The sequence below is a fragment of the Streptomyces sp. NPDC057623 genome (genome assembly GCF_042800355.1).
Classification (GTDB): domain Bacteria; phylum Actinomycetota; class Actinomycetes; order Streptomycetales; family Streptomycetaceae; genus Streptomyces.
In genome coordinates this window covers 1-52062 of the sequence record NZ_JBHVGZ010000019.1, presented here as the reverse complement: position 1 = coordinate 52062, position 52062 = coordinate 1, and the positions used below count along the sequence as shown (strand labels likewise).

Genomic DNA, 52062 nt, shown 5'->3' with positions numbered 1-52062 from the left:
CGGGACGTCAGAAGTGTGCCACGGGCACAGGCAAAGCGGCAGAGCGGCCTCACGAGTGGACTGCATCCGATCGCTTCCCTCACGGAGCAGACTCCTGATAGATGCAGGAGACATGACACGACTCTCGACAGCGGTACGCGGACTGGTCGCCACACTCGCCACCCTGCTCGCCGTGACCGCCGCTCCTGCCACCGCCCAGGCGAAGGGCGAACCCAAAGCGCCGGAGGACTTCGTGGCGCTGAGGACCGTAGATCCCACCATCCTTCAGGAGATGCGGTACTTCACCCCGCACAACTTCGTGGGCGAGCGCGTCAACGGCTACCGACAGCCCCTGTGCATCCTCACCCGACCCGCCGCCGAAGCGCTCCACCAGGCGCAGAGGCGCCTGGTGCGCCAGGGTTACACGCTCAAGGTGTACGACTGCTACCGGCCCCAGCGGGCCGTCGACCACTTCGTACGCTGGGCCGAGGACCTCGACGACCAGGCCATGAAGAACGAGTTCTACCCGAACGTCGACAAGACCCGCCTCTTCGTGGACGGTTACATCGCGGAGAAGTCCGGCCACAGTCGCGGCTCCACCATGGACCTGACGATCGTCAGGCTGCCCACCAGGCCCACCAGGCCGTATGTACCAGGGGAGCCTCTCGTACCCTGCTACGCGCCCCAGGGCGAGCGCTTCCCCGACAACTCAGTCGACATGGGCACCGGCTTCGACTGCTTCGACACCCTTTCGCACACCCTCGACCCGCGCATCCAGGGCGAACAGCGCGCCAACCGGCTCCTGCTCAAGAGCACACTGGAAGCCCTCGGATTCGTGAACCTCGCCGAAGAGTGGTGGCACTACACGTACAAGCCGGAGCCCTATCCGGACACCTACTTCGACTTCCCCGTGTCCTGGAACTCCCTCACAAGGCAGTAGTGACCGGCCCGCGGAAGACGCCCTTCCGTTGATCGGATACAGTCCGCCGCGTGTCCGAAACTCAGTTCTCCACTCCCAACTCCGCAGCAGACTCCCACTGTTCGAGCTGCGGCGCGCCCTACGGAGAGGGCGTCTCCGGCTGGCCTCGCACCTGCCCGGCGTGCGGCACGGTGGCCTACCGCAACCCCCTGCCGGTGGCCATCGCGCTCCAGCCCGTGTACGACGCCAAGGGAACCGCCCTGGTTGTCATCACCCGAACCGTCGCCCCCGCGCGCGGAGGCATCGCTCTGCCCGGCGGCTACATCGACGACCGTGAGGACTGGCGGCAGGCCGTCGTCCGCGAACTCAGGGAAGAGACCGGGATCGACGCGGCCGGCCGCGACGTACGGCTCGTCGACGCGATGAGTTCTCCCGACGGCCACCTGCTGCTGTTCGGCCTCCTTCCGGAACGGCCCGCCGACCGCCTACCGACATCGGCCGCCACGGACGAGACCGAGGGCTGGGATCTCCTGCGCAGGCCGCAGGAGCTCGCTTTCCCGCTGCACACGCTGGCCGTCAAGGGGTTCTTCGAGGGCCGTTACCTCTGAGCCCGATACTCAGAGGCCCCGTACGCGCACCGGACGGGGTGAGGCGACCACACCGTCCTCGTGCTCCAGCTCGACGAGCAGCTTTCGGCCTGCCCAGCGGGTGACGTAGCGCTCGATCTCCGGTTCGTGCCAGCCATCACCCGAATCCGGCACCACCAGCCCGCCCCCGGTACGTCCCCGGGCGGGCGCCCACACCTCCAGTTCCAGCCCGCCGTCGTCCCCACGTACGGGGACGACGGCACCCGAGCGCGCCAGCACCGGGATGCGCGACACGGGCGCGTCGACGAGAACCTGTCCCGGCCCTTCGTAGGCCCGCCCTGTCGCCGTGTCGTACCAGCGCCCTCGAGGCAGCTGCACCGCACGACGGTCGGCGCCCGGATCCAGCACCGGCGCCACCAGCAGGCAGTCGCCCAGCAGAAACGCATCCTCACAGTCGCGCAGCGCGCGGTCTTCGGGCAGCGACCACCACAGCGGACGCACGTAGGGCGCCCCAGTACGCCGGGCCAGATGCGCCAGCGTCACGAAGTAGGGCAGCAGCCTCTGACGCTCGACGAGCGCCACGCGCGCGTGCTCCAGCACCTCCGGACCGAACTCCCATGGTTCCCTGCGCCCTGCCCGCAGACTCGCGTGCGTACGGAACAACGGCAGGTACGCGGCCAGCTGGAACCACCGCAGATACAACTCCGGCGACGGACTGCCGTCGAATCCGCCCACGTCCGGCCCCGAGTAAGGCACCCCGCACAGCCCGAGGCCCATGACCAGCGACAGCGACGCCCGCAGCCCCGGCCAGCCTGTCGCCACGTCCCCGGACCAGGTCCCCCCGTAACGCTGAAGGCCGGCCCACCCCGAACGGGAGAAGACGAACGGCCGCTCCTCGGGCGCCAGGTCGAGCAGCCCCTCGTAACCCGCCCGGGCCATGCACAGGCCGTAGACGTTGTGCGCCTCCCGATGGTCCCCGCCCCGCCCTTCCAGGGAGTGCCGGGCCGAACGCGGCAACGTCGACTCCCCGAACGCCGCGAACGAAGTCGGCTCGTTCATGTCATGCCAGAAACCCGAGAATCCCTGTCCCAGCCGTTCCTCGTACAGACCACCCCACCACTGCCGCACGCGCGCGTGCGTGAAGTCGGGGAAGACCGCTTCCCCGGGCCAGACCACCCCCCGAACGAGCTGTCCGGAGGCGTCCCTCACGAACGCGTCCTCCGACGACCCGCTGTCGTACACGGCATTGCCCGGCTCGGCCCTGACGGCCGGGTCGACGATCGACACCAGGCGGATGCCGTCCCGGCGCAAGTCCTCGGCAAGCTGCGGCAGTTTGGGGAACCCCTCCTGGTCGACCGTGAACACCTGATGCTCGTCGTAGTGGTCGATGTCCAGATGGATGGCGTCGAGCGGCAGATCTCGCTCCTGGTATCCCGAAACGATCCGCCGCACCTCCTGCTCGCTGCCGAAACCCCACCGCGCGTGCTGGTGGCCCAGGGCCCACGCGGGCGGGAGTGCGGCCGCACCGGTGAGGGAGGCCCAGACGAGCAGCACGCGCGCGGGGGCCCCCACCATCACCCAGCAGCGCAGCGGACCGCCGTCCATCCGCAGCTCACTGGTCCCCGGCCGATCGTGCCCGGAGCCAGCGCCCTCCTCGCCCTCCCGCAGCGTCACCGTGCCGTCCCACGAGGTGTCGTGGAACACCAGGTGCGTAGCCGCGTCCGCCACCACCAGCTGCACCGGCATGGTGATGTACAGCGGGTCGTCGCCCGGACCGAACGCACGGCCGGGGTCGGTGTTCCACAGCCGATACGTTCCGTCCCCCAGGCGAGGGCCTGACGCCCGACCCCCGAGCCCGAAGAACCGCGCGTCCGCGGCCACCTCCGACCGCTGCATCCACCGTGCGGAGCCCCCGTCCACCGGCTCCCACCAGCGCGGCGGCAGCTCACGCCGGAGTGTCACCCCACCCGGCGTCTGCACCTCCACGGCACCGTGTCGCGAGATGACCACCGTCACCCGCTCGGCCACGACCCGCCAGCCACCGTCCTTGTCGGGCTCCAGCACCGCCCGAGGGTCCGGTTCCGGACAGCGGTCCGCGAGCGCGTAGGACGGCTCGGGAGCGGCCCCGTCCCAGCCCCAGAAGACAGCCCCGTTCACGGTCACGGTGACACGCAGCTCGGATCTGGTGAACCGTATGACGCCGCCGCCCGGACCGGGCTGCACTTCCTGTACGGGCCCGGGCACCCGCGCGCGCTCAGCACCCCGCGGCGGCAGGCCCGCGGCGTCGACACGCCTTCTCCGCCATGCCGCCCGTACGGTACGCAACCCCTGGGCCGCCCCCACAGAACCGACCACCTTCATCGAACGCACCAGGTCACGACCGTCCATGCTGCTCAGCCTGCCATTGACCGCCCCACGCGCGTGTGTCGTTCAACTGCCGTTCACCCGTGTCGGGACCACATCTTCACGACACGGACTATGACGTCGACAGCGGCAACCGTGTCTCGCCGCGTTCATATGGTTCACGAGGAGCCCTACGCGGGGCTGCTCGGGTGCCCTCTCACACCGCCTCTGTGAGATGTGTGTGAGACGGCGGCGGTCGTAGGTGGCACGAAGTGGCCCCGGCTGGTGGAGGTTTCCGGTCCTCCACCGGCCGGGGCCGACGTGTGTAGACGCTAGCTGGAATCGAACAAAGTTTCTAGCGATCGCGGCATATGCCCGCCGTGCACGTCCGAGAAAAAGCCCGCCCCGCCAGAGGTTTCCGGTCCTCCGGCGGGGCGGGCGCCTGAGTGCACGCGCGTGCATATATCCACCGCGTACCCATGATCGCCAAATTTACCTGGCCAGGTAAAGACTTCTATCCATGATCAATCCAGCGTGGTCGGGTGCCACACCAACCCCCGCCCGGCTGGGTCCTCACCCGACAACGGGCCATCGGGGTGCAGCTCCGCGAAGCCCGCCGACAAGCCGGCCTCACTCAGATCCAGCTCGGCGAAGGCATCGGGCGCGACCACAAGACCATCAGCCGGTGGGAGAACGCCGTCCGTACCCCCGATCTCCGCGACCTGCTGCTCCTCGCCGATGCCCTGGGCGTCCCGCTCGCTGACCTCGTCCGCTGAGCAGCTGGCGGCCGGCGCGTGTGGAGACCCCGCCCATCCACCACGGGGGAGGCAGACGAGCGGGGCCGGTCAGCTGCCGCTAGTTCGGCGAGTCGCCCTCATCGTGCGGGAGCGGACACATGTCGACGCCCGGCCCGGCCAGCATGGGGATCATCTGCTGGCTGGGATGCACCGGGCAGTACCGACGGCCCCGAGCATGGTCGGTCTGCCAGTCATCCTCGGCGATATCCCGAGGCGTCGGCGGTCGATACGTAGCGGCCATGGTCGGCTCCTACTCGTTGTCGTTGGGCGGCGGGGTGGGCGGGTCGTCGTCGGGCTTGGGCACGGGCGGCCAAGTCGCGAGGGTTCCCAGAGTGCTGCGCATGGCTGCCTCCCTTCTCTGCTGGGACCGACTACGGTCAATGCCGGTCGGTCTCTTGACGGGGATCGGTCGCCCCGCCCGGTGCTCGACCTGTCCAAGGGGCGTGGTCACCGGGCGGGGGTCTTGCAACCCCTCCCGCCGGATGCGTGCGGCATCGGGCGGGAGGGGGGCTTCGGTGGCTACATCAGCCAGAGGTTTCGGCCGGGAGGGCCAAGCCGCGAGCGCCGCGCAGGGTCTTCCGGTGCTCGTCGTACAGACGCTCGCCTTCAGCGCAGGAAAGGCCGACGTTCGCGCCGTCGTCGTCCCGCGTCAGGCAGGTTGGGCACCGCGCAGAGTGCACCCCGAGGTGCCGGCGGGCAGCCTGCTCGGCTGTCTCGTCGCTGCCGGTGAGCTGCTCATAGTGGTCACACAGGGCATTCAGTGAGCGAGCCAGGCGGCGGGCATGGGCGACCGGGCCGCCGGTTTTACTGCTCGGCTCGGCCTCCATCCGGCTGCGCGCATCCCACGCGCACTGGAGGATGGTGGACTTCGGGCTACTGCCCGGCTTGAGCTGCGCGCGGGCCGCTGCCTCCACGTCGGGCACGAGCACCTCCAGGTGTCCGCGGACCGTGGCAGTGAGGGTGGTGAGTTCGTCGCCAGCCGGGGGGAACGCCTGCGGGGCCGAGTCGGGGTCGAGGAGCCGGTTCACGGTGTCGCGCATCGTGGCGATGTCCATGGGCCAGGCGGCCGGAGCCGCATCCTGCGTGCTGCTCATGCGGAGGCTCCCGTCGCGTGCTCGGCGCCGACTCGCGGCCCGAAGGCGTCACCGAGGGCGGCCTCCAGTGCCTGGGGATCGGTGAGCCATCCGTCCTCCCCCGGGCACATCCGCCAGTGCACGCCCGGCCCCTCCACGCGGCGCGCTGGCGGGATGGTCACGACGCTCCCGAATCCGATCGCGCGGGTGTTCTCCACGTCCCACTCATCCTCGGTGCCGACGGGGGTGAAGAAGTACACGGCGGACGATGCGGAGTCCTCGACGACGGCGCCGCAGCGGGTTCCGAGGATGGCCATCGCGGCGAGGCCGACGCTGCGCGGTACGCGGATGGCGTCCCAGTCCTCACCCGCGTCGTGCAGGCTGCATGCTGCGGCGGACGGTAGTCGGTCGCTCGGCATTACGGTCTCCTCGGCCCCATGGCTGATCAGGTGCCTAAGAGCGTGTCGCTGACCGGGCGCCAATCCGAGGACTTGCAGAGGACTCTTTGCGGCACCAGAAAGGACTTTCTGTGCGTCGATCGGGTGAGGGTTGGCCAACAGCAGGACTTCTATGGACACTTACCGGGAGCGCTCGACCGGGGAGGTACAGCAGTGGCCACGACAGGGAACGTCCGGCTGAAGGCGGCGCGGATCGCCGCGGGCTACTCGTCGCAGGAGGCCCTTGCTGACGCGCTCAAAGTCGGTGTCCGGCAGGTGCGGCGCTGGGAGTCTGCGACTCCGCCGTGGCCGCATGCCGAGCAGGGGCAAGCTCTCACGCGCGTGCTCGGCCAGGACCTGGAAGCGCTCGGGTTCACACCGGCCGCCGGGGCGTCGGCCGATCGAGGGCGGCGCACTGTCCTTGCGGCCACGGCTGCCGCGGTCGGGCTCGCCACCGTCCCCAAGGCGGCCGTGGCCGTGCAGCCCGCAACGGCGGCCGACGACTACGAGGCGGTCACCCGCTCGCACCGGCGCCTGTACTGGTCGGTGGCGCCGGCCACGCTGCACCCGGCTGCGATCGCGCACGCCACTCTCGGCTGCGCGCTGCTCCCGGAGACGGCCGGGCAGACTCGCGCGCGTATTGCAGCTGCGCTTGCTGAGACGTGGCTCCTTGCGGGGCGTATCGAGTTCTTCGACATGCGCGACGCCGACCGGGCGACGGCGACGCTGCTGCGTGCGCTCCAGGCCGCAGGTGAGGCGGACGATCCCCTCCTCGGGTCCGCGGTCCTCGCGCACACCGCGTTCATCCCCGGGTGGGCGGGCGACCGGGATGCGGCCGTCGAGCGGATGGTGGCCGCCCGGACCTACGCCCGGCGCGGTCCGGCGTCGGCCGAACTGCTCGCCTGGTTGGACGCAGTCGAGGCGGAGTGCGAGACCCGCTGCGGTAACACCCGCACGGCGCTGCACCTGATCGGCCACGCCGAGGACGTCCTCGCCCGCGGTAGCGAGCACGAGTCGCCCGAGTGGCTGGACTGGTTCTCACCGGTGCGGCTGGCCGCGTTCAAGGGGAACACGCAACTACGCGCGGGGCATCTGCCGCAGGCGCGGACCACGCTGCTCGGTGTCCTCGACGCGCTCGATGCGGAGGAGAAGCAGCGCACCGTCGTGCTCGGCGACCTGGCCGCCGTCGAGGCCGCGGCCGGCGACCCCGAGGCGGCGTGCGCCTACGGAGTCCGTGTGCTCGATCAGCTGGAGCGCACCTGGTACGCGATGGGCATGGACCGGGTGCGAGAGGTGCGGCGCACGCTGGCGCCGCACCAGCACGAGCGGTGCGTGCGCGACCTCGACGACCGGCTGTACGGCTGGTCGACGACGGTCAGCGCACTCAGCCGTTGAAGCCCCTGATCAGGTCCGGCAGTTCGCGGAGGCTCTCGACCCTGAAGGTCGGGAGCTTTTCCGCTTCGTCCGTATGCCACTGGATCGTGGCCCACGGACCGCGGTGGACGAGCGCGGTGTGCATGCCTGCGGCGACGGCTGGCCGCAGGTCGTTGTCGACGCGGTCGCCGACGTAGAGCATCTCTTCCACGGCGAAGGGGACGACCTCGGCGACCCGGTCGAAGAACGCAAGGTCGGGCTTGCTCGCACCCCAGTCGTCGGAGGTGCCGATCAGGTCGACGTCGTCCGTGAACAGCCCGCGCAGCAGCCCGCCGGCGCGGACGGTCTGGTTGCCCGCGATGCCGAGCCACAGCCCGTCCGCGCGCAGCTGAGCGAGCGCTGGGCGGACGTCCTGGTACAGGTCGTCTTCACCGAAGTGCTCCGGCTTCCCGGCCTGCGCCCGCCGCTCGCGTTCGGCGTACAGGTCGAAGCCGGGCTGGAACTCCTGGAAGGTGTCGCGGTAGTCACGGCCCTGGGCGATGACGGCACCGAACATGGCGGCGAAGGTGTGGCGTGGGACGCCGAGCCAGTCGGCCCAGGTGCCGTACTCCCGGGTCTCGTCTACGAGGCATTCACCGACGTCGAAGATCACTGCGCGAATCATGATGCGAGGGTATCGGGACACGACGAAGGGCCCCCTCCCGCCCGAAGGCGAGAGGGGGCAAACCGTTTCAGCGGATCAGAAGCGAGATCACGCCCGTGGCTGCGCCAGCCACACCAGTGAGCACGCCGACGGCGGGCAGCGGCCACCGATTCTTCTTCAGGGCCTCGACCTCGGCACGTAGCTCCCCGATGTCGTTCTCGGTGTCTGCGCGGAGCTGCGCCACGTCGCGCTCGTTCCGGGCCGACCGCTCCACGAGTACCGCCAACGAGCCTTTGACCTCGGCGAACCCGGTCGCGACCGTACCGCGGAGCCGCTCCAACTCCACTGCGACCGAGGCCTCCGGCACCGTCACTGGCGGCTCACGGTCTCGGTCAGGCCCGGTCCTTCCGGGCCGCCGGACGTGGCCACGGCGGTGAGGACGGTGAGGACCGCGGCGCCGGCGCCGAGCGCCAGGCCCTCGTTCCAGTTCGCGTTGATGATGCCGAGGGTGTCCAGGCCGAGAGAACCGACGAGGACCTGGGCGAAGGTGCGCACGGAGCGCTCGCCGGTGGCCTTCCAGAAGGGCAGGGTGAACATGGGCTACTCCTTGACGTCGAAGCCGCGGCGGGCGCCGAGCTTTCTGAGGGATGCGATGCCGGGCATTCCGTCGGCGTCCTCGCCGGACCAGCCGCAGCGCCGCTGCCACGCCGCGTACGCCGTGACGGTGGCGGTGCCGAAGTGGCCGTCCGCCAAGTCCTTGTCCAGGAGCCGCTCGGCAACGAGAGCGGCCTCTACCGTCTTCACACCGGAGTACGTCACCGGCGTCCCCTTCGCCGGCGGATTCGACCGAGCCGCAGCGACCAACTGGGAGAGGTCCACCACCGGCCGCGAGGGCTTCGACGTGGCCGGCTTCGTGCCGCCCGGCCGGGGCGCACCCTTCTGCACCCACGCGTACAGCGGGCCGCCCGGGCAGGCCGTGGCGTAGCCGTCCCGATGGCCCTTGACCTCCTTGCCCGCGCCGTGGTCCTGGAGGTCCTCGATCGCGTCCCGGATCGCGCCCAGCAACTCGTCTGTCGGCTCCGTCAGACCGGAGCTGCCGACCAGCCCGAGCACGGCGTAGTGCGCCTTGTTCAGCGTCTGGTTGCCGTTGGCTCCGGTACGGCGGCCTCGGCCTCGGCCCTCAAGGACGTAGCCGTGCACGCAGGCCGCGTAGTTGTACGCGATGTCCGAGTAGTTCTCGACCTTGTTGGCGAGGTGGGAGGCGCGGATGTCTCGCCAGAGGGCGATGCACTGCTGGTGGTCCTTCAGGAGGGCTACCGGGACGGCCGAGCCGGTGTAGTGGACCTTGACGCCCTTCGTGGTGGCCTGGAGCGGGGCCGCCGAGGTGGGCCAGCCCAGCGCCTTGCGGGTGATCAGTTGCACAGGCCCCTCCAGGGCATGAAGAACGCCCCGGCCTACGGCGCGGGGCGTACGAGGTGAGCGAGGGTCAGGCGGTCGGCGTCATCGACTCCGAGTACGAGTACGAGCGCGCCGCCGAACTGAGCAGGAAGTCGGGGGATCCGGCGATCAGGTCGACGAGCTTCTGGACGATCGGCGCCATCGCCGGGTCATCCGGGTTGTCCACCGACAGGGAGACCGCGATCTCCACCGGGTAGTCGCCCACCCGGTCCACACTGCGAGCGCTGACCTTCCACTGGCTTTGTGTCGGTCCCTCAGGGCTGCCGAGCGGCATACCGGGCCTCCTAGTTGTCGATGATGAATCCGATGTGAAGCCGCAGGTTGCGGTTGAGGATGATGTCGCTGGACGCCGTACGCAGCGTGCAGATGCCGTCCGTGCCGATGACGAAGCCGCCCTCGGCAGTGCCGTCGTCCCAGTCGCCGTTGATCGTTCCGTTGGTGGGCCGCCAGTTGGCCGGCGCCGTGCAGATCGCGGTGTCGCCGATGTTGCCCGTCGTGGCGCTGATCGTGCCGCCCGTGCGGAGCATGTACATATCCAGCACGATGTTCCGGCCGGTCCGGTAGCCCCGGAAGTCGTTTACGGAGAACCCGGTAGCAGCCACCAGCCCCGAGTCGGTGCTGATGGTGGGAGGCCCGTCGTTGAGCCGCACATCCGTGATGGTCATGCCCGGTTGCCACAGCGTCATAGGAGCCTCCTCACAGTGCCACGACCGATGGTTGAGCCAGATTCACCAGCGTCCCTTCCGCCTGCGCCTTGCTGATGCCGTTCTGGCTGCGGGTGACGGTCCAGCGCTGTGGCGTGCGCACCTGGAAGTCGTCGTATCCCAAGATCGGGCTGACGTTGGTGTTCCCGGCGAACGCCGACGCGGTGAGGCCGATCGTCCCGGCCGCGATCGTGCTGGTGCTGATGGTCGCCTCGTGGTGCCATACCTGCGGTTCCGGCGTATTCAGCCGCCACACCCGCATCTGGATCCGATGCCCGGTCATCCGGGCCTTGACCCAGAACCAGTCGCCGGCCGCGTACGTGTACGGCAGGGAGGGCGTGGACCCGATCGTGGTGAAGTCCCTGGTCACGCTCGCGAACATGCCGCCGCTCGTGCCGAAGTGGAGCCTCGCCCGGTAGAAGTTCGAGGTGTCGGTGCACCTCAGCAGGATCCCCGGGACGATCGATGCCCCGGTCGCGACCTGGCTGCAGCGCATGCGCACCAGGACCTCGCAGTCGCCGATCCCCTCCGGCACCACCTGCTGGAAGCGGACCGTGTCGACAGCGGACGGCAGCACGACCGAGCCGACAGATCCGTCGGTGCTGCGGTCCGAGGCGGCCCCGCCGGCCTGCACCCAGGCGAGTCCGCCCGACGAGGTGCCCCAGCCGTTGCTGACCGTGCGGGTGAAGGTGTCCCAGGCCAGAGGTTCCACCTCGTCGACCTGGACTACCTCGCCGCCGAGGCGGCAGTCGAACGGGAACTCCGCCGGGTACGCGACGGTCGGGGTCGGTGCGGCCGAGGCGATCCACGGCTGCCGCTCCACCGTGTCCTCCGACGGTGTATGCACCAGCAGCTCGGTCGCCGACGCCGAGACCTCCAGGGCCAGCAGCGAACGGTCGGTGTCGACGCGGCCTCGCTCAGCATCGCCGACCACACCCACGTTCCACGGTGTCCCGGGCGTGCAGTTGAAGACGATGTCCCACTGGAACGGGTTCGCGAACGTCTCCTCATAGCCCTGGACGATCAGTTCGATGTCCCCAGGCGCCACCCACTTCGGCGGGTTCTGGATCACGATCTGGTCGCCGACGTCGACCGCGAGGATCTGATCCACCACCTCAGGAGCCGCCCGGTGCACCATCACGTGCACCTGCGGATACCGGCGGCCCTCGTACGTACCGAGCCACATCCGCCAATAGGCGTGCGGCTCCGCCTGGTCGTCGCTGTGCAGGTTAAGCGAGTACGACGAGTCGTACCCCGTCCCCACCCCGTTCGGCGGGGCCTGCACGGACATCGGGCCCTCCTCGAGGACCGCCCGCCCACTGCTCCCGCCCACACGGTTCACGGTGACGTCGTTCTCGGTGGCGTCGTCGTCCCCGGTCGGCTTCAACGGCGGGGCCAGCCCGGGGGCGTTGTAGTCCAGCACCAGCGCAGGCGTCTGGTTGTACATGCCCGCACGGTCCCGGTACCGCAGCGCAGGCTGTTCCCGGTCCTCGTACAGGATGCCGCCGTCCGCCTCAGCGGCATCCTCCAGAAGGTTCAGGACGGCGTCCGGGCGCTGCGGCCCCACAAGGGTCTGCTCCGCCACGAGCCCGCACACAGTGAGCGGGATGGTCTCCTCCTCGGCGAGGCGCTGCATGCGCTCGCCGGCCGTCTCGCCGGTCCACGCGTCGATGGCCCCGTTGTAGGCGAACGTGGTGTCGGAGGGCCACACCGAGATGTGACCGATGGCCATGCCGTCCAGGTCGGAGCTGTAGCCGTTCGGCGGACCAGCCACGCCCGTCGGGCGGCCCACAGTGCCCGCGAAGGAGTCGTCGAAGAGGCCGGCGGTGCCGCCGACGTCGGTCCACGTGATCGCCCAGTCGACGTTGCCACCGTTCTGTGTGGCTTCCAGCTTCACCCGCACCCACTGGCCGAACAGGTCGGTACCGGTGCCGATGAGGTGGCTGATGATGGTGTTGCCGTCGGCGTCCTTGCCGAGGACGGTGGAGTTGCCGGTGCTTGACTGGATGTACCACTCGGCGATGGTGCCGGTGCTCAGGATGCGCATGAACGTGCGCGTTGTGGCGTTGCCCTGGTCGAGCCGGTACACCCACTGCACGTGCCAGGAGGTCAGGGCGGTTGCCGGGGCAGGCACCTTGCCGAGCATCTCGGGCAGGTCGCTGCCGCTGGAGGACAGCACCGGCAGTGGGTTGGACGATGCCAGGCTGTTGGCCTGCGCCCAGTTCACATTGGTCAGCCGGAGCGGGCGCACTCCGGGGATGGGCGAGTACGCCTGGGTGGCGCTCGCGCCCTCCTCCATCGGCCAGTAGGCCAGCGGACCGTACGACGGGATCCGTCGCCGCAGCGTGGACTCCAGAGCGTGCTCGCCGCGGCGCAGTCGGCGCAGGATGCCCGCGGTCGTCGCATCCACCCAGGCGTGCTTCCCGGACGGGTGCCACTCCGTGGGGTAGGCGGCGAGTTCGTGCGACAGCCGGGTGCGCCGGTTGGAGATCGAGGCCGGGCTGTTCACTGTCCACGTGCGACCCGCGCTGTCGGCGAAGCTGGTGACGCCGACGGCCTGGGCGGTGAAGTCCGGGTTCGCGACGACCGAGCCGCCGATGCCGCTGTGCAGCTCGAATCCGTGCACGCGCCCCGAGGGCGTCTCGAAGCCGAGCACCGAGACGTCGCCCACGGTGACAGCCGCGGTGGAGTCGAAGATGGACGTGGTGCCCAGGCCCGTCACTGGGTCTCCGACCTGCGTCCACGGCCCGGCCAATGTGGGCGCGGTGTAGAAGGCCACTACGTGACCGCCGGCGCCGTCGTTGACGTCCATGGTGACCCGTACCGCGAGGCGGCCGGAGGCGGGCAGCGCGTATCGGGGTGATGTGACCTGGGTGGTCGTGGACCCGTCGGTACTCCACCGCCAGACGAGCCGGTTCTCGGTCCACGCGAACAGCACCCACGACTGCTGGCCGCCGGTCACCAGGTGCTTGCCGCACAGCTCTAGCAGCTGCGCGTCGGATGACGACGACCATGTGTCGAGGGTTGCGTCGAAGCGGACGTCGATGTCACCGGTAATCGATACTGCGGCCGCATCCGGCGTGGTGGCCGAGCTGCCGGAGCCTTCCGGCATGTCCAAGGCCGGGGTGCCGGCGCGCAGGGACAGCCGGAAGGGCGTGTTGCGGCCGAACTGGCCGTAGTACGGGCCCAGCGGGTTGTCCGGGCTGAAGCGGCCGTCGGTGTTGTTGAGGAGCGGGCGCAGCGTGGACGGGTCCACGCGGTCGCCCTGGTCGTGGCGCCCACGCACGTGCTTCAGCGACTGGCGCTTCAGGATCATCCCGGTGGCGTCCACCCAGACGCCGCCGATAAAGAGTTCACCCCGCAGATCGAGTTCCACCCGGCCACCTCCTCATCCGCGTCCCCTGCCGAACGCCAGCTGCACGCTGCCGCCGCCCTTCGTGGCGACGATCCCGCGAATCAGGCTGGTGACTTCCTCAGGCCCTGCGATCTCGATGCGCAGCCCTGCGATGCCACCGCCTCCGCCAGATGCTCCGGCATCCACCCCGCCCATCGCCATGCCCGCCATCCGGCCGGTGAGGCCCTCCAACTGGGAGCGCAGCGCCGGAGTCAGGTCGTCGATGCCGTCCATGAACCCGCCCAGGACGAGACGGCCCGCCGGACGCAGGATCCGCTTGTCGACGTTCTCCGGGCCCTTCCAGGAGCTCAGACGGGAGGTGAGGTCACCGAGCGTGGACCGGACGCTGCCGAACATGTCCCGAATGCCGTTGATGAAGCCCCGGATCAGATTCACGCCCGCGCTGTAGAGGGTGCCGCCGATCCCGGACAGCTGCGAGCGGGCGATGCCGGGGACTCTGGCCAGCTGCCTGGAGAGGTCGGTGAGCATGCCGCGCACGCCGCGCATCAGTCCGCTCGCAGCGTTGCGCCCGGCCTGGCCGGTGCCGGTCACGAAGTCGTTCAGCCACGGGCGGACCCTGCCCGGCAGGGTGCCGAAGGCGTGCACCTGCGAGTCGATCATGCCGTTGATGACGTCGCGGCCGATCTCTCCGGCCGTGGTGAAGTCACCCTGCATGATCGCCAGGAAGCCCTTAACTGCGGGAACGACGACGGATTCCAGGAATTCCGCCATGTCCTCCAGGATGGGCAGGAGGAGCATTTCCAGGCCCTCTGCCGCCATGGCGATGATGGGCGCGAGCTCCTCGATGATGTCGCTCACGATCTGGATGAGCGGGATCAGCGACGGCAGGAGTTCGGCGATCAGCTCGCCCGCGAGGCTGAGGAGCGGCAGAGCCGCGATGATCAACTCGCCGAACGCGGATGCCAGTTCAACCAGCACGGGCCCAAGTTCGTCAAGGATCGGGCCCAGGGCGTCACCGAGCGCCGTGATCAGTTCCTGTATCGGCGGCCCGAGCTCCTCCAGGATCGGAGCCAGCATCTCAATCGCCTGACCGAGGAGCGGCGCGGCCGTCTCCGCCAGTAGGCCCATGGTTTCGAACAAGGAACGAAGTCCTGCCTGTACCCCCGGCGACTCGAACGCGTCCGCGAGCGCGCCCGTGACCTCCTTCAGCGTGCCGATCAGGCCCCCGCCGGAGGTCTCAGCCGCGTCGAACACCGAGCCGAGGATCCGGCCGACATTCCTGCCGACGTCCACCAGTTCGCCGATCAGGTCGATGGCGTCCTCGATGGCCTGCTCCATGCGGCCGGACTCGAAGGCGTCCGAGATCCGGTCGGAGATCTTGTCGAAGGCCTTGCCCGCGGCCTTCGTGAGCCGCTCGAAGCTCGGTCCGGCCGCCGCGCCTACCTGGACCAGAGCGACCGCTATCTGACTGGGGACCCGCGACAGGTTGAACAGACCGATGTTCGCCGAGCTGATAGCCCGGCCCAACGTGCCCGACTTGCTCAGCCCGATCGCGGCGTTGCCGACGTTCTTCGCCATCAGGTTCACGGCGCCAGCAGCGTTGACCAGGCCGTTACGAAGGACGGGCAGCGTGTACTCACCCATGCCGCGCAGGACCTCGTCCAGGCCCTCGAACAACCTGTCCTGGACAGCCTTCTTCAGGGAGTCGAACTCCTCCGACATCCCCTTCAGCTCCAGCACGAACGCGCGCGCGTTCGGCGAGAGCTTCTTCAGGGCCTCCTCGAACTCCTCGGCCTTCTCCGGGTCGAACGCGGCCGACACCGCGTCGTCGACGCCACTCATGCCGATCTTCACGGCGTTCGTCGCCAGCTGCACCGCGACGATCCCTGTAGCCGCCACACCAGCGGCCGGCGCGATATTCGCCAGCGTCGCCACCAGGCCGGCGGCGGCCGGGGCCGCGGCGCCGAGCATGGCCACGATCCGGCCCACCGAACCGGCCACCCCCGCCAGACCGCCGGCCATCCCGGCGATCCGGCCGAGGGACAGATTGAACCTGTCGCCTTCATCGGACCCCGTTCGAAGACCCAGGGCGATCTGCTCGCCGAGGGTGGCGAAACGGCCATCGAGAGCGCGCAGGCGGCCCTCGGTGTCGCGCTGGAAGCCCCGCATCCGCAGCTCGGAATCCGACAGGCCACGGCGCATGCCGGAGTCGTCCGCGCGGATGAGACCGACCAACTCGCCGATGGTGAGGGCCACGCCAAGCACCCCCTGCCGCCGTTGAGTTGTGTTCGCTCAGGAGTGCAGGGCGCCCCGGATCTGCTCGGGATCGTCGACAACCGCGATGTAGCAGCCCGCGACCTTGCGGAAGATGGCCTCGGGGCTCAGGCCGGTGAGGAGGTTGAGGAAGCGGCGCCGGGTCAGCGCTGCGATGTCTTGCGGGCCGAGCCGGTACTCGCGCGCGAAGTCGGCTTCGACCGCCCACCACCAGTGGCGGATCGCGAACTCGTGGCGGTCTTCTTCGCCGCTCGCCGCGTCGCCCGGTTCGCGCCCCCCGCTTTTCCCAGGCCAGCGCTCGTCGCGATCTCATACGCCTCGCGGAACGAGATGTCCTGCCCCTTGGCCTGCGCGAAGCCCCACGTGATGACCGTGACGAACTCCGTCGCGCCCATCCCGGCCTCGACCCACTGGCCGAAGACGCCCTCCCCGAACAGCGGGCTGACGAGCTGCTCGAACTCCTCCACCTGCGAGTCCTCGCCGAGGCCCTTGAGTTCTCTGAGCTGGGCCTCGAAGCCGAGCGGGAAGTCCGTGGGCACCGTGACCTCGACACCGCGGATGACCTCGGTACGGCCGCCGGACACCTCGGCCCAGAACGCGTCCCACGACTCGTGGGCGTTCCTCGCCGTCACGACTTGGCCGCGGTGGTGTCGGGGCCGGAGCGGGTCACGGTGACGGACCAGCCGACCTTGTCGTTGTTGCCGCCGCCGGAGTCGCCGAGCTGGAAGTGCGCGTTCGCCCACACCGTCCAGTTCGCATCGCCCGGCGCGGCGAAGCGGAAGCCGACGAGGGAGTCCTCGCCGAGGCGTGCGGCCTGAGCTTCGACGAGCGCCATCCCAGGGTCCAGGGCGCCGGTTACCGGGTCCTTCAGGCGGAAGCCCTCCAGGGTGAGGGTCTTGCCCTCCTGCATGTTCTGCGACTCGGCACGGCCCGCACTGGCGAACGTGGTCGTGTCGGTCGTCTCGTACTCGTGGCCCACGCTGAAGGTGTTGATGCCACCCTCGCCGGAGCCGCCCTGGGCGGTCGCGAGGGCAACCCAGGTGCCCGGGGTGTTGAAGTCCTCGATCTCGAACTCCACATCGCGGGCGTTGTACTTGATCGCTGCCATGTCTCCTCCGGGCATGACGAATGCCCGCAGCGCTGACCGCCCGGGCTGGAAAAGGGGAGTTGGGTCAGACGCGGTGCGTCGTGACGGAGCGGTGCTCCATGCGGAAGTTGCAGACGTGCTCGTGCCGGCCGTTCTCGTCCGTGCCGATCGTCGCCGGGCCGTTCTGGAGGGCGACGGACAGGATGAGTTCGGTGCCGTCCGGCAGCGTCACGGGGCCGAGGCCGTGCAGCTCGGCGTAGATAGCCTTGCACCGCTCCCGGGACACGCGCGGATCTTTCGTCCCACGAACGCGCACCTGGACGCGTGGCTCGTCGTAGCCGAGACGGCTGTCCGGCTCACGGCCGTCGTCGTACGTCGACAGCACGACCGCCTCATCTGGCGTCTGCGGCATCGCCTCCAGGAAGCAGTCACCCTCAGCCGAGGCCGTCTGGTACGAGACGAGTTGCCTGTCGTGGAGGTGGCGGGCGAGGCCGTCCAGGAGGTCAGCCACGGAGCCACCTCCGCAGGTCCACCGCCATCAGCCGCAGGACGACGTCCCGCTCCCGATTCATCGGGATCTCCAGGTACTTCGCCGACCGGCCCGGCAAGTGCTTCCAGGTCAGTTCCTCGTGCTGGCGGCGCGCGTACACGGTGTCGTACGACACCGCCCCGTTCAGGCCGTCGACGTCGACCCGGCCGGAACGCTCCAACGTGCCCTCGTCCAAGGGGACGATCTTCCGGGACTCGGCGAGCACGTGCTCCAGGCCGCGCCGCAGCCCGTCCGATGCGAGGCGCCGTCCGCGCGTGGTCCACTGGCGGCGGCCGTTGAAGCTGAAGCGCGTGTACTGCACGGTGGCCACCTCCTATTCGAGCTGCACTTCGATGTGGTCCGGGAGGGGGAGTCCGCCGCCGTCGTGCCGGGCCTGGTCGATGACCGTCGTCTGGCGGCCGTCGGACAGCGTCACCTTGGACTCTGGTGGGGCGTCGACTGCGTCGAGTCGGCAGTAGATGGTGGACGAGCTGGTGACCTCGCGTCCGTCCGGCGCGCGCACGAGCCGGTTCTTCTCCTCGAGGAAGCACCGCACCGTGACCGGCTCGCCGTAGAGCGGCCCGACCGCGCTGTTGCCCTCGTACGGCTCAACGATCACGGTGTGGCGCAGCCACATGCCGGGGAGCTTCACGTCTGCGTCACCGCCCCCAGCGTGAAGATGTCTGGGGTGAGGTCCGGGGCCTGGAGCACGTCCCAGACCGCGGGGGCGACCTCTCGGGCAGGGGATGATCCCCCCGACACGGAGGTCACCGAGCGGGACAGCTGCGCGGAGCCGAGCCGCACGCTGCCCCACCCGACCGCGGAGGCCCCCGTGGAGTCCCCAACGTCGTCGAACCACCGCACCTGGGCGCACACCGCGTCGCGGAACGCGTCCCGTACGAGGGTGTTGGAGGGGTAGCCGTCCTCGTCGGCCTCGAAGAGGCACAGGCGGAAAACGTTCGCCTCCAGCATCCTCGTAGCGTCGGCCAGGAGCACGGTGATGTCCGACGGTGAGGTCTGCCCGGTGAAGGTCTCGTAGTCCGCCGATGTGGCGTAGATCCGAGCCACCGGGGCCCCCTTACGTCGCCGCGCCGAGGATCAGCACGTCGTACGTCACCGACGTACCGGCCGCGCTGTTGGTCGCCGTCAGCAGGTCCCCGGTGCCTGCGGTGACCACAGCGCCAGCGGCGCTCGGGGCCACCCACAGGAACGCGCCGCCGGGCTGCACGGAGACGCCGTCTCCTGCGGCCAGGAAGACGCCTGGGACGCCGTTGGCCGCGGGCTGGGTCACCTGGACGTTGTTCGTGTTCGCCGCGGCCGCCACGACGAGCACGGCCTTGATCCGGGCGAACGTGAGCGCGGTGCCGAACTTGTCGCTGAGGACCCCGGCCAGGTCCAGGTTCTCCGTCGCCGAAGCGGCGAGGGTGCGCTTGTCGTGGAACACAAGGTTCGCCGCACCCGCGCCGGCCCCGTCCGTGAAGGACAGGGCCTTGAGGTACTCGATCGCGTCCTGCGGGACGGACAGGTCATCGGGCTTGGTCTGGGTGGCGGTCAGCTTGACCTCCACCCGCGTGCGGGTGAGGGCCATCAGTCATCGCCTCCGTCCGCGTACTTCGCGGCCAGCTCGTCGCGCGTGGCCGCGTCTGCCTCGGCCTCGTCCATGCCTTCCTGGACGGCGTAGGCCTTCCAGTCCGCCTTGGACGCCGACTTGGCCGGCCGCTCCAGGACGGTCGGCTCCGGCTCCGGCTCGGGGTCGGGTTCGACGCAGCGCCATCCGGACGCGGGATCGTCGGCCAGGGCGGCGTACCGCTCGGCCTCCTCGCTGCCCGGAACGGGCTGCACCCGCTCGGCGATGTGCGCGCCTGAGCCTCGCTCGTAGACCGCCACGTCACACCACCAGCCCGTTCTGCACGGCGTGCGCGCGCTCGTTGCCGAACTTCAGGCCGATCTCCCCGTACAGCTGGACCTCGTCCGAGGCTCCCGTCTTGGCGAGGGGCTCCTCGAACATGACGCCCTTGCCGGGGATGTTCAGCATGACCGGCATCAGCTGCTCCAGCGATGCCACCAGGATGGTGTCCTGGGGCATGTGCCGGTCCAGCATGATCCCGAACCGGCCGAAGTCGGTTTCGATGGTCTGGACGTTGACGCCGCCGACGTTGCGGTTGGCCTCGGTGACCATGACGGACTTGCCGTACGCGTCCGCGTAGGCCTTCGTGATCGCCCGCTTCTGGATCGAGTTCGTCACGATGACCGCGGTCTCCTGCTCGGAGACGCCGCCGTTGTCGTAGGCGAGCTGGATCAGGTCGTCGATGTGGCTGGTCGCCAGGGCCGTCGACCACGGCACCGTGTAGGAGATGCCCGTCGCGGTGCCCAGCGTGATCGCCGTACCGCCGGACGTGGCGGACACCTTGAAGGTGTTCGCGTCGACCGCGTCCACGAAGTAGACCCGGCCGGCGACGATGCCGGTCGCGTCGCCCGTGTCCCGGAACACGATCTTGTCGCCGTCGGACAGGCCGTGCCCGGTAGAGGTGATCGTGTCCGTCGCCGACGTCGCGCCCGTGACGGTCGTGCCCCGGGCGATCCGGTTCGTCACGATCGCTTCGAGGATGCCCTTGGTCTTCCGGGCCGTCGCGTTGGTCGTCGGGTTGGCGAACTCGCCGTTGAGGAAGCTGAAGTTGACGTCCAGTGCGATGGACTTGAGCGCCTGAGCGATCTGCCAGTCCATCTCGTTGGAGACCGGGTTCGACCCGTCCACGCCACGGAACGGCGCAGCCCCAGGCGTCGCGAGCGCGCCGATGGCGGCCTGCTTGGTGTAGGAGACGGAGACCTTCTCCTGGTGGATCTGGACGACGTTGCGGACGTTCGCCCGCACCCGCTCCTCGGCGGACGGCGCGGCCGCGCCCTCCACCTTGGTGCGCTGCGCCGGGTCGCGCAGGTCGAAGGTCTGCCACTCGAACTCCTGGCTGGTGGTCATGCCACCGCCCGTGAGCCCGCCGATGGCCGACAGGAACGGGGTGTCCTCCGGCGTGATCGCGAAGAGTTCCCCGGCGTAGTTGGGGAGGTTGAAGGTGGTGCCCATTCCGGTGATGCCGGCCATGGCCTACTCCTTACGTGGTCTGTGCGGCCTTGAGCCGCTTGAGTCGTACGACTTCGGCGAAGTTGCGGGCCTTGGTCGCGGTCTCGATCTGCTTGTCGATGGAGCCGCCCTGGTCGCCGGAGCCGCCTCCGCCGCCCATGTCTCCGCCGGAGCGGCCCGCGCCCCGTGCGGGGGCGAGCTTGGCGAGCTTGGTGACGGCCGACTTGATGGCGGCGACGTTGACCTCGCCGTCCTCGCCGACGAAGCGGTTCACGTCGATGAGCTCGGCGGCCTCGCCGAGGTCCAGCCCGGCCGCGGCGACAGCTGCGCGGAACTCAGCGCCAGCGAGCTTCTGGCCGTACTCAGTGGCGGCGGCCGTGCGGCCCTTCTTCTCCGCCTCGGAGACTGCCTTCTCCTGCTCGCTCATGTTCGCGGCCCGGAGCGTGTCCAGCTCGGTGCCGTGGGCCTTGGCGCGCTTCTCCCACTTGCGGGCCTCGGCCTTCCAGTCCGTGCCGTCCCCGTCGCCGGAGCCTGCACCAGACTGTCCACCAGCTGCCCCGGAACCGTTACCGGAACCGTGCCCGCCCTGGCCGGCGCCTTGAGTGCCGGAGCCGTCTCCGCCCTGGCCTCCATCGCCTGCGCCGCCGTCACCGCCGCCGTTCGCGCCGGATCCGGAGCCGCCTTCGCCCTCGCCGTTGCCACCCGCGATGGCGTAGATCGGCGAGCCGTTGCGACGCTGGCCAAGGACGGTGCCCGCTGCGTGAGTTGCCAGCGGGTGCTTGAAAGGGACCTGCATGTTGATCTCCCATGCGGGATATCCGGCGGTCGCCGTGCGGCGGGTGCCGGGGGTCTGTGGGGCACCTAGCGGGCGGCGCCGATCTGCTCGCGCTGCGACTTGCGGCGAAGGTCCGGGTGCGTGGCGAGGTGCTCGCGCATGGTGGCCTGCCACTTGCGGACGTACACGCCCGCGCGGCGCCGCTGCTGCTCGTCCATCGCGGCGGCCTGGCGGCGCTTCCACGCCCGGATGTGCCGCTCGATCTCCCGCTGCCGCTGCGTGTCCTCGTACGTCGTGCCCGGCGTCGGGTGGTGCGGCGGCCGGGTCGTCACGCCCGGCAGGTAAGCGGCCAAGGAGTGCCGGCAGTTCGGGTGGAACAGCCCGGCTGCGCGAGCTTCCACCAGCGACCCGGCGACGTGGACGACGAGCGTGCGCGTGGGCGTGACCAGTCCGCTCGGCTGGATCGTGTGCTCCATGCGCAGCGACTGCGGTCCGGGCGGCCCGGAGAGGGTGAGGACTTCGCCCTCCCACTGCGCGCACAGGGGGCATTCCAGCGGGGCGTCGGACACAATGACGAGGCCCACGCCGATCTCGGCGAGCGCGTCGATGTGGCCCTCCACAGCGGCGCGAGCAGTGACCGAGCGGACGGCCATCTCGGCGTACGACGCCATGTCCCACGACCGTCCGGCCCGGTCGACAAAGCCGGTGATGCCGCGCGCTGCGAACTGGTCCAGGGCCCGCTGAGCGGCCTGTCGGCGCGTCACCGTGCCCAGCAGCACCCCACCGGACACCCGGGCGACGATGCGCCGGTAACCGTCCACCACAGCCCGCGTGATGCGCTGGTACACCGGCCGGGTGTCCTCCGCCATCGATGCCGCCAGCCGGTCAACGGCCGGCGCATTCGGCAGGGTCTGCCGCGCGACGAGCTCCCGCCCGATGTCGAGCGCGCCCAGCTCGGCGACGGCGGCCTGGCGGCCGCGGTTGTACGCCTCGATCAGAGCCCCGCGGACCTTGCCGTCGGTGTCCTGCTGCAGCGCCTCGGCGACCGTCTCCACGGCCTGCCGGAGGTTGCCGATCGCGGCGAGCTTGAGTTCCGCCCACAGCGGGCTTTCGAGATCGGCCTCCAGAGCCGCGGCCATGCGCTCCAGGAGCGATGCCTCGGCGTCCTCGTAGAGGCGTGCGACCTCAGTCGCCAGGTCCTCCGCCATCGCTGGGGAAACCGGCATCCGATGGCACCCCCTCGCCTTCGGCTCCGGTCTGCGTTGGGTCGGCGACCGCCCGTCCGGACTCGCCAAGGATCGCGTCGACCTCGGCGGTGACCTGCTTGTCGTCCCAGTCCGGGTGCATCATCCGCACCAGCGTGTCCGTGGACGCGGCCTCGGCGCGGCGCAGCAGCTCGGCCGTGGTGGCCAACTCGGTCGGGCCTTCGCTGATCGAGTCCTGGAACTCCACCTTCGGCGGCTCCAGGTCCAGGCCGGTGACATGGAACCGGTCGCCCGCCTGCACGGCCAGGAGCGCGGCCGTGATGTTGGCGAGCGCCGGGCCCCAGTACAGGGCCTTACGCGAGCGCGTGCCCATGCTGCGGCGCTCGCGCGCGCGTATCTCGGTCGCGGTGACCGCGGCTCCGTCCCCGGTCTCCCCGAACGTGCTCGCGGAGTAGCCGGCCTGTCGTACGGCTTGCTCGGTCAGCTCGGCGCAGGTGTCGCGGTGCTCCTGGACGCGGATGGCGAATTGGACCACGGTCAACGGGCTGGGGTCGCCGGGCCGCTGGAGCATGTTGAGCCCCGCGTAGACCCGGCGTTCCTCGCTCCATGCCGCGCCCTGGCCGGGGCCGAGGGACTCCAGCATTGAGTTGGGGACGACGATGCGGCCCTTGCCGTTCTGCACGTCCCGCATCCACGACGAGTAGGTCTCGTCGAGTTGGTCCATCAGGCCTTCGATGCCCTGGAAGTCCGACTGCCCCCAGTAGGCGGCGGTCGGGATGTGCCTCCAGGCCCGGGCGGGTCGCACATTGGGGACGCACGCGGCGGTGAGGTGGTCGGGGGCGCCGGTGTCGAGGCCTCCCTCCTCGTCGACCATCGCGGCGAGCGGCGCCGTCTCGGGGTGGTCGGCGAGCGGCCGTACAGCGCCCAGGGTGGTCGAGGAGCCCTCGTACAGCCCGTGGAATATGCGGCCCTTCTCGTGGCGCTCCAGGTGCCTGAACACGCGCTGGTCGTTGCGGCCTTCGGCCTCCAGGACGGTCCAGAAAGTGACTGCGACGAGGCGCCCGTACCGGAACTCCGGGACCGCGCGGTCGGCAGCCACGGTGTCGATCCAAGGCCGGTCCGACACCTCGTCGTCCCAGACAACGCGCAGGTATGCGCCGCCGAGCGCTGCGCAGATCTCCCCGGCCTCCAGGAGGGTCGGCTGAAGTCCGTTTTCCATGAGCGCGTCCAGGGCGTCCTGCGTGGCGTCGCTGGCGCCCTCGGGGGCGAGGAGCTTGGGCGGCTCGGAAAACAGCAGCTCCGACGAGGTGCGCGCGATGTCTCCCGCCAGGGGCACGTGGATCTTGTCGCGCTTCTCGCCCTCCGGGGTGGGCTGTCCCCAGAACCAGCGGGCCAGGCGGCCGACGACACCGCCACGGTGCTGCGAGGGCCGGTCGACTGCCTCGCGGTAGCCGCGGCCGGAGTAGCGAGCTTCGAGGCGGTCGGGCTCGCTGGAGTACCAGGCGTCCCAGTCGGCGAGGGCGTGCTGGACGCGGTCATCGACCGGTGGCCACGGCTTGTCACCCGTTGGGAGCGGCATCGTCCGCCTCCTTCGCGCTGGCCTCCATGGCGTCCGCCGTCGCTCGTAGTGCGGCTGCGATGTCGGAGGTGGTCATGGTCACCGTGCCGTCGCCGTCGATGTTGAGGACGACTTGGCCGACTTCTGTCTCGGTGCCGTTGCCGATGCGGAGGTAGATCGGGATGTCGAACGTGCCGGGCATCAGGCGGCCACCTCCAGGAGCATCGGGATGTGCGGCCGCCACAGGGCCTCGGTCGTACGGACGCCGTACCGCAGCGCGTCGCACGAGTGGTCGTCGATCTTGATGGGCTTGTCCTCGCCCTTCTCCGCTGCCTCGTCGTCCCAGGAGTAGCCCGGGAGTTCCTCGATCAGCCCGCGCGCCGACGGGTGCACGCGCAGCCGGTCACCCGCGAACAGCGAGGACACCGTGCGGATGCCGTCCACCACGGTGTTCTCAGCCGGGGTGACGCCGGAGACGCCGTCGCGGTGCAGCTGCTCGATGTACGAGGCGGCCGAGGGGTCGACGACTGTGAACTCCGGGTGGACGCCGAGCACGTTGGTCTTCGGCTGCGCGACGGAGGCGAGCCAGTGCTTGCGGGCCTGGCTGTACTCAAGGTCGGTCTTCTTGCGCCGTTGGGCGCGGGAGTCCCACCGGTACTCCGAGACGACGTACAGCCGCTGGTCGGCTCCGAGGCCGATCAGCAGGTCTGCGTACGGGTTGGTGGTGCCGTAGTCGATCGCGTCGCACAGCCAGCGTGTGATGTGCGGCAGGTCGTCGACGACGTGGCGCTGCTCGTCGAACGCCTCGTAGATCGCGCCTTCGGCCTGCACCCAGTGACCGAGGATGTTCCGCCGGTAGAACAGGCCCACGTACGTCGACTTGAGCGAGGCGACGTACTCGGGGTCCAGATACGGATTGTCGTCCAGCGTGAAGTGCCACGAGCGGAGCCGGGTCTCGGCCGGCCGCTTCAGGTAGTCGCGGCGGAACCAGTGGGCCGGGTTGTCCGGGTTGGTCGTCGTGAAGATCTTCGCGCCCTTGACGGAGCAGCGCGCGACCAGCTGGTCGAAGAACGTCTGGGGCAGGGTGGTGGCCTCGTCGACGTAGGCCCCTGCACAGGTCATGCCGCGGACCTTGGGTTCGGCCTTGGCGTCGTTGGCGCCCATGACGTGCACGATCCGGCCCATGATGATCGCGATCGGGGCGCCAGGGTTGTAGTCGACCTGCTTGGCCAGCTTCCCGAAGATCTCCAGGTTGGTCAGTGGCGCGATGACGTTCCGGTACAGCGAGTCCCGGGTGCGCCCCACCATCACCAGCTCGCCACCGGTCGGGGCATTTGCGACGAAGATCAGCCAGCGGAGCAGCGAGGCGATCGTCTTCCCCGAACGGACGCTGCCCTCCCAGGCGTTGATCCGCGCCTCCGCCTGAACGACGGAGATGATCTGCTTGCGGGACAGCGGCAGCGCATCAAGGAGACTCACCCTCCGCCTCCTCGCCGGTACCGCCCTCCTCGCTGACGGCCTGGTCGTACGCGGCCTTGAGGCCGACCATGAGCTGACCGAGCATCGAGCGGGCGTCGTCGGCGCCGGCGTCGTCCGCAGGCGGGACGAGCTTGAGGGACTTCTCCAGGGCGATCCCGGCCGCGGTCATGAGGGACTTCTTGTCGGCGGCCGGCGGCTCGGCGACCTCGCGGGAGGCGAAGGTGTTGTCCTTGCCTCCGAAGTTGAAGACCTGCGCGGGCTCCCACATCTGCTGGGTGAGCTTGAGCGCGTCGAGGTGGAGGTCCAGGGCGGTGTCGGCACGGAGCGCAGCGAGTTGGGCCACTCGATGGGCGGTGGCTTCCTCGGTCATCGACGTGTCGAAGGACAGGCCAAGCTCGGCGGCGATGACGCTTACGGTGCGCTGTGCGCGGCCGATCTCGCGGGCGATCGCGTTGCGGCCCATGCCGAGCGCGTGCAGCTCGGTGACGCGCCGGTAGTCGTCCTCGTCCACAGGTCGTTTGTCCCGGTTGACGGCCATGGTCACCTCCGGGCATGCGAAGGCCCGGCCACCGGGGAGGGCAGCCGGGCCAGTCGAAGGGGGTTCAGCAGCTCTCGTCGTCCTTGACCGCGAACAGGGTCACGGGCGTGTCTGTGGGGTGCGTGCCGGCCTCGGGCTCCTGGCTGCACACGGTCCAGTTGCGGTCGAAGACCTGGAGGCGGCTCTGGCCGCTGGCGTCCTGGTCGTCGAGGACGAAGAACCCGGCTGCCTGTGCTGCGTCCTGTGCGGCCTGGAGGTCCTGGCCGGCGAGGTCGGGCAGCGTCGCGGTTTCCGACTCGGGCTCGTCGGCGTCGTCCGCGGGCGTGGCGGCCTCGGTGGTGTCGGTGTCCTGCTTGGGCTGGCTGCTGGTGTCCTCGGCCGTGGTGTCCGGCTTGTTGGAGCTGTTGTCGTCGGTGCCCTCGCAGGCGGTGAGTGTGAGTAGCGCTGCTGCGGCGAGTGCCGCGGCGATGGTACGGGTGCGCATGGTCCCCCCTGGGATGTTGTGCCTGAAGGGACATCATCTGGCAGGTGGGGGCAGCGTAAAGCCCTTGTGTGCATTTTGTGACGTTGGGCCGCGCAGGGTGAGCGGCCAGCAGCAACCCGCACGGTGTGAGTGATCGGACAGCGCCCTGCGCGGAGCCTGTGGGTACGCGAACGGCCCCCACTGTGTGAGGGCCGTCGGTGAAGTGATCGAGTCCGGGCACGCCGGACGTGGGGCCAGGATGCGGCATGATCGCGCCGAACGCAACTACGAACGGCGAGGGCTCTCCGGGACAGGCAGGCCAGCGTCCCGCAGTGCCTGCTCGGCGGCGTATGCGCGCCTCTGGTAGTCGCTGGCGCGCAGCTCAGCGTTGAGGAGCCGCTGCGGGTGAATCATGACCGGCTTGCCGAGCAGGCCGGACAGCGGCGCGTGCTGGTCGCCGCGGCGCATCACCTGCTCGGCGAGCGGCTCTCCGTTCTGGATCCGCCAGCAGGCGTTGTCCCAGCCCGCGGCCAGGACATCGGCGTAGCGCAGGATGTCCGGGTGCCGGTGCAGGGCGGTGATCTTGCGGCGGGTGACGATTGGGCACATCTCGTGAGTCTCAGGCGTCTCAGGGCCAGCGGGGTGCAGCCACCACTTCTCGGACCAGTCGGGGTTCTTGCCCTGGCGGCTGGGCACGGTGGGGTGCTGGTCGATCGTCCACGTGGCTCCCTTGGCGTCGGTGGCCTCGTAGTAGCCGAGCGCGTTGCGGGTCCACTTGAGGCGGGGCGCTTCGGTAGTCATGGGTTCAGGGTCCTCTCTCGGTCTGACAACAGGGTGTAGATGGTGGGCAGATGGGCCGGGAGACGGCGGTAGACGGCGCGGTAGACGTGCAGGTCAGGCGGCGGGAGACGGGGCGGGAGACGCTTCTACGGTGGCGGCCGGGGAAGGGGGCTCCAGGTCCCTCCGACGGACCCCCCACGTCGGGGTGCCGGCCACCTTCACGGAGCGGTCGACGGGTACCTCCAAGCGCTCCAGATGCACGCGCAGATCGGTGACCGTACGGCCCTCCCACTGGCCATGCTCCTGGAGGTGCGCGAGGACGGCGCGGAGGTGCACCCCGCTCCCTGTCCCTATGAGGGTGAGCAGGAGGGTCCGGACGGTCTCCACATCGGGCGCTGCTGGCGTGTCGCTGGGGGCCTCCTCCGAGGCGGTGTCGGAGGGCTTCCCCGCGCGCCAGGAGGCGACCGCCCACCAGCCGGTGAGCAGCCACATCACGTGGGGCACGGCGCGCACGATGCGCGCGAGGAGGTACACGCCGAGGGCAAGGAGGCCGAGGCGGACAAAGATGCCGAGGGCGCCGCGCCATCCGGGCAGGTCGTCGCGCCTGCCGCGCGCGCACCATGCGGCCGCCCGGGCGCCCAGGCGGCGGGCGTATGCGCGGGAGCCAACGGTCAGGCGGTCAGCGGCCCGAACGAGGCGGCTCACAGCAGAGCTCCCGCACCCTCGAACGCCTGAGCGATGCTGTCGCCGATGCCGTTGAGGGCGTCAGGCAGCCACGCCAGCGCGCCCGCTACGCCAGCGGTCAGGCACAGGGTGCTGCCGACGTAGGCGCCGCCGACGATGCGCCGTTTGTCCTTCTTCCCGGCCTGCTTGTAGGAGAGGACTACGAGGGTGACGGCGATGACGACAATGATTGCGCCGGTGGTGCCAAGGCCGACGAGCTGGCCGGAGGTGAGGCCGGAGGCGCTGTTCGTGCCGGTCAGGGCCTGGCTGGCTCGCTCGCCGGCACCGTTGCCGACCGAGCCGGAGTGGGAGTGGGCCCAGCCGAGGACGCCGCCGGGGCAGGCCGCGGCGCATGCGGCGGCCCCGAAGCCTTTGCCGAACGCGGCGAGTTGCTTGGCCTCGCGGTTCCCGGTCCACCAGGGGTAGAGGTTGCAAGTGAGGATGACGAGTGCGGCGAGGAGTCCGCCGAGAGTGAGCGTGGAGGTGGCGTTCAACGGGTGACTCCGGTGAGCAGCAGGATCGGGTCGTACCAGTGCAGAACGCCGAAGGCGCCGAGGCTGGCGGTGACGAACAGGAAGCGGGGCAGGAAGCGGCCGGTGCTCCGGTCCAGGGCCCACGTCGCAACGACGGCCACGCTGGCGACGATGTACGCGGCGCTGATGCCGGCTTCGGTGCGGGCCTGGTGGACGGTGCGGGACCAGATGCCGACGGGGCTGTTGCCCCCGGCCCACGGCAGGAGCGCGAGCAGCAGCGCGACGAGCATGCGCCAGGTGGCCAGCTTGTCCCACAGCCGCTCCCACAGGGTGGGCGGCTCGTCCTCGGTGTCGGGGACGACGAGGAGGACTTCGTGGACGTGCCGTACCTCGATCGGTGCGGGCGGTGGCGGCGGTGCGACGGGAGGGGGCGCGGGCGGCGGGTACCAGGGCGGTCGCTCGCCTGGCTGGGGTGGTCTGGCGGGGAGCGGGGCGGCGGCCGGGATGATCCGGGTCGGTGTGATCGGCCGCTTCTCGGGCTCGGGCGGCATGGGTGGCTCCTGGTGGCCGAAGGGGCGTGCGCGGAGGGCGCGGAGGTAGGCGCGGGCGCGCAGCTCGTCACCGTCGGGCGACGACTGCGTGCTCATCAGGTGCGTCGTGCGGGCGTGTACGGCCGCAGCTGCACCACGGCGATCTGGGGCGCCATGCCCGGGGGGTACAGCTGAAACTTCCATGCGCCGCGGTACGACAGCGCGACCGCAGCGAGGCACAACTCGGCAGCCTCCTGGGCGGTCTGCCCGGCCTGCTCGAACACGTTGAGGTTGGCGCGCATGGTGTCGGTGATCTCGATCGTGTCGGCGCTCACCGGCTGCTCATCCGCTGCCACATCCGGGGCTGTCTCGGCGGCCTCGTCGGAGGCGACGGGCGGGGGCGTGCTGTTGAGGTCCCTGCGGACGGTTTCGCGGGAAACGCCCAGCTCGTCGGCGATCTCGGTCGGGCTCATGCCTCGGTCGGCGAGGTGTACGACGACGATCTGACGCGTCGCTCGGGACATGCTCACGGTGGTCTCCAAAGGAGGCCGCCCCCGCGTGGGGGATTTCGCGGGGGCGGCCGGTCTGGTGTGGATCAGCTGAGTACGACGCCGAGGGCCGCGGCGACGGCGAGGACGCAGAGCAGGAACATGGCGCCGCAGCCGAGCTGGGGCTCGTTGTCGTACGAGGCGCGCTCCTGGAGCTGGCGCTGGGAGTGGCCGCGCTGGCGGTCCTTGCACTTGTGGCTGGTCGCGCCGGGGCGGTGCCACTCGCCGCCGAAGGTGTCGCCCATCAGCTCTGCCCGTCCGTCCAGCCGAGGCGGAGGCGGACGTCGGAGGCGTCGGCGTAGTCCTGTTGGCAGGCCTGGACCGTGGCGGGCTCCGCGACGATCAGGGACGGCTGCGGCGTCAGGTCGGGCTCGGGGCTGGGCTGGTCAGGGGGCTGGTGGATACGCTCGGGCATGCCTGCCTCTTCGTGGTGTTGAAGGTGGGCGCCCCCGACCCATATGGAGCTGCAACTCCGGGTCGGGGGCTCACTGTTGTGCAGCGCGTGCTGCTTGCCCACGACTGTAGGGGTCCCCTACAGTCCAGGGCAAGCGGCCCACCGGAATGAAAGGGCCGGGATGAGCGACGAGGAGGTGCGCCGCGTGTCGGACGCCCTGAAGGCGGTCGAGGAGATCAGCGACCGGGTGGAGCGAGTGAGGGCCAAGAGCCGGATCATGGCCGAGCAGGTCCGCCGGAACCCGGAGTGGTCCAAGGAACGCGGCGAGCTGATCCGCGACCTGTGGGCGGACGGCGGCGGCATGTCCTACCGGGAGATCGCCGACCACCTCGGGATCAAGCTCAGCACGGTGCAGGACGTGTTCCGCAGCTACAAGGGCTCGGGTACCGCGCGGCCGAAGAAGGACCAGGCGGAGGAGTAGCCCGGCGTGCGCGCGACCTACGGGCGGGCGACGCTGGGCGCATGGCCTCCGACAAGCCTGTGGTGATCTACCCGCCCGACGAGGACGGCGGCCGGCGCGTGCGTGTCGACGGGAAGATCCTCGGCCGGGCGTACTCCGTGCAGGACGTGGCCCGGTTCATGCAGGAGGCCGGGCTCCAGGAGTTCGATGAGATGGATGTGGTCCGGTCGGCGCTGATCGAGTGGCGGGGCGGGCCGGACGCCTGGCACACGTAGGTCACTGTCGTGGATATCGTCCGCTCATGGACTGGGGAGACATGCCGGCGTGGTTCGCCTTTGCACTTTCGGGCGGGGCCCTGTGGGTCAGCATCAAGGCGCGCGGCGACGGAAAGAAGAGCGCGAACGCCTCCGCTACATCGGCCGATGCCTCTGTACGCTCGGCCGTCGCTGCCGAGGGGGCGCTCGCGCTCCAACGGCAGGAGGCAGAAACCCGTCGGGCCGCCGAGGAAGAGGCCGCTCAACCCCGCGTCGACCTACGTATTGAGTGGGTGCGGAAGCAGAGGTATCGGGTCGTCAACTACGGGGACGCGGTGGCGACCAACATCACTTGTCTGAACGTGCCTGAGGTCTCGCGCTACCTCGATGAGCCTTTCACCCTGGAGCGGCATGGGGCTCACGAGTTCGTCGTGCTCGGGACATCGCAGTCGCGGAAGCCTCCTGCCCTGCGTGTGGTGTGGGAGGGGCAGGACGTTCCGGTGCAGCTGCTGATGCCGGCTCTCTGATGAGGCGCCCGCCGCAGTAGCCGCCCGCCCCCCCCTCCTGGACGTTGGAGGACGGGGGCGGACGCTGCTTTCAGGCAACCGCTGATCTGTCCTGCCCGGTCCAGATGTGCCCGCACTCGATGCAGTGAGCGACCGGTTCGGCGCCGGCGCCTCCGTGTATCTCGATGCGGCCGGAGCACGGGAACACCACGTTGATCATGCGTGGGCAGGGCATGGCGAGCGTGGCGGTGCGGTCGGCGATGTCGAGGGCGCGCTCTATGCGCTCGCTGGCCTCCTGGGCGACGTTGGCGATCAGCCGGTACTCACGGTCGGGGAGCGGCCGGAACGGTCCCGGGCGGGCTTCCACGCGGGCGAGGAGCCAGAGGGCGGTGTGCGGGGCGGTGTGGCGTCCGCCGTATCGCCAGCGTCGGGGGTCGGCGGTGTCGGCGCGCGCCAGCTGGTCGCGACGCTGCCGGTCGGCGGCCGGCCACCCGCGCGGGGCGAACGACATGGGCGAGCGCTGGACGGCGGCGGCGACCTGGTCCCCGGTGGCGGTGAGCGCGATTTCGACGTTGCGCATGGTGTCGAGGATCGCGATCCGGAGGGGCGGCCGGGTGGCGCCGATCTGCGCCGGGTCGCGGTCGAGGAACTGTCGGTTGTAGGCGGCCTGCCAGCGCGCGGCCTCAGCCAGTTCCTCGTCGGCCTGGTCGAGGGCGTTGAGGTAGTCGCTCATTCGGCCGGCGGGTGGCCATGTGGTGGTGCCGGTGGTGGCGAGGGCGTCGGTGAGGTCAGTCCAGTGGGTAGCGATGGTGCGGAGGTGGGTGGCGGTGTTCATCGTGTGTGCTCCTGTTGTGCGTGGGGCGGTACGGTGATCCCGCCTGGGGGCGTGCGCTGGTCCGGCCAAGACGTTGGCGCGCGCCCCTTCGTCATGCTCAGGAACGGCGCGGGGGTGCGCCGAAGCGACGGATGTCGCGTATGGCCTCGGCGACGTGGGGCGGGTCCGGCTGGACGTGGACCTGTGCTCGGGACCGGCCGCTGTACCAGGGCAGCGCCAGGCCGTCGTTCTCGGCGCGGGGGACGAGGTGCAGGTGCAGGTGGAACACGGACTGCGTGGCCTCGCGGCCGCGCGAAGTGATCAGGTTCATGGGTCGGTTCGTCCAGCGCATGAGCTGCGCGGCGTGCAGCATCGCGTCGGCGGATACTTCGGGGTCGCTGGCGAAGTCCCGGACGTGCCGCTTCGGGATGACCAGGGTGTGGCCGTCGACCACCGGGGTGAGCGGGACGATCGCGATCACGTCGGACCACTCATGGACGTAGGTCGCAGGCGCGCGCCCGGCAACGATCTCGCAGAACGGGCAAGGCTCTTCGGGCATGGTCAGCTCCTGGCTCAGTCGCGGCAGTTAGGGCAGCGCTGGCCGTACGTGCAGGTGCAGGCGGGTAGTTCGTCCACCTGGGACGGCTCGCTGACCTGCGGGTTCGGGTCGAGGTGGACGACTTCGGGCGCGGCCGAGGCAGAGTCGTCCACCTCTCGACTCTCGTCGGCGGCGATCATCGCGGCGCAGACAGCCATCACCTGGACCAGCTCGATGCGGCGCTTCACCGGGTCGGCCTCGGCGAGCGCCTCGTAGACCTCCTCCAGGAGGACGCCGTCCCACGCGGTGTGCGTGTGCGGGCCGTCCGCGCTGCCGGGGCACTTCACGCACCGGTTGCCGCTGCTGGGGGTCGCACGCTCCTCGTTGACCTGCCGCCAGATGTCGGCGCGGCCAGCGTAGTAGTGGTGGGTGACGAGGTCGATGTCGCGGGTCTCGACGACGGGGTGCAGCTGCACGCCCCACTTGGCGAGCTGCGCTTGGCGTTCGGCGTCGACCTCCTCGGCGAGAAGGCGTAGGCCGGGCGTGGTGAAGATCGTCGGGTAGCTCATGTGGTCTGGTCCTTCCTGGTGCAGGTAGTGGGGTCGTGGTCGGTGCCGGCGGATGTCCACCAGCGTTCGCAGCAGGCCGCGGCGAGGGCGATGGCGACGATGCCGTCGATGGCGGGTCTGGGGTCTGGTGGCCGGGCGGCGCGTTCGGCCTGAGCCATGGCGGCCCGCTTCTCGTCGGCGGCGAGGTACTCGCGGACGGCAGCGACGACCAGGAGCAGGGAGAGGGCTACGAGGGTGGCGGTTTGCCATCGGGCGTCGTTGCGGGCGCTGGTGGTGGCGAAGTAGCCCAGGGGGAAGAGGCTGGAGGCGTAGAGGCCGCAGAGGGTGTGGGCGAGGCGGTTCATCGGTTCCTCCGGGCCCAGGTGGGCGTGCGACGGGGTGGGGTGGGCTGGTCGGTGCCGAAGCGGGCCCACCGGACCGTCGCGAGGAACGTCCACGCGACGATCACGGCGGCGATAGCGAAGCTGGCGAGGAGCGAGGCGATCACTGCTGCTCCTGGGCAGCGCGCCAGGCGTCCAGGACGCGCTTCGGGAGCTGACCCATGCGAGGGCAGTCGACGCCGTTCTGGTCGGCCCAGGCGCGGACGGTGCGGGTGTCGTAGTCGCGGACGTACGCGGCGCGCTTCCGCTTCGGTTTGGCCGGCACCAGCTCCTGCTCACGCGCCCGGAGTTCGGCGAGGCGCTTCTCCAGCTGCTCGGCCTCCGTGGTGATGGCGGTCAGTTCCTGGTCGGCGGCGTGGCGGGTGCGGAGGCCGGTCAACGCGGCGCGGGTGCGGGCGGCCTGGTCGCGGACGTCGGCGTCGGGGTGCTCGTCGCCCCACTTCAGGAGTTGGCCGATGGGGAGCGCTTCGGGCTCGCGGAGGCGGACGTCGGCGCCGGCCTTCAGCTGGACGTCGACGACCGGCGGGGTCGGGCTGGGGGCGGGTGTGGTGGTCATGGGTTCGGGTGTCCTTTCGTCGTCGGGGAGGTGGAGGCGGTTGTGGCGGGCGGCGTCGGGGCCGCCCTGGGCGTCGATCTCGTCGAGGAGGCGGCGAAGGGCGGCGATGGTCATGTCCTTGGGGCCTTCGAGGGGCGGGAGTTGGGCGCGCTGGCGGGGGGTGAGGCCGCCCCACAGGCCGTAGCGGTGCCAGGAGGGCTCGGTGGCGAGCGCGTCGTGGAGGCACTCGGCGCGGACCGGGCAGCCGCCGCAGACGGCCAGGGCGGTGCGGTAGTGGCCGCTGTCGATGAACCAGAGGTTGGTGTCTTGGCCGCGGCAGGCCGCCCGCAGGCGCCAGTCCGCGGCGTCGCGGGCGGCGGTGGTCACTGCTGCTCGCCGGCCTTCGGGACGCGGCGGCACGGGCAGTCGGCGGGGCACTTGGGGATGCCGGGAAGTGGGATGCGGCGGGCGGTGTCCGCGTCGAGCATTTCGGCGATCTCGTCGGCACCGAATCCGTCGCGTGCGAAGCTGCCGACCATGGGGGCTGCCTCGTCGGCCATGCGGCGCAGCTTGGCGGCTGCGCTCCGGATTGCTTCGGCATCCCGAAGGGGCCGCGTCACGGCCACCTCGTGGAGGCGCTCAGCGGCTGCGAGGAGGACCAAGGCCCGCGTGACGGCTGGCTGTTCGTCGGCCCACACGATGCGGGTCGCGCCACCACGCCCGTGGACGTGCTCAGCGTCCGCCAGGCGGTCCCAGGAGACCGTGGACGGGCGTTCGCCTATCCAGCGCAGCGAGACGGTCCCGTCGGGCCACAGGACGCCGTTCGCAACGCGGCCGGTACCGGAGACGCCGGAGACGTCGTGGTCACGCTGGAGATGGAACAGGCGCGGCTGGTCGGACGGCTCCACGGCGGCCGGCGGGGTGTCGTCGACGGGGACGTAGCGCGTCCAGCCGAGGCGGTCCATGTCGTTCGGCTTGAGCCAGCGCCCCTGCATGGCGGCCTCGGGGACGAACCAGGGCTCGTTGCCGGGCTGCCAGATGGCGAACTGGCGGCGGTCGGGTGAGAGGCGGAACTCGAAGTGGTCGGGGTTGAACGGGGCGGGCAAGCTCATGATCGTTTCTCTCTGTGCGCGATGGCTGGCGGAACCGGATGAGCGGCGGGTCAGGTGCTGCTGGTCTGGGCTTCGTGTGCGTCGCGTCGGCGGTCGAGGGCGAAGGCGCCGTTGGACTCGTGGAGGGCCTTGATGAGCTGCTTGGTGGCGTCGTAGGCGTTGTCGTCCTCGGCGAGGTCCTGGAGGTCTTCGAGGAGGTCGTCGATCTCGTTGTCTGCGATCTCGATGTGGATGCGGCGTTCGCCGTGGCGGTGGTTGGTGTAGATCCGGTCCACGTGGGGCTCCAGGGTGGTCAGGCGGCGTCTGTGTGGCTCTGGTCTGTTGGGACGAGTCGGAGGCGGTCGCGCTTCTGTCCGGCGCGGTCTCCGGGATCGGTCCAGTCGGCGAGGGCTTCGTCGAGGACGCGGCGGTGTTCGGCTTGTTCGAGGGGCGTCCAGGGCCGTTTGTGGGGGTCGCTGGGCGGCGGCGGGTAGCCGAAGCGGCCGGTGGGGAGGGCTTCGGCCATGAGCCGCTCGTAGGCGTTCACGGTGTGGTCCCGAACAGGTCCATCTGGCCGCGGGCTGGCTGACGAGGGCTCTCTGCGCGCTGTTTGGCGTGCCGGGCTTCGGGACGAGGGCGGCGCTTGCTGGGCGACTCGTTGTCGGGCTCCAGGCGGCCCCAGTACTCCCACCACTCCTCGCCGTCGGTGGTGATGCCCGTGAGGATCGTGGCGCCGACGGTGGCGACGACCCAGCCTCGGAAGCCGGTCTGGCGATGTCCGGGCATCTCACCCGGGCAACCGCGCATCTGGACCGCGTCGCCGGACTGGTACGGGCTGTGTTGAGGGATGTCGCGGCCCTTCGTGGTGGCGAAGGCCTCGCGCAGCTGCTCGGGGATGTGGTCGGGGACCGGGTGCCGGGTCTGCGGTCCTGCGGTCATGACGCGGTCCTCTCGGGTTCGGTGAGGGGCTGGCAGTGGGCGTGGGTGGTGCGGCCGTAGCGCGGCAGCATCGGGTCGTGGCAGCGGGCGCAGGTGATCCAGCCGGACGTGTCGTCGTCCGGGGTCTGTTCGTCCTGGAAGTCGTGATCTTGTGACTCGGGGGGGCCTAGTGGCTGAGGTTGAGAACCGACATCAGCCCCGTCTTGGGAAAGACCTTGGGTACTACCTGGGTTGTTCGGGTCGCGGTGACCCGAACCGTTCGGGTCGCGGTCACCCGAACTCGTACGGGTCGCGGTGACCCGAACTTCGTTCTCCGTACCGTCGGTAAGTTCGGGTCGCGGTGACCCGTTCTGGTTCGGGTCGCGGTCACCCGAACTTCCGGCCTCCTTCGACCACGGTGCGGGACGCTTCCCCGGCTTCCGCGCGGTCGACTTCAGGTAGTCCTCGGCGGCCTTCCAGTCCGGCCACGGCGTCGGGAGGATCACGTACAAGGTGGGCTTGCCGCGCTTCCGCTCACCCTTCACGACGACCACCCCGGCCCGGATCGCGGCGTCCAGGTAGCGGCGCGCGTCCTTCTCACTGGCGCCAGCCGCGCGGGCGATGTCCTGGATACGGATGGGCTGGCGGTCGCTGTGGAAGCGGAGTTCGCCGGACGCGTTGGCCATGGCGCGGAGGGCGTAGAGCAGCGTGAGGAAGCCCCGCCGGAGTGGCGTGGGCATCTCGCGGGACCACTTCCACGCGAGGGCGTTCCCGTACGCGAGGGGAACGCTCCCGCTGGAGGCGGTGGCCTGCTCCTCAGTGCTCAACTGGGGTCTCTCTCCGTGATGTTGCTGAACCGATACGGCAGATCCGGGCGGTGGGGCGGCCCTGGTGGACCGCCCCGAGCCGCAGCTACTCGCGCTGGAGGGCGTGCTCGATGTCCGCGGCTTCCCAGCGGCGCAGGAGGGTCCGGCGGCGGTGCGGGGTGAGCCGTACGGCGCGGTCGTAGACGCTGACGACGCGCGCGGCCGGGACCGTCCAGGAGGGGAAGTGATCCTCCGTGGACGGCTCCAGGTCGCCGACCGGCTCGATGACGTACAGGTCGCCGAGCGGGTACTTCGAGGCGTAGAACCGGGCGTACTCGCGATCGGTAGTCACGTACACGCGGTCCGGCCGCTCGGTGAGCGGGTCGACGACGCCGAGGCCTTCGACGACCGGCTGCTCACCAGCCGCTTTGGTGGCGCAAATGGCGCAGCCGTCGACGACGTTCGGCGGGTGCGGAGTGATCACCTCGCCGGGCTTCATCCCAGGGATGCCGCCATGAAAGAGGCGCTCCATCAGCGGTCCGCCGATCCGAAGCGGCCACGCATGCCGCCACGGGGCCGGAGCTTCACCCCGGCCTCGAGGAGCAGGTCGCGGGTCCCGCCGTACGAGCGGCCGATCTTCGCGGCCGTGGAATGGATCGTGCAGCCCTGGAGGTACCAGTCCTTGGCCTGCTCCTTGACCGCTTCGCGCTGGTCGCCCTTGAGGACGGGGCCCCGGGTCACCGGGCGTCTCCGGCCGTGCGGCGGTGGCGCTTGGTGATGACCGCGGCGTCCGGGTCGTTGGCCTTCACGGCCGCCTGGAGCTGCGGGGAGACCCGGAAGCGGAGCTTCATACCGGCCTCCACAACCACCGGGTCGCCGGTCTGCGGGTTCCACGCCTTACGGGCGGGAACCTCCTTCGGCGCCCAGGTCCCGAAGTTGGTGACGGTGACCTGGTGGCCGGAGGCGACCGTGCGGGCGATCGTGTCGAGGACTGCGGCGACGGCCTGGTGGCCGTCCTCGATGGACAGGCCGAGCACGTCGGCGACGGCTTCGCCGAGCGCGGTCTTGTTCAGGGGGCCTGCGGGGCGGACTTGACGACTCATTTGGTGTTTCCGATCTGGTAGGCCTCAGCCGCTTCGGCGGCCTGGCGGGTGAGCGCCTCCTCGGCGCACACCTTGTGAGCGGGCTTGCGCTTGGAGTCGCGGAGGTTCGTGGGACCACCGCAGTAGCGGCAGGACCGCTCCTCCCAGGACCAGTGCTCGTCGCGGTTGGTCCAGTCGAGGAGCGTCCCCGGCACGTACTCCGGCTCCGGGTCCGGCGGGTCGCGGTGGCGCCGGCGTCCGGTCACGTCAGGGCCTCGTGGTGCCCGTGGTGCGGAGGCGCCGGTCGGACTCGCGCTTCGCGACACGGCACGCTTCGTCGATAGGCTCCTTCTTCTTCACGTGCCGCTGGTAGGCAGATCGCGTCCCGCACTTCGCCGGCTTCCGGCCCGTCGTGCGGGGCCCGTTGACCAGTTCGGTGCGCTCCTCGGGCGTGAGCCCGCCGCTGATGCCGTACCGGGAGCCGTCCTCCGCGCGCAGGGTCTCGGCGAGGCACTCCTCACGGACCGGGCACATGCGGCAGATCTGCTTTGCCCGCTGGACGTTGCGAGCCGCGTCCGAGAAGAACAGCTCCAAGTCGTAGCCGCGGCAGGCTGCTCGGTCTGCCCACTCCAGCGCGTTGGGCAGAGAGTTCGGGTGCTGGTGCGAGGCGCTCATGAGTCCCCCCGGGGCGTGGTCGTGGTGAGGCATTCGCCGCAGGTCCAGCCGTCCTTGTGCAGCACGCCCGCGGTCGCCTTGTCGCACGGCGGGCAGTCCCGCCAGGCCTGCGTGACGGCGACGCCGAAGGCGGGTGTCGGGGCCGGATCCGGCCACGGAGGGCCGAGGAGGTCGTCGAGGGACACCTCGATGCGCTCCGGCACCGTTCCAGCCCGGGTGCCGCGGTGGTGGCCGGTCGGCGGCAGGACCCGATCGAGCAGCCTGTGCAGAGGGCTCACGACGCCCCCCTGACGCGCTTGTCCTCACGCCGGTCCTGCCAGCCGCTGCCCAACTCGATCCCGGCCGTGTTGAGGCCGAGCGCGTCGTCCAGGCGGCGCTGAAGGCGGTCGGCACGGCGAGTCTCCGCAGCCAGGTCGGCGCGGTAGCGAACGCAGGCCGTCAGCACGCGGGCGAGCCGGAACTCCAGCTGACCCGCGTACTCGGTGTCGAGGAACGCCACGTCGCGCGAGGCCTCCAGGCGCCGGGCCAGCTCCGTGTTCCGCCCGGCCACGCGGATCGCGGAGCCCTTCCAGCCGACGAGCTTTTCGCGGGTCTTGCCGAGCTGCTCGCTGGTGTGCTCGTACCGGGCCTTGAGGGCGTTGTACGTGCTGCGGCGGACGAACATCACGCCTCACCGCCCGGCTTGGCCTTGCGCTCCTGGTAGTGCCGCATTCCGAGGGCGTCGAGGGTCTCCTCGTCGCCGTTCTCGTTCTGCACCAGGACGTGGAGCATGCGGGCGTTGCCCAGCTCGTAGCTGATCTGCTCCAGGCGGCCGAGTGACGTGTCCGGGTTGAGGATCTCGTCCCGGTAGTCGTTCGCCGACCGGACGGGGGCGTCGCCCCGCTCCACCTGGGCGGCCTCGGGCTCGGGGTCGCCGGTCGGGATCATGCCGGTGTTGAAGAGGAGGGCCCGCAGCGCGAGGGACTGCGCCTTCGCGGTGCCCTTGTCGCCGGAGTCGAGGGACTCGCCGGCGGACTTGAGGAGCGGGAGGCTGTCGCCCTTGGGCCCGAGAACCTGCCACGTCACCACGACCGTGCACTCCCGCATGGGGTTGCCCCGGCTCGACTTGGTGTCGCGGTACGACGTCGCCATGTCGACGGCCATCACGGTGATGCCGTGGCGGAGCGTGGCCGGGCCGAAGGCGTTGAGGGCGGCCTCGATGCCCCGGAAGTGGTACTTCAGCTTGCCGTTCTCGATGTGCCGGTCGCTCTTGGCGACGGCCCGCACGTCGTTGCGGACGCGCAGCCACGCGATGTGCACCGGCACCATGTCCGGCGCGGGGTACGCCTCGTTGGCCTCGAAGTCGAGGTCGGGCAGGGGTTCGGCCGCCAGCGGTGCGGTGAACGCCGGGGCCGGGATCGGCTCGCTGCTGGTGGCGTGCTGCTCGGCGCGTTCGGTCAGGGACGTCATGCGGTGAACTCCTCGCGCACAGGCTTGGGGATGGCGATGCGGTCGTGCGCGACGTCGGCGACGCACGCGCGGTAGGCCTCGGGGAACTCCTCGGCGAGGCGCGCCAGATCGGGCGTCTTACGGAACGACTGCTCGATCGAGAAGAAGGGCCGGTCGTGGCGTACGGCGGCCTGAGCGCTGCCGAGGGAGCCGAGCAACTTGGCCTTGGCCGCCGCCTTCCGGCGCTTGCCCCGGCTCTCCAGCGAGGCGGCCTCCATGTACTCCGACATGGCGTCGACGGCATCGAGGTCGCGGTCCAGGACCGTCACACCGTCGCGGTCGGGGTGGAGGCGGTCGTACAGCTCGATCAGCGCGTCCGCCGGCTCGTCTCCGGACAGGGCCGGGGCCCGGCCGGGCACGATGTGCTCGTGCCACAGGCGGGACGCCTCGGCGTGCAGATAGGCGACGAGCTTCACGTGCTCTTCGCGGCGCACGGTGTACTGCCGGTAGTCCTGGCCGCCGATCAGGCACACGACGTGGATGTGGTCCAGGCCGGTGACGAGGATCTGCCACAGCACCTGGGCGAGGACGTCGTCCGGCGGGCCCTGATTCCAGAGCTTCGCGACGAACGCGTTGCGGGTCTTCACCTCAAGCGCGCACAGCGACCGCTGTGAACGGTCCAGCGGGCACTCGGTGCACAGCCGGTCCAGGGTGCACATCTGCCAGGCCTCGTCGACGTTCGCGATCAGCCCGACCGGTTCGACGACGGTCCTGTTGCGGCGCGCCCAGTCGCGGGCGAGGGGCTCCTCGAAGAGCACGCCGAAGTGGGCGGCCTCGCTGAACTCCTCGTCGTGCGGGAGGCGTCCGCGCTTGTCGTGGAAGACATGCAGCGGGGTCTTGAAGCCGGACAGGTTCATCACGGCGGGCAGGTCGCTGCTGCCGATGCCCTGGCGGCGAGCGTCCAGCCACACATCCCGCGCGGCGGTGTGGTTGAGGATGAGGCGGCCGGTCGGGGGGACCGGGCCGGCGGCCGGGGACGGTGCCCCGGCCTGCGCGGTCGTCGTCATTCGTCGGCCTCCGGGTCGTACTTGGAGGCGATCTCCAGCGGCGTCACGACGTAGCCGGTGACGGACTCCTCGTTCTGGCCCGCGAACACCGAGAGTTCCTCGGGGCTGAGCGGGTCGGAGACGTCGGGGATCCAGGTGAAGGTGAGGTTGGTGCCCTTCGACCAGGTGCGGCGTTCCTCGGCCTCGCAGTGCTCGCGGGCGCCCTCACGGCTGGTGTACAGCTCCATCACGATCGTGTCGTGTTCCGCCCGGTAGATCAGCGGGACGGTCTCGCCGGGCTGCATGGGCGTGCCGAGGGTGGCCTGCTGGAGCAGGTAGAGCGCGCCGAGTGCGGCGGTGCCGGGGTCTTCGAGGTCGTGGCAGAGGGCGGCGAGCGCGGCCCGGCCTTCGACGGCAGCCTTTTCCAGTGCTTCCCGGTCGGCGTTGTACTGCGCGAGCAGCCGGGCGGCCGAGGCGTTCGGGTCGGCGTCGCGCCGGAAGTAGCGGCGCAGCGCGAGTTCGATGTCGTTGCGGCTCATCGCTGCGCCTCCGGGAGGTCCCGGGGGACGCGGTAGTCATGGTGCAGGGGGCTGTCGTGCTGGTCCTCCAGGACCATGGCGCGCTGTGCGGCGAGGAGGTCACGCAGCCTCTCGTGCCGCGGTGACGCTTCACGCTGCGGCGCGGACACGGGCGCGGAGGCCTTGTCGGTGAGCGCGTACGCGATCGGGTCCTCGTCGGCCGGGCGGTCCTTCGCGGCCAGCTGCTGCTCAAGCTCGTCGACGCGGTTCAGCAGCCACTCGACAACCGGGGCCAGTTCCTTCCCGAGCGGCATCGGCACCCGGCGCGGGAACCCGTTCGGGGACAGGGCGCCGCGCATGTTCAGTGCGTCGTTCCGCAGGGCGATCAGCTCGGCGGCCTTCTCCGGCGACTGGAGCAGCTGCGCCGACTCCAGCGCCATTGCCCAACTCGCCGGGGTGTGGCGGCCGGTCTCCATCGCGCGGCAGATCACGTCCGCTGCGTGGTTCACCAGCTTCGTGTTCACGCGGCGACCGCCTCGGCGATGCGCTCGGCCCACTGCTTGGCCGAGTACCACTGGCACGAGCCGATCCGCACCGTCACGCCGTCGACCGTGAACTCCGCCGTGGCCCGCTCAACGATGGTGTTCTCGCCCCCGTCTTCGATGCGCACCGTCACGTCCACGTTCAGGGCACGGGCCCAAAGCTGGGCGTCGTCCGCGTCCAGCGGCTGCAGCGCCAGGTGCGGACGGTCCTGCGTCGCCTCGGCGCGGACGGCCAGCAGCTCGGGCAGCCCACCGGAGTGTTCCGTGAGCAGTCGTGCCGCGACCTCGCTGAGGTGCGCCGCGTGGGTCTCCATCGCGGCCAGGGCCTGCATGCCCTTGGTAATCGAATCGGTAGTCTCAGTGGTCACGGTGACCTCTGCTTTCTCTGTGGTGGAGGCGCCGAGTCGCGGGGTCGTCGGGTCGCATCCGGCGGCCCTTCGGCGCGTTCAGGAGGTGGATCAGGCGCCTAGCGGGCGGTCCCGCCGGCACTTCCGGCACTGCATGCGGTGCTTCGGGTTCCGGTGCTCGCAGGTCGGGCACTGCCAGCCGAGGAGCCCTCGGCGGCGAGCCCGTATCAAGAGCCCTCCAGCAGCCGGACGAGGGATGCGGTGATGACGCGGTGCCGACCTTCGAGCGGCAGGACCCTCACGGGGGACTCACCCCGTTTGATCAGGCCGTGCAGGTAGGTCTTGGAGATGCCGAGCGCGGTCGCGGCCTTGGGCACGCTGACCGTGGCTGGCCACGCTCGGATCTCGTCGAGGGTGGGGACTTCGGCGGGCATCAGGCCGCACCTGCCTGGTCGTCGGTCGGCGGCGGGGGCATCAGGTCGGCGATCTGGCAGTGGAGGGTCCTGGCGAGCCGCTTGAGGACTCTGGGCGACGCGCTGCGCTCTCCCCGTTCGAGCCACGTGACGTACGACGGGTGGATCTCGGCCCCTGCGGCCAGCTCGCGCTTGTTCAGGCCCGCCTCGATCCGCCGCCGTCTGAGGCGCTTCGGGTCTTGAGTGGGTGACATGCCTCAAGAGTAGATGAAAGTAGAAGACAGTCAAGTCATGAGTAGCGAAAAGTAGAACCCCGTTTGTGAAGGACTTGTGTGGAGGGGTTCCCGGGTTGGGGGCAGGCCTTGACTCTGGGACAGTTGACTGAAGTTGACGAAAGTCCACAGGAGTAGGAAGGACTCAAAGCATGGGCTCGCCCGAGCACGGCCCCCCCGAGCCGCCGCCCGAGGCAGACCTCATCCGTCTCGCCCGACAGGCGCGCGGCCTCAGTCCCGAAGAAGCCGCCGAGCGGACGCCCGTCCGCATCAAGGGCTTCCGGTGGCGTCAGATCGAGAAGGGCTTCAAGGGCAAGGTCGGTGAATCCGACCCCGTGAAGGCACTCCCCAAGACGCTGGCGCACATGGCACACACGGTCGGCGTCACCCCCAGCAGACTCGTCGAGGCCGGCCGAGAGGACGCGGCGCAGATCCTGCGCGAGATCCAGATCCAGAACGCCGGGCAGACCGCCAGCCTGCCCGACCCACTGGACGCCCTGGACTCCGAACGGCAGCGCATCATCGTCGACATGCTCGGGCAGCTCCCGGCGCGCGACCGCGGGCCCGCCCTGCGCAGGCTCGCCGAGCGTGTCGAGGCCGGCGAGCTCGGCGAGGGGGGAGAACCCCCTTCCGGGCTGCCGGTTGAGCGTCCAGCGGAGGGGCGAGCTTCACGCACAGGTACGTAAAAGTAACGTTTCGGCTACGAAACGTGTTCACCTGGTCACCAATGGTCAACTTCTGTCGCATCGTGTGTACCTCGCACAGAAGCGCCGACCTGTGCGAGGTACCGAGACCCACCTGCACAGGGGACGAGAATGAGCGGAATCGTTCTCGCGGCTGGGCTCGGCTTCGCAAACTTGATATTCGTTGCGCTGCTTTTCCGGCGGGGGAGGCAACTCTCCCGGCAGCTCAGTGACATGCGTGCCGAGCGCAACAGCGAATGGATACTCCGCGCCCTCCAGGGCGCACCCGATCAACCCGCAGTACGAGCAGCAAACGGAGCAACCTCCGAGCCATCGCCCGCAGGTCAGCAACCCGTCCGACGGAAAAGGCACTTGGGCCTCTACATCGGAGGGCTCGCCGCTGCGATGGTGGCCCTGGGTGGCACCGTACGGAACGCGTTGCAGACCCCCCGTGGGCAGTGGACGGCAGCTGCCGTGGGCGCCGCCGCAGTCGCGACCGCCATCACCCTGCTGATCGCCACCCAGTGGCCGGCAGACAAACGCGGGCCGCGGTCCTCCGCACCGACCGCGACAGCGACCGTAAGCGTCGCCCCACCCTCCACACCTGCACCCAGAGCGACCGGCAGCCCACCAGAAACAACCGGACCGCCAGCCGCCGTCAGCCCAATGGCGCCAGCGTCCACCACTGTCGGCGGCGCCTCGGGGGCGACCGCCGACGGCGGTACGCCTTCCGTGCCGATCACGCCCTCCGGTAGCGCATCATCGGGGGGCAGCGCCGAGCCGAGCCCGCCCACCGGAGGGCCCTCGCCCGCGCCCTCCACACCTGAGCCACCAGTAGATCCCACGCCGTCCCCGTCGCTCGGCAGGTCCGGGCTGTGTCTGGGGCTGGTCATCTGGCCGGTCCTGGACCTCGCGGCCTGCATTGCGGGAGGCGGATGACGGCACCCCACCCCTAGAGAGAAGGAGCCAGTGGCAGAGATCAAGAGGATCGTGCTCGGTAGCGGCAAGGTCCGCTACCGCACGGTCGTGGACGTCGGCGCCTCACCCAAGACGGATCCCGTGTCCGGTGAGGTGATCATCGACGAGGCGACCGGCAAGCCGGTCATGAAGCGCAACCAGCTGACCATCACCATGGACAAGAAGACGGAGGTTCAGGCCGAGGTCGACCGCATCCGCGGGCAGAAGGCGAACGGAACTCTCATCCTCCCGAACGAGATCACCGTGGGGGAGTGGCTCGATCGGTGGCTGGTCAAGATGGCCGAGGACCTGGAGGTCACCACCATCGCCGCGTATGAGACGACCCTGAAGCCCGTGCGGAAGAAGCTCGGCTACATCCGCCTCCAGGAGCTCACCGAGGAACAGGTCGAGGAGTTCCGCGACTGGATGCTCACCGAAGGCCGGGTCCGCCCGCGCAACGGGCAGAGGGGACTGTCCACGACCACGGTGGAGATGGCGCTGGGCAGGCTCAAGGAGGCGCTGAACCGGGCGGTGACGAAGCGTCTGGTCGCCATCAACGCGGCCGAGAACGTGACGATCCCCCGGAAGGCGCGGAAGGCTGAGCGGAGGGCGAAGGTCGAGGTGCCGCCGTGGACACCCGAGGAGGTCCGCCTCTTCGTCGCCGGCATTCTGGACGAGCGGCTCTACGCGCCACTCCTCCTTGGCATCATGGGGCTCCGGCCGGCCGAAGTCTGCGGCATCCGCTGGGAGGACGTTGACTTGGAGCTCCGCACGTTGGAGATCGCGAACACCCGGACCATGATCGACAACAACGAAGTCGTGGAGAAGGACACCAAGTCGGAGGCGGGCGAGAGGGTCCTCCCCATCCCGGGCCCGCTGCTGGAAGCCTTGAAGAAGTTCCGGGCCCGCCAGGCTGCCGAGAAGCTGGCCCTCGGAGCCGACTACCTGGACCAGGGGTATGTGACCGTCGACGCTGTGGGCGAGGTGTTGAAGGTCCGGCACCTGCGGGTGGAGGCGTACCGGCTGATGGAGAAGCTGGGCCTGCGCCGGGTCCGCCTGTACGACGCGCGCGCGTCGTGCCTGACCTACCTCGCGAACAACGGGGTACCGGATCACATCCTGGCCCGGTGGGCTGGACACGCCAACGTGAAGACCACGAAGAAGTGGTACATCAAGCCGAGCGTGGAGGATCTGCGCGGTGCCGCCGCCACTTGGGAGGGCCTCCACGGGCCGTCCGTGAGAGAACGTGAGATGTGATCACCCGGGAATCGCTCTGACCATGTGGTTCGACCCCAGGTTCACGACACGGACTATGTGGGGCGCACCCTGGTGTAGAAGTCGATCACATGGCATCGTCCGTGTCAGCCGCGTCACGCGCACAACCCAGCCGTGCGCGGAAGACGCACACGACGCGCACAGTCCGGGAGCCGCTCCATGTCGATCATGAACCCTCAGCCGCTCTGGCAGCCAGATCCGGAAGGCATCGCCCAGGCTCAGGTCACCAGGTTCCAGGCATGGGCCGCCGAAAACCACGGTGCACCCGCCCAGGGCGGCTACGCGGCCCTGCACCGCTGGTCGGTCGACGAACTGGACACCTTCTGGAAAGCCGTCACGGAGTGGTTCGACGTACGCTTCTCCACCCCCTACGCGCGCGTGCTGGGCGACCGCACGATGCCCGGCGCCCGATGGTTCCCCGACGCGACCCTGAACTATGCCGAGCACGCCCTGCGCGCCGCCGCGACCCGCGCCGACGAACCCGCTCTCCTCTACGTCGACGAATCCCACGAGCCCCGCCCGGTGAGCTGGTCCGAGCTGCGCCGCCAGGTCGGCTCCCTCGCCACCGAGCTGCGCGCCCTCGGCGTACGCCCCGGCGACCGCGTCAGCGGCTACCTCCCGAACATCCCGCAGGCCGTGGTAGCCCTGCTGGCGACTGCTGCCGTCGGCGGTGTCTGGACCTCCTGTGCCCCCGACTTCGGCGCACGCAGTGTCCTCGACCGCTTCCAGCAGATCGAGCCGGTCCTCCTCTTCACCGTCGACGGCTACCGATACGGCGGAAAGGAGCACGACCGTCGCGACGTCGTCGCCGAACTGCGTCGCGAACTGCCCACGCTGCGCGCGGTGGTGCACATCCCGCTCCTCGGCACAGCGGCTCCCGAAGGCGCACTGGAATGGTCGGCCCTCACAGCCGCCGACGAGGAACCCGTCTTCGAGCAGGTGCCCTTCGACCACCCGCTCTGGGTGCTCTACTCCTCCGGCACCACCGGCCTCCCCAAAGCCATCGTCCAGTCCCAGGGCGGCATCCTCGTCGAACATCTCAAACAACTCGGGCTGCACTGTGACCTGGGCCCCGAGGACCGCTTCTTCTGGTACACGTCCACGGGCTGGATGATGTGGAACTTCCTCGTTTCCGGCCTCCTCACCGGCACCACGATCGTCCTCTACGACGGCAGCCCCGGCTATCCCGACACGGGCGCCCAATGGCGTATCGCCGAACGCACGGGAGCCACCCTCTACGGCACCTCCGCCGCGTACGTCATGGCCTGCCGCAAGGCCGGCGTGCGACCGGCACGCGACTTCGACCTCACCCGGGTTCGCTGCGTCGCCACCACCGGATCACCGCTGCCACCCGACGGGTTCCGCTGGCTGCACGGCGAGGTCCGCGACGACCTCTGGATCGCTTCCGTCAGCGGCGGCACGGACGTCTGCTCCTGCTTCGCGGGAGCCGTGCCCACTCTGCCCGTTTACGTCGGCGAGCTCCAGGCGCCGGGCCTGGGCACCGACCTTCAGTCCTGGGACCCCAGCGGCGAATCCCTCATCGACGAGGTGGGGGAGCTCGTGGTCACCAACCCCATGCCGTCCATGCCGATCTACTTCTGGAACGACCCCGACGGCAGCAGGTACCACGACAGCTACTTCGACACCTATCCCGGCGCATGGCGCCACGGCGACTGGATCACGGTCACCTCCCGCGGCTCCGTCGTCATCCACGGCCGTTCCGACTCGACGCTCAACCGGCAGGGCGTCCGCATGGGATCGGCCGACATCTACGAAGCGGTCGAGCGCCTCCCCGAGATCAAGGAATCCCTCGTCATCGGCATCGAACAGCCCGACGGCGGCTACTGGATGCCCTTGTTCGTGCACCTGGCCCCGGGAGCCGTGCTCGACGAAGAGCTCCTGACCCGCATCAAGCAGACCATCCGTGACCAGCTCTCACCACGCCACATCCCCGACGAGGTCATCGAAGTCCCCGGCGTCCCCCACACCCTCACCGGAAAGCGCATCGAGGTCCCGGTCAAGCGCCTTCTCCAAGGAACCCCCTTGGAGAAGGCGGTCAACCCGGGCTCCATCGACAACCTCGACCTCCTGCACTTCTACGAGCAGCTGGCCCGCAAACGCGCCTGACCGCCGCCTGCCCCGGGCATCGCCGAACACGGGAATCCGAGGCAGACCGGCTTGCGTCCCCATCGCCCCACGCCGTTGTCAGTGCCGCCGGTTACTGTGAGTGAGCATTGATCGACTGTGCACACCAGGGGGAAACATGGCGCACACCGACGACCAGACGATGCGACGCGTCCTGCGCCGCGAAATCGCCGGCACGATCGGCCTGCTGACCGACGAGCACGACTTCGGTGCCATGCGGCACTACCGCAGCTTCACCTTCGACGACCACAAGATCTATCTCCAACAGGTGGAGGCCCTGCTCAGGACACGTGCCTCTCAAGGCAGCCATACGACGATCGCCCTCTTCGATCCGCTGGAATACGCCGAGTTCTGCGCGGAAACGGGCCTTGACCCCGACATCCCGTCGAGCCGCGCCCACTTCACCGCCGAACTCGCGACCACAGGACCCACCGTCCCCTACCAAGGCCAGTCCCTGGCAGACCTCGTCCCGGCCCTGGTCGACGAAGCCGTCCGCCAAGCCACCTGGGAGTACGCGTCCACACTCCTGGCACGGCTGGGTGCCTGCGCCACCTGCGGCGAGGACATCGGCCGCGCATCCTTCACCCGCGCCTCGAACCTCCTCGCCCGCATCCTCGACACGGCTTCCCCGGGAAGCCGACACCTCGTCTGCAGTGTCACGGGAACGCCGGAGACGCTCGTCTCCGTCCTGCATGCCGACGAAGACGCCGAGGGCGCCACACACCTCGACGAGGCCGAAGCCCTGGAGTTCACCACCGTCCTCGCCCTCGGCCTCGCCACGCGGAGCCCCGGCAGGCTCGTCATGCGGACCATCGCCCCCGGCACGTCCGACCGCATCTACGGATGGCGCCTGCGCGGAGACGGCCTGGAACCACTCACCGCAGGCGAGGTCTTCGACGCCTACTGCACCGACATCGACTCCGGAGACCTCATCTCCCCGGAATCGGGGGTCGACTACTGCGCACCGCCGGATCTCGGCAATGAGGAAGCTCCACCGGCGCACCACCACTGAATGCCTGGGGCGCTCCATCCAGAGGATGGAGCGCCCCACAGCAACCACGATGCAGCCGGGTGGTTGCGCCTACTCGCCGGACAGCACCGCCTGAGCGGCGTTGCGCGCCTCCTCAGCACTGTCCGCCGCGCGCGCGGCCGCAGCAGCACGCTCACACTGCGCCAGCGTGTACTTCGCCAGCGTCGCCCGGACGTAAGGAATCGACGCCGAGCCCATGGACAGGGAGGTGACACCCAGACCGGTCAGCACACACGCCAGCAGCGGGTCGGACGCCGCCTCACCACAGACACCACAGCTCTTGCCCTCGGCCTTCGCTGCCTCCGCGGACAAAGCGACCAGGTCGAGCAGCGCAGGCTGCCACGGATCCTGAAGACGGGAAACCGCACCCACCTGACGGTCCGCGGCGAAGGTGTACTGCGCCAGGTCGTTGGTCCCCAGCGACAGGAACTCGACTTCCTGCAAGATCGAACGTGCCCGCAGCGCGGCCGACGGGATCTCCACCATCGCACCGAACTTCGCCTGGAGCCCGGCTGCACGGCAGGCATCCGCGAATGCCTTCGCGTCGCTACGGTCCGCCACCATGGGGGCCATGACCTCGAGGTAGACGGGCAGCCCTTCCGCCGCCTTCGCGAGGGCTGTCAGCTGGGTGCGCAGCACCTCGGGGTGGTCCAGCAGCGTCCGCAGGCCCCGCACACCCAGCGCCGGGTTCGGCTCGTCCGCGGGTGTCAGGAAGTCCAGCGGCTTGTCCGCGCCGGCGTCCAGGACACGTACGACGACCCGGCCCTCGGGGAAGGCTTCGAGAACCTGCCGATAGGCCTCTACCTGCTTCTCCTCCGACGGCGCCTTCTTGCTGTCGTCGAGGAAGAGGAACTCGGTCCGGAACAGACCGACACCCTCAGCGCCCGCCTCGACAGCGGCCGGAACGTCCGACGGTCCGCCGACATTGGCGAGGAGTGGCACCTTGTGGCCGTCCGCGGTGGCGCCCGGCCCGGTCGACGCGGCGAGCGCGGCCTTGCGCGCGGCAGCAGCGGCCTCCAACTCCCCCTTCTTCTCCTCGCTGGGGTTCACGAAGATGTCGCCCGTGCTGCCGTCCACAGCAATGACCGTGCCCTCGGCGAGCTCACCGGCACCCGGCAGCGCAACGACGGCCGGCACACCCAGCGCCCGCGCCAGAATCGCGCTGTGGCTGGTCGGCCCACCCTCCTCGGTGACAAAGCCGAGAACCAGAGTGGGGTCCAGCAGCGCCGTGTCGGCCGGGGCGAGATCGCGAGCGACAAGAACGTAGGGCTCGTCGCTGTCCGGGACACCCGGCATGGGAACCCCGAGCAAACGAGCGACGATACGATTCCGCACGTCGTCGAGGTCGGCCACGCGACCAGCAAGGTACTCACCCGCACCCGCCAGCAGCTCGCGGTACGCGGCGAAGGCGTCGTACACAGCGCGCTCGGCCGTGCTGCCCACGGCGATACGTCGGTCCACGTCCGCCATCAGCTCGGGGTCCTGGGCCATCATGGCCTGGGCCTCGAGCACCGCTTGTGCCTCGCCCCCCGCCAGGTTGCCGCGCGCCATCAGGTCGGCTGCCACAGCCTCCACGGCCTTGCGGGCACGCCCCTGTTCGCGCTCCGCTTCCTCAGCCGGAATCTGCTTGGCCGGCGGCTCTAGGACCGCCGTTCCCATGTGCCGAACCTCGCCTATCGCCACGCCGTGGCTCACGCCGACGCCTCGCAGGGTTGTCTCCATCTCACCCGTCTCCGAATAGTGCGGCGGGTCCCGCCGCCGCGGTGGTTGTCGTCCTACTAGCCGTCATGTGACGGCGCAGAAGTCACTTCCATACGAAGAGACTGTCGCCGGCCTTTACATCGCCGTCATCACGCAGTTCGGAGAGGGCCTCTGCCGTGGCTTCGAGGGCCACGATCGGGCACACCGGGGACTTACCGGCAGCCTCAACGGCCGACGGGTTCCAGCGGACGATGCCCTGGCCGCGCGTCACGGTGTCGCCCTTGTTCACGAGCAGGTCGAAGCCCTCGCCGTTGAGCTGCACGGTGTCGATCCCAAGGTGGGTGAGTACGCCGTGGCCCTGCTCGTCGACGACGACGAACGCGTGCGGGTGAAGAGAGACGATGACTCCGTCCACGGGTGACACAGCCTCGGACGGTTCACGCACCGGGTCGATCGCGGTCCCCGGGCCGACCATGGCCCCGGAGAAGACCGGATCCGGCACGGAGGCCAGTCCGACGGCGCGTCCTGCCAATGGGGACGTCACGGTGGTCATGGGAAACCTCCCAGGGGTGGAGATCGATATGGGCCGTCAGCCTGTGCGACGGCACACTGTTCAGCAGGGTATGTCACGTGAAGTGCCGGTTCCGCGCGAGCACTCCAGAGTGGTCTAGACCATACCTCAAATCGATTTGCACCCGCTCGGCGGCCGCGTGTACAGTCGTACTCCTGCTTGGGGTTGAGCGACGCAACCGCGCACCTCGCCCGGCAGTAACCAACTTGTCAGATCCTATCCCGGGGTCACTTTCTGCATGCCCGCAGGACGGTGGTCAGGGAGTCGGAAAAACCCTGATAGAGTCGGAAACGCAAGACCGAAGGGAAAAGCCCGGAGGAAAGCCCGAGAGGGTGAGTACAAAGGAAGCGTCCGTTCCTTGAGAACTCAACAGCGTGCCAAAAATCAACGCCAGATATGTTGATA

The 52062-nt window shown here is 69.8% G+C and carries 73 protein-coding genes; 11 read left to right on the top strand and 62 right to left on the bottom strand.

The genetic code is table 11. From position 1 onward, the window contains the following. Positions 1-112: 112 nt before the first annotated feature. Positions 113-919 (top strand): M15 family metallopeptidase, encoded by an 807-nt coding sequence (locus ACFU95_RS21120; protein WP_383829637.1) that lies wholly within the window; start codon positions 113-115, stop codon positions 917-919. A 50-nt stretch (positions 920-969) separates the two neighbouring features. After that, positions 970-1506, top strand: a complete 537-nt coding sequence (locus ACFU95_RS21115; RefSeq protein ID WP_383829634.1) for an NUDIX domain-containing protein — start codon at positions 970-972, stop codon at positions 1504-1506. 9 nt (positions 1507-1515) lie between these two features. Here the strand turns inward: ACFU95_RS21115 and ACFU95_RS21110 are convergent, their stop codons facing one another. Beyond that, positions 1516-3873: a TIM-barrel domain-containing protein gene (locus ACFU95_RS21110; RefSeq protein WP_383829631.1), complete on the bottom strand. Its 2358-nt coding sequence runs from the start codon at positions 3871-3873 to the stop codon at positions 1516-1518. A 497-nt stretch (positions 3874-4370) separates the two neighbouring features. Between ACFU95_RS21110 and ACFU95_RS21105 the strand changes: the two genes are divergently transcribed. Next, positions 4371-4604 carry a helix-turn-helix domain-containing protein gene (locus ACFU95_RS21105; RefSeq protein ID WP_383829628.1) on the top strand — a complete coding sequence of 78 codons (234 nt, stop codon included), beginning with the start codon at positions 4371-4373 and terminating at the stop codon, positions 4602-4604. 79 nt (positions 4605-4683) lie between these two features. Here the strand turns inward: ACFU95_RS21105 and ACFU95_RS21100 are convergent, their stop codons facing one another. From ACFU95_RS21100 to ACFU95_RS21090, 3 genes are all read right to left on the bottom strand, one after another. Further along, positions 4684-4866: a hypothetical protein gene (locus ACFU95_RS21100; protein WP_383829625.1), complete on the bottom strand. Its 183-nt coding sequence runs from the start codon at positions 4864-4866 to the stop codon at positions 4684-4686. Positions 4867-5149: 283 nt separating this feature from the next. Continuing rightward, a complete protein-coding gene (locus tag ACFU95_RS21095; protein WP_383829622.1) occupies positions 5150-5719 on the bottom strand; it encodes a DUF6415 family natural product biosynthesis protein in 570 nt (189 codons plus the stop codon). Beyond that, the gene (locus tag ACFU95_RS21090) at positions 5716-6117 is read right to left on the bottom strand and encodes a hypothetical protein (protein WP_383829619.1); all 402 of its coding nucleotides are present in this window, start codon (positions 6115-6117) and stop codon (positions 5716-5718) included. The genes ACFU95_RS21095 and ACFU95_RS21090 overlap by 4 nt, the downstream gene beginning before the upstream one ends. Positions 6118-6309: 192 nt before the next feature. On the opposite strand from ACFU95_RS21090, the gene ACFU95_RS21085 reads away from it, so the two are divergent. Further along, positions 6310-7530, top strand: coding sequence for a helix-turn-helix transcriptional regulator (locus ACFU95_RS21085; RefSeq protein WP_383829616.1), 1221 nt, complete (start codon positions 6310-6312; stop codon positions 7528-7530). On the opposite strand, the gene ACFU95_RS21080 is transcribed toward ACFU95_RS21085, so the two are convergent. The 31 genes from ACFU95_RS21080 to ACFU95_RS20930 all read right to left on the bottom strand — a co-directional run bounded on the left by ACFU95_RS21080 (position 7520) and on the right by ACFU95_RS20930 (position 30122). Beyond that, positions 7520-8173: an HAD family hydrolase gene (locus ACFU95_RS21080; protein ID WP_383829613.1), complete on the bottom strand. Its 654-nt coding sequence runs from the start codon at positions 8171-8173 to the stop codon at positions 7520-7522. The genes ACFU95_RS21085 and ACFU95_RS21080 overlap by 11 nt on opposite strands. Before the next feature lie 67 nt (positions 8174-8240). Next, positions 8241-8525, bottom strand: coding sequence for a hypothetical protein (locus tag ACFU95_RS21075; protein ID WP_383829610.1), 285 nt, complete (start codon positions 8523-8525; stop codon positions 8241-8243). Beyond that, positions 8522-8749, bottom strand: a complete 228-nt coding sequence (locus ACFU95_RS21070) for a holin (protein ID WP_383829607.1) — start codon at positions 8747-8749, stop codon at positions 8522-8524. The genes ACFU95_RS21075 and ACFU95_RS21070 overlap by 4 nt, the downstream gene beginning before the upstream one ends. Positions 8750-8752: 3 nt before the next feature. Beyond that, a complete protein-coding gene (locus tag ACFU95_RS21065) occupies positions 8753-9574 on the bottom strand; it encodes an N-acetylmuramoyl-L-alanine amidase (protein ID WP_383829604.1) in 822 nt (273 codons plus the stop codon). 64 nt (positions 9575-9638) lie between these two features. Beyond that, positions 9639-9884: a hypothetical protein gene (locus tag ACFU95_RS21060; protein WP_383829601.1), complete on the bottom strand. Its 246-nt coding sequence runs from the start codon at positions 9882-9884 to the stop codon at positions 9639-9641. A gap of 10 nt (positions 9885-9894) precedes the next feature. After that, entirely contained in the window at positions 9895-10296 is a 402-nt protein-coding gene (locus ACFU95_RS21055; protein WP_383829598.1) for a hypothetical protein, read from the bottom strand. A gap of 10 nt (positions 10297-10306) precedes the next feature. Continuing rightward, positions 10307-13690, bottom strand: coding sequence for a hypothetical protein (locus ACFU95_RS21050; RefSeq protein ID WP_383829595.1), 3384 nt, complete (start codon positions 13688-13690; stop codon positions 10307-10309). A gap of 12 nt (positions 13691-13702) precedes the next feature. Further along, positions 13703-15925 (bottom strand): hypothetical protein, encoded by a 2223-nt coding sequence (locus ACFU95_RS21045; RefSeq protein WP_383829592.1) that lies wholly within the window; start codon positions 15923-15925, stop codon positions 13703-13705. Between the two features lie 161 nt (positions 15926-16086). Beyond that, entirely contained in the window at positions 16087-16575 is a 489-nt protein-coding gene (locus ACFU95_RS21040; protein WP_383829589.1) for a hypothetical protein, read from the bottom strand. Next, positions 16572-17051: a phage tail tube protein gene (locus tag ACFU95_RS21035; protein ID WP_383829586.1), complete on the bottom strand. Its 480-nt coding sequence runs from the start codon at positions 17049-17051 to the stop codon at positions 16572-16574. Before ACFU95_RS21035 ends, ACFU95_RS21040 begins: the two co-directional genes overlap by 4 nt. A gap of 64 nt (positions 17052-17115) precedes the next feature. Continuing rightward, positions 17116-17541 (bottom strand): minor capsid protein, encoded by a 426-nt coding sequence (locus ACFU95_RS21030; protein ID WP_383829583.1) that lies wholly within the window; start codon positions 17539-17541, stop codon positions 17116-17118. Continuing rightward, positions 17534-17881 carry a minor capsid protein gene (locus ACFU95_RS21025; protein WP_383829580.1) on the bottom strand — a complete coding sequence of 116 codons (348 nt, stop codon included), beginning with the start codon at positions 17879-17881 and terminating at the stop codon, positions 17534-17536. The genes ACFU95_RS21030 and ACFU95_RS21025 overlap by 8 nt, the downstream gene beginning before the upstream one ends. A gap of 12 nt (positions 17882-17893) precedes the next feature. Continuing rightward, positions 17894-18211 (bottom strand): hypothetical protein, encoded by a 318-nt coding sequence (locus ACFU95_RS21020; protein WP_383829577.1) that lies wholly within the window; start codon positions 18209-18211, stop codon positions 17894-17896. Continuing rightward, positions 18208-18627 (bottom strand): hypothetical protein, encoded by a 420-nt coding sequence (locus ACFU95_RS21015; RefSeq protein ID WP_383829574.1) that lies wholly within the window; start codon positions 18625-18627, stop codon positions 18208-18210. The genes ACFU95_RS21020 and ACFU95_RS21015 overlap by 4 nt, the downstream gene beginning before the upstream one ends. Before the next feature lie 10 nt (positions 18628-18637). Continuing rightward, entirely contained in the window at positions 18638-19147 is a 510-nt protein-coding gene (locus ACFU95_RS21010) for a hypothetical protein (RefSeq protein ID WP_383829572.1), read from the bottom strand. Continuing rightward, entirely contained in the window at positions 19147-19446 is a 300-nt protein-coding gene (locus ACFU95_RS21005) for a hypothetical protein (RefSeq protein ID WP_383829569.1), read from the bottom strand. Before ACFU95_RS21005 ends, ACFU95_RS21010 begins: the two co-directional genes overlap by 1 nt. A gap of 1 nt (position 19447) precedes the next feature. Beyond that, positions 19448-20656 carry a DUF5309 family protein gene (locus ACFU95_RS21000; RefSeq protein ID WP_383829566.1) on the bottom strand — a complete coding sequence of 403 codons (1209 nt, stop codon included), beginning with the start codon at positions 20654-20656 and terminating at the stop codon, positions 19448-19450. A gap of 10 nt (positions 20657-20666) precedes the next feature. Next, entirely contained in the window at positions 20667-21431 is a 765-nt protein-coding gene (locus ACFU95_RS20995; protein ID WP_383829563.1) for a hypothetical protein, read from the bottom strand. Between the two features lie 65 nt (positions 21432-21496). Beyond that, positions 21497-22636, bottom strand: coding sequence for a phage minor capsid protein (locus tag ACFU95_RS20990; RefSeq protein ID WP_383829560.1), 1140 nt, complete (start codon positions 22634-22636; stop codon positions 21497-21499). Further along, positions 22596-24194: a phage portal protein gene (locus ACFU95_RS20985; RefSeq protein ID WP_383829557.1), complete on the bottom strand. Its 1599-nt coding sequence runs from the start codon at positions 24192-24194 to the stop codon at positions 22596-22598. Before ACFU95_RS20985 ends, ACFU95_RS20990 begins: the two co-directional genes overlap by 41 nt. Then, a complete protein-coding gene (locus ACFU95_RS20980; protein WP_383829554.1) occupies positions 24175-24375 on the bottom strand; it encodes a hypothetical protein in 201 nt (66 codons plus the stop codon). The genes ACFU95_RS20985 and ACFU95_RS20980 overlap by 20 nt, the downstream gene beginning before the upstream one ends. Then, on the bottom strand, positions 24375-25652 hold the full coding sequence (locus ACFU95_RS20975) for a PBSX family phage terminase large subunit (protein WP_383829551.1): 1278 nt from the start codon (positions 25650-25652) through the stop codon (positions 24375-24377). The genes ACFU95_RS20980 and ACFU95_RS20975 overlap by 1 nt, the downstream gene beginning before the upstream one ends. Further along, the gene (locus ACFU95_RS20970; RefSeq protein ID WP_383829548.1) at positions 25639-26190 is read right to left on the bottom strand and encodes a hypothetical protein; all 552 of its coding nucleotides are present in this window, start codon (positions 26188-26190) and stop codon (positions 25639-25641) included. The genes ACFU95_RS20975 and ACFU95_RS20970 overlap by 14 nt, the downstream gene beginning before the upstream one ends. Before the next feature lie 64 nt (positions 26191-26254). Next, positions 26255-26674 (bottom strand): hypothetical protein, encoded by a 420-nt coding sequence (locus ACFU95_RS20965; RefSeq protein ID WP_383829545.1) that lies wholly within the window; start codon positions 26672-26674, stop codon positions 26255-26257. Positions 26675-26938: 264 nt separating this feature from the next. After that, positions 26939-27454: a hypothetical protein gene (locus ACFU95_RS20960; RefSeq protein ID WP_383829542.1), complete on the bottom strand. Its 516-nt coding sequence runs from the start codon at positions 27452-27454 to the stop codon at positions 26939-26941. A 93-nt stretch (positions 27455-27547) separates the two neighbouring features. Continuing rightward, positions 27548-28138 carry a hypothetical protein gene (locus ACFU95_RS20955; RefSeq protein ID WP_383829540.1) on the bottom strand — a complete coding sequence of 197 codons (591 nt, stop codon included), beginning with the start codon at positions 28136-28138 and terminating at the stop codon, positions 27548-27550. Continuing rightward, entirely contained in the window at positions 28135-28650 is a 516-nt protein-coding gene (locus tag ACFU95_RS20950) for a hypothetical protein (protein WP_383829537.1), read from the bottom strand. Before ACFU95_RS20950 ends, ACFU95_RS20955 begins: the two co-directional genes overlap by 4 nt. Continuing rightward, positions 28647-29276, bottom strand: a complete 630-nt coding sequence (locus ACFU95_RS20945) for a hypothetical protein (RefSeq protein WP_383829534.1) — start codon at positions 29274-29276, stop codon at positions 28647-28649. Before ACFU95_RS20945 ends, ACFU95_RS20950 begins: the two co-directional genes overlap by 4 nt. Beyond that, positions 29276-29683 carry a helix-turn-helix domain-containing protein gene (locus ACFU95_RS20940; protein ID WP_383829847.1) on the bottom strand — a complete coding sequence of 136 codons (408 nt, stop codon included), beginning with the start codon at positions 29681-29683 and terminating at the stop codon, positions 29276-29278. Before ACFU95_RS20940 ends, ACFU95_RS20945 begins: the two co-directional genes overlap by 1 nt. A 71-nt stretch (positions 29684-29754) precedes the next feature. Then, positions 29755-29952, bottom strand: coding sequence for a hypothetical protein (locus ACFU95_RS20935; RefSeq protein WP_383829532.1), 198 nt, complete (start codon positions 29950-29952; stop codon positions 29755-29757). Further along, on the bottom strand, positions 29952-30122 hold the full coding sequence (locus ACFU95_RS20930; protein WP_383829529.1) for a hypothetical protein: 171 nt from the start codon (positions 30120-30122) through the stop codon (positions 29952-29954). Before ACFU95_RS20930 ends, ACFU95_RS20935 begins: the two co-directional genes overlap by 1 nt. A gap of 160 nt (positions 30123-30282) precedes the next feature. Here ACFU95_RS20930 and ACFU95_RS20925 point away from each other — a divergent pair, with 160 nt between their 5' ends. Genes ACFU95_RS20925 through ACFU95_RS20915 form a run of 3 tightly spaced genes read left to right on the top strand, consistent with a single transcriptional unit; the run spans position 30283 to position 31342 of the window. Beyond that, positions 30283-30582, top strand: coding sequence for a helix-turn-helix domain-containing protein (locus ACFU95_RS20925; RefSeq protein WP_383829526.1), 300 nt, complete (start codon positions 30283-30285; stop codon positions 30580-30582). Between the two features lie 41 nt (positions 30583-30623). Beyond that, positions 30624-30836 carry a hypothetical protein gene (locus ACFU95_RS20920; RefSeq protein WP_383829523.1) on the top strand — a complete coding sequence of 71 codons (213 nt, stop codon included), beginning with the start codon at positions 30624-30626 and terminating at the stop codon, positions 30834-30836. A gap of 26 nt (positions 30837-30862) precedes the next feature. Beyond that, complete coding sequence (locus tag ACFU95_RS20915; protein WP_383829520.1) at positions 30863-31342, top strand: hypothetical protein; 480 nt, start codon at positions 30863-30865, stop codon at positions 31340-31342. Between the two features lie 70 nt (positions 31343-31412). On the opposite strand, the gene ACFU95_RS20910 is transcribed toward ACFU95_RS20915, so the two are convergent. From ACFU95_RS20910 to ACFU95_RS20790, 25 genes are all read right to left on the bottom strand, one after another. After that, on the bottom strand, positions 31413-32156 hold the full coding sequence (locus tag ACFU95_RS20910; RefSeq protein ID WP_383829517.1) for a hypothetical protein: 744 nt from the start codon (positions 32154-32156) through the stop codon (positions 31413-31415). Positions 32157-32253: 97 nt separating this feature from the next. Next, positions 32254-32694, bottom strand: a complete 441-nt coding sequence (locus tag ACFU95_RS20905; protein WP_383829514.1) for an HIT family protein — start codon at positions 32692-32694, stop codon at positions 32254-32256. A 14-nt stretch (positions 32695-32708) separates the two neighbouring features. Continuing rightward, positions 32709-33242, bottom strand: a complete 534-nt coding sequence (locus ACFU95_RS20900; RefSeq protein WP_383829511.1) for a hypothetical protein — start codon at positions 33240-33242, stop codon at positions 32709-32711. Further along, positions 33239-33586, bottom strand: coding sequence for a hypothetical protein (locus ACFU95_RS20895; RefSeq protein WP_383829509.1), 348 nt, complete (start codon positions 33584-33586; stop codon positions 33239-33241). The genes ACFU95_RS20900 and ACFU95_RS20895 overlap by 4 nt, the downstream gene beginning before the upstream one ends. Beyond that, positions 33583-33729, bottom strand: coding sequence for a hypothetical protein (locus ACFU95_RS20890; protein ID WP_383829506.1), 147 nt, complete (start codon positions 33727-33729; stop codon positions 33583-33585). The genes ACFU95_RS20895 and ACFU95_RS20890 overlap by 4 nt, the downstream gene beginning before the upstream one ends. Continuing rightward, on the bottom strand, positions 33726-34544 hold the full coding sequence (locus tag ACFU95_RS20885; RefSeq protein WP_383829503.1) for a WhiB family transcriptional regulator: 819 nt from the start codon (positions 34542-34544) through the stop codon (positions 33726-33728). The genes ACFU95_RS20890 and ACFU95_RS20885 overlap by 4 nt, the downstream gene beginning before the upstream one ends. Then, positions 34541-35269 (bottom strand): hypothetical protein, encoded by a 729-nt coding sequence (locus tag ACFU95_RS20880; RefSeq protein ID WP_383829500.1) that lies wholly within the window; start codon positions 35267-35269, stop codon positions 34541-34543. Before ACFU95_RS20880 ends, ACFU95_RS20885 begins: the two co-directional genes overlap by 4 nt. A gap of 50 nt (positions 35270-35319) precedes the next feature. Continuing rightward, positions 35320-35544: a hypothetical protein gene (locus ACFU95_RS20875; protein WP_383829497.1), complete on the bottom strand. Its 225-nt coding sequence runs from the start codon at positions 35542-35544 to the stop codon at positions 35320-35322. Between the two features lie 17 nt (positions 35545-35561). After that, entirely contained in the window at positions 35562-35795 is a 234-nt protein-coding gene (locus tag ACFU95_RS20870) for a hypothetical protein (RefSeq protein WP_383829494.1), read from the bottom strand. Next, positions 35792-36187 carry a hypothetical protein gene (locus tag ACFU95_RS20865; protein WP_383829491.1) on the bottom strand — a complete coding sequence of 132 codons (396 nt, stop codon included), beginning with the start codon at positions 36185-36187 and terminating at the stop codon, positions 35792-35794. The genes ACFU95_RS20870 and ACFU95_RS20865 overlap by 4 nt, the downstream gene beginning before the upstream one ends. After that, a complete protein-coding gene (locus tag ACFU95_RS20860) occupies positions 36184-36993 on the bottom strand; it encodes a hypothetical protein (RefSeq protein WP_383829488.1) in 810 nt (269 codons plus the stop codon). Before ACFU95_RS20860 ends, ACFU95_RS20865 begins: the two co-directional genes overlap by 4 nt. An 85-nt stretch (positions 36994-37078) precedes the next feature. Then, positions 37079-37504, bottom strand: coding sequence for a hypothetical protein (locus ACFU95_RS20855; protein ID WP_383829485.1), 426 nt, complete (start codon positions 37502-37504; stop codon positions 37079-37081). Continuing rightward, positions 37504-37713: a helix-turn-helix domain-containing protein gene (locus tag ACFU95_RS20850; RefSeq protein ID WP_383829483.1), complete on the bottom strand. Its 210-nt coding sequence runs from the start codon at positions 37711-37713 to the stop codon at positions 37504-37506. Before ACFU95_RS20850 ends, ACFU95_RS20855 begins: the two co-directional genes overlap by 1 nt. Further along, positions 37710-38075, bottom strand: a complete 366-nt coding sequence (locus tag ACFU95_RS20845) for an HU family DNA-binding protein (RefSeq protein ID WP_383829480.1) — start codon at positions 38073-38075, stop codon at positions 37710-37712. The genes ACFU95_RS20850 and ACFU95_RS20845 overlap by 4 nt, the downstream gene beginning before the upstream one ends. After that, positions 38072-38320 (bottom strand): hypothetical protein, encoded by a 249-nt coding sequence (locus ACFU95_RS20840; RefSeq protein WP_383829477.1) that lies wholly within the window; start codon positions 38318-38320, stop codon positions 38072-38074. The genes ACFU95_RS20845 and ACFU95_RS20840 overlap by 4 nt, the downstream gene beginning before the upstream one ends. 1 nt (position 38321) lies before the next feature. Next, entirely contained in the window at positions 38322-38729 is a 408-nt protein-coding gene (locus tag ACFU95_RS20835; RefSeq protein ID WP_383829474.1) for a WhiB family transcriptional regulator, read from the bottom strand. Then, positions 38726-39007: a hypothetical protein gene (locus ACFU95_RS20830; RefSeq protein ID WP_383829471.1), complete on the bottom strand. Its 282-nt coding sequence runs from the start codon at positions 39005-39007 to the stop codon at positions 38726-38728. The genes ACFU95_RS20835 and ACFU95_RS20830 overlap by 4 nt, the downstream gene beginning before the upstream one ends. Further along, complete coding sequence (locus ACFU95_RS20825) at positions 39004-39393, bottom strand: hypothetical protein (protein WP_383829468.1); 390 nt, start codon at positions 39391-39393, stop codon at positions 39004-39006. Before ACFU95_RS20825 ends, ACFU95_RS20830 begins: the two co-directional genes overlap by 4 nt. After that, entirely contained in the window at positions 39393-40178 is a 786-nt protein-coding gene (locus ACFU95_RS20820) for an ERF family protein (protein ID WP_383829465.1), read from the bottom strand. The genes ACFU95_RS20825 and ACFU95_RS20820 overlap by 1 nt, the downstream gene beginning before the upstream one ends. Beyond that, positions 40175-41224, bottom strand: coding sequence for a YqaJ viral recombinase family protein (locus tag ACFU95_RS20815; RefSeq protein ID WP_383829462.1), 1050 nt, complete (start codon positions 41222-41224; stop codon positions 40175-40177). Before ACFU95_RS20815 ends, ACFU95_RS20820 begins: the two co-directional genes overlap by 4 nt. Continuing rightward, positions 41221-41742, bottom strand: a complete 522-nt coding sequence (locus ACFU95_RS20810) for a hypothetical protein (RefSeq protein WP_383829459.1) — start codon at positions 41740-41742, stop codon at positions 41221-41223. Before ACFU95_RS20810 ends, ACFU95_RS20815 begins: the two co-directional genes overlap by 4 nt. Beyond that, positions 41739-42245 (bottom strand): hypothetical protein, encoded by a 507-nt coding sequence (locus ACFU95_RS20805; RefSeq protein WP_383829456.1) that lies wholly within the window; start codon positions 42243-42245, stop codon positions 41739-41741. Before ACFU95_RS20805 ends, ACFU95_RS20810 begins: the two co-directional genes overlap by 4 nt. Continuing rightward, entirely contained in the window at positions 42242-42631 is a 390-nt protein-coding gene (locus tag ACFU95_RS20800; protein WP_383829453.1) for a hypothetical protein, read from the bottom strand. Before ACFU95_RS20800 ends, ACFU95_RS20805 begins: the two co-directional genes overlap by 4 nt. Positions 42632-42837: 206 nt before the next feature. Continuing rightward, positions 42838-43044 (bottom strand): DNA-binding protein, encoded by a 207-nt coding sequence (locus ACFU95_RS20795; RefSeq protein ID WP_383829450.1) that lies wholly within the window; start codon positions 43042-43044, stop codon positions 42838-42840. Continuing rightward, the gene (locus tag ACFU95_RS20790) at positions 43044-43277 is read right to left on the bottom strand and encodes a helix-turn-helix domain-containing protein (protein ID WP_383829447.1); all 234 of its coding nucleotides are present in this window, start codon (positions 43275-43277) and stop codon (positions 43044-43046) included. Before ACFU95_RS20790 ends, ACFU95_RS20795 begins: the two co-directional genes overlap by 1 nt. Positions 43278-43447: 170 nt before the next feature. Here ACFU95_RS20790 and ACFU95_RS20785 point away from each other — a divergent pair, with 170 nt between their 5' ends. The 4 genes from ACFU95_RS20785 (at position 43448) to ACFU95_RS20770 (ending at position 49367) form a co-directional block, all read left to right on the top strand. Next, positions 43448-43981 carry a hypothetical protein gene (locus tag ACFU95_RS20785; protein ID WP_383829444.1) on the top strand — a complete coding sequence of 178 codons (534 nt, stop codon included), beginning with the start codon at positions 43448-43450 and terminating at the stop codon, positions 43979-43981. 966 nt (positions 43982-44947) lie between these two features. After that, positions 44948-46192, top strand: a complete 1245-nt coding sequence (locus ACFU95_RS20780) for a tyrosine-type recombinase/integrase (RefSeq protein WP_383829441.1) — start codon at positions 44948-44950, stop codon at positions 46190-46192. 177 nt (positions 46193-46369) lie between these two features. Further along, the gene (locus ACFU95_RS20775; RefSeq protein ID WP_383829438.1) at positions 46370-48337 is read left to right on the top strand and encodes an acetoacetate--CoA ligase; all 1968 of its coding nucleotides are present in this window, start codon (positions 46370-46372) and stop codon (positions 48335-48337) included. Between the two features lie 136 nt (positions 48338-48473). Continuing rightward, the gene (locus ACFU95_RS20770) at positions 48474-49367 is read left to right on the top strand and encodes a hypothetical protein (protein WP_383829435.1); all 894 of its coding nucleotides are present in this window, start codon (positions 48474-48476) and stop codon (positions 49365-49367) included. A 69-nt stretch (positions 49368-49436) separates the two neighbouring features. Here ACFU95_RS20770 and ptsP read toward each other — a convergent pair whose 3' ends face one another. Continuing rightward, complete coding sequence (ptsP, locus tag ACFU95_RS20765) at positions 49437-51107, bottom strand: phosphoenolpyruvate--protein phosphotransferase (protein ID WP_383829433.1); 1671 nt, start codon at positions 51105-51107, stop codon at positions 49437-49439. An 82-nt stretch (positions 51108-51189) separates the two neighbouring features. Next, positions 51190-51639, bottom strand: coding sequence for a PTS glucose transporter subunit IIA (locus ACFU95_RS20760; RefSeq protein WP_383829430.1), 450 nt, complete (start codon positions 51637-51639; stop codon positions 51190-51192). Positions 51640-52062 lie beyond the last annotated feature (423 nt).

Excerpts from the sequence above, each read along its gene's own strand:
- ACFU95_RS20940 (WP_383829847.1), bottom strand. The coding sequence starts at position 29,683 with ATGTCCCGAGCGACGCGTCAGATCGTCGTCGTACACCTCGCCGACCGA.
- ACFU95_RS21080 (WP_383829613.1), bottom strand. The coding sequence starts at position 8,173 with ATGATTCGCGCAGTGATCTTCGACGTCGGTGAATGCCTCGTAGACGAG.
- ACFU95_RS21110 (WP_383829631.1), bottom strand. The coding sequence starts at position 3,873 with ATGGACGGTCGTGACCTGGTGCGTTCGATGAAGGTGGTCGGTTCTGTG.
- ACFU95_RS20985 (WP_383829557.1), bottom strand. The coding sequence starts at position 24,194 with ATGCCGCTCCCAACGGGTGACAAGCCGTGGCCACCGGTCGATGACCGC.
- ACFU95_RS21090 (WP_383829619.1), bottom strand. The coding sequence starts at position 6,117 with ATGCCGAGCGACCGACTACCGTCCGCCGCAGCATGCAGCCTGCACGAC.
- ACFU95_RS20930 (WP_383829529.1), bottom strand. The coding sequence starts at position 30,122 with ATGCCCGAGCGTATCCACCAGCCCCCTGACCAGCCCAGCCCCGAGCCC.
- ptsP (WP_383829433.1), bottom strand. The coding sequence starts at position 51,107 with ATGGAGACAACCCTGCGAGGCGTCGGCGTGAGCCACGGCGTGGCGATA.
- ACFU95_RS21070 (WP_383829607.1), bottom strand. The coding sequence starts at position 8,749 with ATGTTCACCCTGCCCTTCTGGAAGGCCACCGGCGAGCGCTCCGTGCGC.
- ACFU95_RS20990 (WP_383829560.1), bottom strand. The coding sequence starts at position 22,636 with ATGCCGGTTTCCCCAGCGATGGCGGAGGACCTGGCGACTGAGGTCGCA.
- ACFU95_RS20815 (WP_383829462.1), bottom strand. The coding sequence starts at position 41,224 with ATGACGACGACCGCGCAGGCCGGGGCACCGTCCCCGGCCGCCGGCCCG.
- ACFU95_RS20835 (WP_383829474.1), bottom strand. The coding sequence starts at position 38,729 with ATGAGCGCCTCGCACCAGCACCCGAACTCTCTGCCCAACGCGCTGGAG.
- ACFU95_RS20895 (WP_383829509.1), bottom strand. The coding sequence starts at position 33,586 with ATGAACCGCCTCGCCCACACCCTCTGCGGCCTCTACGCCTCCAGCCTC.
- ACFU95_RS20905 (WP_383829514.1), bottom strand. The coding sequence starts at position 32,694 with ATGCCCGAAGAGCCTTGCCCGTTCTGCGAGATCGTTGCCGGGCGCGCG.
- ACFU95_RS20770 (WP_383829435.1), top strand. The coding sequence starts at position 48,474 with ATGGCGCACACCGACGACCAGACGATGCGACGCGTCCTGCGCCGCGAA.
- ACFU95_RS20790 (WP_383829447.1), bottom strand. The coding sequence starts at position 43,277 with ATGTCACCCACTCAAGACCCGAAGCGCCTCAGACGGCGGCGGATCGAG.
- ACFU95_RS21000 (WP_383829566.1), bottom strand. The coding sequence starts at position 20,656 with ATGGCCGGCATCACCGGAATGGGCACCACCTTCAACCTCCCCAACTAC.
- ACFU95_RS20865 (WP_383829491.1), bottom strand. The coding sequence starts at position 36,187 with ATGACCGCAGGACCGCAGACCCGGCACCCGGTCCCCGACCACATCCCC.
- ACFU95_RS20760 (WP_383829430.1), bottom strand. The coding sequence starts at position 51,639 with ATGACCACCGTGACGTCCCCATTGGCAGGACGCGCCGTCGGACTGGCC.
- ACFU95_RS20970 (WP_383829548.1), bottom strand. The coding sequence starts at position 26,190 with ATGGCCGTCAACCGGGACAAACGACCTGTGGACGAGGACGACTACCGG.
- ACFU95_RS20900 (WP_383829511.1), bottom strand. The coding sequence starts at position 33,242 with ATGAGCTACCCGACGATCTTCACCACGCCCGGCCTACGCCTTCTCGCC.
- ACFU95_RS20965 (WP_383829545.1), bottom strand. The coding sequence starts at position 26,674 with ATGCGCACCCGTACCATCGCCGCGGCACTCGCCGCAGCAGCGCTACTC.
- ACFU95_RS20935 (WP_383829532.1), bottom strand. The coding sequence starts at position 29,952 with ATGGGCGACACCTTCGGCGGCGAGTGGCACCGCCCCGGCGCGACCAGC.
- ACFU95_RS20795 (WP_383829450.1), bottom strand. The coding sequence starts at position 43,044 with ATGCCCGCCGAAGTCCCCACCCTCGACGAGATCCGAGCGTGGCCAGCC.
- ACFU95_RS20845 (WP_383829480.1), bottom strand. The coding sequence starts at position 38,075 with ATGAGTCGTCAAGTCCGCCCCGCAGGCCCCCTGAACAAGACCGCGCTC.
- ACFU95_RS20810 (WP_383829459.1), bottom strand. The coding sequence starts at position 41,742 with ATGAGCCGCAACGACATCGAACTCGCGCTGCGCCGCTACTTCCGGCGC.
- ACFU95_RS21055 (WP_383829598.1), bottom strand. The coding sequence starts at position 10,296 with ATGACGCTGTGGCAACCGGGCATGACCATCACGGATGTGCGGCTCAAC.
- ACFU95_RS21060 (WP_383829601.1), bottom strand. The coding sequence starts at position 9,884 with ATGCCGCTCGGCAGCCCTGAGGGACCGACACAAAGCCAGTGGAAGGTC.
- ACFU95_RS20920 (WP_383829523.1), top strand. The coding sequence starts at position 30,624 with ATGGCCTCCGACAAGCCTGTGGTGATCTACCCGCCCGACGAGGACGGC.
- ACFU95_RS21010 (WP_383829572.1), bottom strand. The coding sequence starts at position 19,147 with ATGGCCCTCACCCGCACGCGGGTGGAGGTCAAGCTGACCGCCACCCAG.
- ACFU95_RS21100 (WP_383829625.1), bottom strand. The coding sequence starts at position 4,866 with ATGGCCGCTACGTATCGACCGCCGACGCCTCGGGATATCGCCGAGGAT.
- ACFU95_RS20820 (WP_383829465.1), bottom strand. The coding sequence starts at position 40,178 with ATGACGTCCCTGACCGAACGCGCCGAGCAGCACGCCACCAGCAGCGAG.
- ACFU95_RS20775 (WP_383829438.1), top strand. The coding sequence starts at position 46,370 with ATGTCGATCATGAACCCTCAGCCGCTCTGGCAGCCAGATCCGGAAGGC.
- ACFU95_RS21035 (WP_383829586.1), bottom strand. The coding sequence starts at position 17,051 with ATGGCAGCGATCAAGTACAACGCCCGCGATGTGGAGTTCGAGATCGAG.
- ACFU95_RS21120 (WP_383829637.1), top strand. The coding sequence starts at position 113 with ATGACACGACTCTCGACAGCGGTACGCGGACTGGTCGCCACACTCGCC.
- ACFU95_RS20785 (WP_383829444.1), top strand. The coding sequence starts at position 43,448 with ATGGGCTCGCCCGAGCACGGCCCCCCCGAGCCGCCGCCCGAGGCAGAC.
- ACFU95_RS20980 (WP_383829554.1), bottom strand. The coding sequence starts at position 24,375 with ATGCCCGGCACGTTCGACATCCCGATCTACCTCCGCATCGGCAACGGC.
- ACFU95_RS20925 (WP_383829526.1), top strand. The coding sequence starts at position 30,283 with ATGAGCGACGAGGAGGTGCGCCGCGTGTCGGACGCCCTGAAGGCGGTC.
- ACFU95_RS21095 (WP_383829622.1), bottom strand. The coding sequence starts at position 5,719 with ATGAGCAGCACGCAGGATGCGGCTCCGGCCGCCTGGCCCATGGACATC.
- ACFU95_RS20945 (WP_383829534.1), bottom strand. The coding sequence starts at position 29,276 with ATGAGCACGCAGTCGTCGCCCGACGGTGACGAGCTGCGCGCCCGCGCC.
- ACFU95_RS20915 (WP_383829520.1), top strand. The coding sequence starts at position 30,863 with ATGGACTGGGGAGACATGCCGGCGTGGTTCGCCTTTGCACTTTCGGGC.
- ACFU95_RS20825 (WP_383829468.1), bottom strand. The coding sequence starts at position 39,393 with ATGTTCGTCCGCCGCAGCACGTACAACGCCCTCAAGGCCCGGTACGAG.
- ACFU95_RS20995 (WP_383829563.1), bottom strand. The coding sequence starts at position 21,431 with ATGCAGGTCCCTTTCAAGCACCCGCTGGCAACTCACGCAGCGGGCACC.
- ACFU95_RS20960 (WP_383829542.1), bottom strand. The coding sequence starts at position 27,454 with ATGACTACCGAAGCGCCCCGCCTCAAGTGGACCCGCAACGCGCTCGGC.
- ACFU95_RS20910 (WP_383829517.1), bottom strand. The coding sequence starts at position 32,156 with ATGAACACCGCCACCCACCTCCGCACCATCGCTACCCACTGGACTGAC.
- ACFU95_RS20880 (WP_383829500.1), bottom strand. The coding sequence starts at position 35,269 with ATGAGCTTGCCCGCCCCGTTCAACCCCGACCACTTCGAGTTCCGCCTC.
- ACFU95_RS20855 (WP_383829485.1), bottom strand. The coding sequence starts at position 37,504 with ATGGAGCGCCTCTTTCATGGCGGCATCCCTGGGATGAAGCCCGGCGAG.